Origin of the sequence: Enterovibrio coralii, from assembly GCF_001559595.1 — a bacterium.
Taxonomy (GTDB): Bacteria; Pseudomonadota; Gammaproteobacteria; order Enterobacterales; family Vibrionaceae; genus Enterovibrio; species Enterovibrio coralii.
In genome coordinates this window covers 692,059-749,729 of the sequence record NZ_LNTY01000006.1, presented here as the reverse complement: position 1 = coordinate 749,729, position 57,671 = coordinate 692,059, and the positions used below count along the sequence as shown (strand labels likewise).

Genomic DNA, 57,671 nt, shown 5'->3' with positions numbered 1-57,671 from the left:
ACTGGTGCTTGGTGGGAAATGATGGTTCCTGCTCTGGCACTTGCGATTACGGGTGGTGCGCTTGCTTTGATCAATATGTCGATTGATCAGGTTAGCAATCCAAAACTCCGCACGGGTCCACACATCAAGTTGTGGAAGAAACTTAAAAAAGCGGTAGATAAGCGCAGGGGGTTAATGTGACAACCCTGCTGGATATCAAAAACCTTTGTGTGGATTACGTCTCTCCGAACGGCATTGCCCGGGCGGTGAATAACGTGAACATTGCTTTAGCAGAGGGTGAAACATTAGGGATTGCGGGCGAGTCAGGTTGCGGGAAAAGTACGCTGGCGTTTGCGATTTCAAGGCTGCACAAAGCACCGGCACTGATCTCAGAAGGGGAAATCCTCTACAAGGGTGAAGACGTTCTGAAGATGAACGACAAAGCTCTCCGAGCTTTTCGTTGGAATCAGGTGTCAGTGGTGTTCCAAAGCGCGATGAACTCCCTTAATCCAGTTATCACCATTGGTGAGCAACTGACCGATGTGATTTTGGAACACACGGATTTATCGCTAAAGCAGGCACTAGAAAAAGCAGCTGAATTACTGCAAATCGTAGGGATACATGCAGAACGTTTGTCGGCATTTCCTCACCAATTGAGCGGTGGTATGCGACAGCGTGTGGTGATTGCCATTGCGTTAGCATTAGAGCCAAAACTGATCATCATGGATGAACCAACGACGGCGTTGGATGTTGTGGTAGAGCGTGAAATTCTAAATGAACTGTATGAGCTGAAAGGCAAGTTTGGCTTCTCCATTTTGTTTATTAGCCATGACCTGAGTTTGATGGGCGAAATTGCTGATCGTATCGGTGTCATGTATGCGGGGAATCTGATTGAAATTGGTGATGCGCAGACTGTATTTAACGCGCCCCAACAACCTTATACCCAAGGGTTGTTGGCGTCTTTCCCGACCATTCATGGCCCCAAAGAACGTTTGTTTGGCATTCCGGGTAATCCAGTAAACCTGTTGGACATTCCTCAAGGGTGTAATTTTCAGGCGCGATGCGATCACTGCTTCCAGGCATGCCGAGATGCCGAACCGCAACTGAAAGCGATGGGGGATACCCACTTTGTTTCCTGTCATTTGAGGGAGGGATAGCGCGTGGAACCTATTCTTTCGATCAAAAATTTGGTGATGGATTTTCGGATCGGACACTCTAGCAGCAATATCATGCGTGCTATGAATGACGTGTCGTTTGAGCTTCACCAAGGGCAGGCTCTTGCGATTGTGGGTGAATCCGGTTCGGGCAAAAGTACCGGTGCACGCATTCTTACACGGATCTACAAAGAAACCGCCGGAAACATCCAGTTTAAAGGCAAACCGCTTGCAGAATATGTCACTGAAAATGGTGAGTTGGAATATGCCCGTCAGGTACAGATGATTTTCCAAGACCCGTTCAGCTCTCTGAATCCGGTACACAATATCTATCACCATCTCTCGCGGCCTTTGTTGATCCACAAGCGTGTAGCCAAGCGTGATGTACGAGAGAAAGTGTATGAGTTGCTTGAGCTGGTGGGGTTGTCACCTGCGGTGGAAACAGCGGAAAAATTTCCGCATGAATTGAGCGGTGGGCAGCGTCAGCGCGTGGCGATTGCACGCGCTTTAGCGGTCGATCCTGAAGTAATTTTGGCCGATGAGCTATCTCCATGCTAGATGTGTCGGTTAGGCTCGGCATTTTAAATCTGATGACAGACTTGAAAGACCAGAAAGGGATTTCATTTATGTATATCACTCACGACATTGCCACTGCGCGGTATTTCGCGGAAAAAACGGCGGTCATGTATGTGGGTCATATGGTGGAGTGGGGTGATAGCGACAGCGTCACACAAAACCCGCAACACCCTTATTCGAAATTGTTGCTTTCCGCCGTGCCCGAGGTGGGTCGTGCTGGGAAGCGAGAACTGTTGGTCAAAAAAGGCGATATCCCGCTTTGGAAACCAGAAAGTCTGGGATGTCCCTTTGCCTCTCGTTGTCCTGTTGCCACAGAGGAATGCTCCAACAGTATGCCCGAGGCGATAGAAGTTCGACCTGGGCACTATGCGAGGTGTCATCACCTTGATACGCCAACGGCCTGATAGCAGGTTAACGGGGTAAAAAAGAAAAGGTCCAGCAAATCAAGCACAAGAAGGATCTTCGCGCCCGATGTGGAGGATGAATAGCATCGGGATTTTTTGAAAATGAAAAGAAAGCGCTTTCTTTTTGTTAGGAACCAAGAAAATGGAAAAATGTTTTACCTTGGCGAGTGCGCCAGTGAATGGACAGTTTGTTGATATTCAGGGAGAGCGATTCTATCGCATCGAAAACGTTGACCACATGTCACCGTTCTTTATGAGCGTCGTTTCTGCAAACGACCATTGGTTATTTGCGTCATCCACCGGTTGTTTGACCGCAGGACGTGGCAAGCCAGAAGATGCGATTCTCCCATACCGCTCTGTCGACTTCATTCATGAGAGTGCTGACAACACGGGACCAAAGACTTTTATTCGTTTAGAAGATGGCGGTGGTGATGTGGTCACTTGGGAACCGTTCAATGTTCAACATGACGGAAAGTTTTCCCTCACACGCAGCCTCTACAAGAGCATTACGGGTGACAAAGTGGTGTTTGAGGAAGTGAACCATAGCCTCAAACTGAATTTCCAATACAGCTGGGAAAGCGGCAACACATTTGGGTTTGTTCGTCGCTGTGAGCTGAACGATTTTTCTGGTGAAACGCGTCAAGTTGAGGTGTTGGACGGTATTCAAAACATCCTCCCCAACAGCGCGCCCATGCAGGCGTTACAAACACGCAGCGCGTTGGTAGATGCATACAAGTGGAATGAGGTTGTTGAAGGAACGTCGCTCGCGCTTTATACCATGTATGCCAAGCTGAGCGATCGCGCAGATCCGGCTGAGGCATTACTGGCAAACTGTGTATTCAGCATTGATTCGGATGACACCGAGATCTTGCTTAGCAGTCAGCAAATTCCTGCGTATCGCCGCGGTGAAATTATCGATGCGGAAGACCTAACACGCGGCGTTCGTGGGTCTTACTTCATCCACAAAATGATCACCTTGTCAGGTGGCGAGAGCAACAAATGGTGCATCGTGCTCGACAGCGGTAAAGACCACAAAGACGTGAAAGTACTGGCGCAAGCACTGAAGAATCCAGAAGTACTTCAGGCCAAAATTGATGAAGACTGTCAGCAAAACCGACTGGAACTCGAATCACTGATCAGTGCTGTTGATGGTTGGCAATATTCGCACGATGAAGCGACAGCAAATCACCACTACGCGAATGTACTATTTAACAGTATGCGCGGTGGCGTGTTTGAAGATGGGTATCTGCTCAGAAAAGATGATGTCCTGCAGACCGCCAAGAACATGAACAGCAAGATCGTGCTGAGAAACACGGCATTCTACGATGAGCTACCAGAACGCTTTACGCATACGGAGCTTATTCGCCGTGCGGAACAAGCAGATGATATTCAGCTGTTACGCCTTTGCTACGAGTATTTGCCGCTGACCTTTGGTCGTCGACATGGTGACCCAAGCCGCCCCTGGAACCACTACGATATCAAAGTGAAGGATAAAGAAGGCAACCCTCTGTTGGCTTATCAGGGGAACTGGCGTGACATCTTCCAAAACTGGGAGGCACTGGCCTTAAGTTACCCAGACTATCTTCGCTCGTTTGTTGCCAAGTTCGTGAATGCGTCGACGATTGATGGCTATAACCCTTATCGCATCACCAAAGACGGCATCGACTGGGAAGTGCTCGATCCCGAAGATCCGTGGAGCAACATTGGTTACTGGGGCGATCATCAAATTATCTATTTGCTCAAATTCCTTGAGTGGTCAGAAAAGTTCTCTCCTGGGCAGCTAAACATCAGCCTGACGCGCGAGTTCTTCAGCTATGCCAACGTCCCTTACCGCATTGGGGACTCTCAGGTGTTGTTTGAAAACCCGAAAGACACCGTGACGTTTGATACCGAGTTGCAAGCGCGCACGGAGAAACTGACCGAGCTAATGGGCAGTGACGGTAAATTGCTGTTGGATTCAGATAATGAAGTGTATCTGGTCAACCTGTCAGAGAAGCTATTGGTGCCTTTGCTGTCAAAACTGAGCAATTGGGTGGTCGACGGTGGTATTTGGCTCAACACCCAACGCCCTGAGTGGAATGATGCCAATAACGCGATTGTGGGAAATGGTCTTTCAATGGTGACGCTCTATTACATGCGTCGTTACGTTGCTCAGTTGCAGACGCTTTTTGCGACCGCACCGGACAAGATCAGGCTGTCTGCTGAAGTGGTGGAATGGCTGCGCGAGACGTTGGATATATTGAATCGCGCACTGCTCGATGTGAAAAAGAAAACCATCACGCGTCAGACAAAACACAAGCTACTGACCGAGTTGGTCGAGGTTGCCAGCCGTTATCGCCATCAGGTTTATCATCAGCAAGGTTTCTCGGGCAAGACACATATCGACCGTCACGAAATTGAAGGTCTGCTAAGCACCAGTTTGACTTTGCTGCATGAAAGCACGATGAGCAACTTGCGCGAAGACGGACTGTTCAATGCGTATAACGTGGTGAAGTACAACGCTGAGAGTTTGAGCTCTCTGGAACTTTACCCAATGCTAGAAGGGCAGGTTGCTGCGTTAAGCTCTGGTGCATTGACGCCCGCACAATCCGTATCTTTGCTGGATAACTTGTTCGCGAGTCAAATGTTCCGCGAAGACCAAAAGTCATTCATGTTGTATCCCGACCGTGAACTGCCGGGCTTCATGAATAAAAACCGAATTCCCACCGAGTCAGCAAAGCAAAATGATTTGTTGCTCGAAATGAGCAGGAACGGCGATCGTCGCGTGATATTTGTCGATGGCGAAGGTGATTTTCACTTTAACCCAAACTTCGAAAATGCAGGTTATTTGAAAGCGGCGCTTGCTCAGGTGCGAGATGACTACCCGCACATTCTCGATTATCACTTCGAGGATACGCTGGCTCTTTACGAAGCTGTGTTCAACCACAGAGAGTTCACCGGGCGCTCAGGCACCATGTTTGGTTACGAAGGCTTGGGGTGTATCTATTGGCATATGGTGTCTAAGCTGTTGCTGGCGGTGCAAGAAGTCTATTTTGAAAGCCGAGCGCAAAACCCTGACAGTGCAGAAACCAAGCAACTTGCGCAGTACTATTACCGTGTGCGTGACGGGATTGGGTTTAACAAAACGCCTTTGGAATACGGTGCATTTCCTGTCGACCCATACTCGCACACGCCAAAACATGCTGGTGCACAGCAACCGGGTATGACAGGACAGGTGAAAGAGGAAATCATCACACGATTTGGCGAGCTGGGCATTTTGGTGGAAGACGGCACGATTGCAATTCAACCATCTCTGCTGAAGCGCAATGAGTTCTGTCGTGAAGCTTCAAGCTTTACCTATTTCCGACAAGATGGAGAGCGCGAAACGGTAACCTTGAAAGCCGACACATTGGCGTTCACTTATTGCCAAACGTTGTTTGTTTACCGATTGCAGCCTGATAATCACGCTCAAATTGGAGTGAGAATGGCATCCGGAGAAGTTGTTGTTATAGAGGGTAATCGCCTGCCTGAAACCATTTGTTCGGAGATTTTCTCTCGCACGGGTGAAGTAGAAAGTGTGTTGGTTGATATCCCGCTAAGTGCGATTTACAAAGACTAATTGCGCTTACTACGCGAACGAAAAACAGCCGCATATGCGGCTGTTTTCATTTCTACTTCCACCTCGTCAAATTCGTTAATTCTTGTTTCCTTCGAGATACGTTCGCTTGCTAAAACACGTTTTGATACGTCCTCGATCCTGTTTTAGGTCGCGTCGTTAAAGGGGTTGCGAGATGGTCTTCTCTATCTTAGTTAAGAAAGGGAGTTACCATGAAACAGCTAATCGCCGTCTTTATCTTTGTGTTTTTCAGTATCAATACTGCCATCGGACAGTCTATTGGGTTTGAACAAATTGTACTGAGAGACGTCGCTGAACGACCCTTGTCTGTGTCTATTTGGTACCCCACGAAACAGAAAATGCCGTTGACCCGAATCGGAGAAAACATTGTGTTTGTGGGCACTGACGTGGTGAAGAATGCACCGGTGTTGACATCTCGCTCGCCACTCATTGTGTTGTCACACGGTTATCGAGGAAGCTGGAGAAACCTAAATTGGTTAGCGCATGAATTCGCTCGACTGGGCTACGTGGTTGCTGCACCCGATCATCCCGGCACGACAACGTTTGATACGGCAGAGGAAAAAGCGGCGCAATGGTGGCAGCGTCCAAGCGATTTAAGTCGCGTTATTACCTATATGTTGGAGGAGAGTGATTGGCGAGATGCACTTGATGATTCCGAGGTGTCGGCAATCGGACATTCATTGGGCGGCTGGAGCGTCCTTCAATTGGTGGGGGCGCAGTTTAATCGAGCAACATTCAAAGCTGAGTGCTTACGTTATCCAAACCCAAGGGTTTGTGGTTTATCAGATGAGTTGGGCTTAACAGCAAAACAGCCGAACGAACCTTTAAGTAGCAAGGTTTTCGACAGTCGAGTGAAAAGGGCGGTGAGCTTAGATTTAGGCATGGCCAGAAGCTTTTCCATCTCCAGTTTGAATGCAATCGAAAAGCCCGTGTTGGTTCTCGCAGCGGGTATCGATATTGGAGACCTTCCTCAGGCGCAAGAGTCGGGCTATATCGCAGAGCACCTAGCGTTACAGAACCGACGATACAAAGTGTATGAAGCCGCGACGCATTTCAGTTTTATGCAGCTTTGTAAGCCCGGCGCGGTTGAACGGCTTAACGAAGAAGTGCCGGGAGATGGAATCATCTGTACCGACGGAAAAGAGACAAGCAGAGAGGTGCTTCATAAACAAATATTTTCTGACGTTGTTCGTTTCATCAAAAGTCAGTGACCTTATTCATGGACAACAATGTAGTTTCAATTTCATAAGACGACATGGCTAGCGCGATTTGCTTCTCATCGAGGTAACCAACCTTGGTCAAAATTTGCAAAAACACCAAAAATGTTATGTTATAACATTTCAGTGTCTTGGTGAAAGCCTAGAGCCTAAGCCTAGTGCTTATGACGGCTCGCTAAATTTCCAAACAAACACGAAATAGAAAACGCTATGGACAATGAAGAGAAACTGATGACGGAAGAAGAAATCCTGAAAGAGCCAGAGTCGAACTACATGAATGAAGCCCAATTGGCGTTTTTCAAACAAAGGCTGATTGATCTTCATGACGCGACACTTGCTCGTATTCAAGCGGCGAAAGACCAAATGGTAAGTCCGATGGACTTTAGTGACCCTAACGATCGTGCGACGTCAGAAGAACAATCAGCGCTAGCACTTCGCATCGTGGAGAGAGAGCAAAAGCTTCTTCCAAAAATTAAGCTCTCTTTGGAAAGAATTCGCTTAGATACATACGGTTATTGCCTGGAAACGGGCGAACCGATAGGCATTCCTCGTTTGCTGATAAGGCCAACAGCCGAGTACTGTGCAGATGTTAAAGCACTGATGGAAATGAAAGAACTTCAGTATAAAGACTAGCGTGCTTGTTTGTCGGACAAACAAATACAGGAGCGATGGTGCGTTTGGAGTGTGACAACCGTCGCTTCAAAACATTACTCGGTTTGTTTTGTCACCTTGTCGCATGAAGCCTTGTCCTTGGCAAGGTCAGCGGCTCCGCAACAGCTGCTTTTTATCGACTTGCGAGAGAATATGATGCCGATAGCTAGCATCAGCATGAAACCGAGAAAGATAAGAACAGTAAAAATCAGCGTCATGATCCACCTTTGGTTTACGTCTCTATTTCTTCAGTGTTATTTACTTTGCCTGCCACTGCAACAGAAGAAATGCAAACACTAGGAGCTGTGGGTTTAGGTCGTAAGTTGATGCACATGAGCAGAGAATAGACGCTTTCGAAAGGGTCAATAATATCCATTGTCTCTAATAGGTACTTCTAGAGCGTTGCCTTCTCCTTTGCTAGGCGCGCCAACCATTTCATCGTAGGCACTTTCGTGTCTGAGCACTTGCTGGTCAGCTTTAATCTTTCGGCACAAACGTTGGATGTCGATGAGAGAATGGGCACGAATGAGGTTCTCTTTATCATCGCAAACCAGATACTCATCTTCGCCGACAACAACAGAGGCTTGATAAAGGCATAGGTCTAAGGAGTGAAAGACCAGTTTGTTGATATGGAAGAATTTTTCTAGCTTACTGAGTGCCATTTTCATTGCCATTTCCTCTTTTGATGTCGTTCTTGCTACGGAGCCAGAGGACATTAAGTTCAATGAAAGGCCATTATTTTGAATGTCTTTTCGCAATAAAAAAGAGGCGCGTTTGAGCACCTCTTAGTCAGAGTGAATAGGTGTGGTTATTCTTGCAAAGGAACCGCTTTGCCATTTTCGATTTTGGTTAGGTAGACGTCATCTAAGCCTTGACGATCTGAGCGGCCAAAGTTGACCTGCAACCCACCAAAGTCTTTGTTTTTAAGCCCTTCCATTGAGCGAACGAAGCGTTCTCTGGTGAGGTTTTCGCCGGAACGCTTCAACGCTTCGACAATGACTTTAGCATTTAGGTAGCCTTCCAGTTGGGTGTAATACGGGTCTTTCACACCAAAGCTTTTCAGATCCTTCTTGAAGTCAGAAATGAGTCTAAGGTCGCTTCCGTCTGGGTTCGGCATGACTTGAGAGATGTAGCTGCCATCGCCAAATGAGCCAAGTTCAGCAATCAGCTTTTTGGTACCCACGAAAGAAATGTTGGCGAATTTAGGTTTGAAGTTTTGTTGGTGTGCCAATTTGATGAAAGCACCACACGCCTGATAAGCACCGACCATAATGACAGCTTCAGGTTCACGGTATTTGATGGTGTTTAGGCCTTGTTCCACTTTCAGCGTATTGCGTTTGTAACGGCCTTCAGCATGAATGTTTAGCCCGTGTTTTTTGAGCGCACGTTTCACGCCCGCCTTGCCTGCTGCGCCGTAGCCATCATCCTGAATGAAAATGGCAATCTTTGTATAGCCAAGGTCGTTGACGAAGTGGTCAACCAGCTTTTCGGTTTCGTCAAAGTAGCTGGCGCGAATGTTAAAGATGTTTTTGTCGCCAGGGTTTCTAAGAAACTCTGCGCCCGTGAAAGGGCCAATATAAGGGATGTTTGCGCGTTTTACTTCAGGGACAACAGCTTTTGACGTTGGGGTACCAACAAAGCTCACCAGCGCGAACACTTTGTCAGTGTAAATGAGTCGTTTGGCATTTTTGGCAGCGCGATGAGGCTCATACCCATCATCAAGTGAGATCACTTTTATTTTTCGACCGTTCACACCGCCTTTTTTATTTATCTTTTCAAAGTAGGCGAGTGTCCCTTCTTTTACGCCGTTACCTAGGCCTGATGCGGGTCCCGTAAGGGCATTGCTCATGCCAAAGGTAATGGTGCTGTCCGTTACACCTACTTCGGCAGAAGCGGAAAATGCAAACAGGGCAGTTGCTGCTGCAAAACAACGTAGAAAACTCATTACTAACACCTTTATCATTATGAGGGTTATTACTGAGTATAGAAAAGGATTCATATGTCTCAATTAAGAGTCATTTGAGTGCGACTACTTGGTTTACCTGTCTGAGGCTGTAAGCCTGAACGCTGATGGCGTTTGGCCTGTTATCCGGGAAAACTCCCGATTAAAATTTGATTTGGTTTGAAAACCAGACTGAAGATAAATGTCTGAAATCGAATCCGACGTCTCGGCCAATAGCTCCTTGGCGTAGTCGATACGATAGCGATTGATCGCTTTGGAAATGTTTTCTCCCAGCACTTGGTTAACACTTGCGGATATATGTCTGGCGGGAATACCGAGTTTTCGCGCTAATCGTTCAAGTGTCAGGTCGGGGTCGAGAAATGCCTGCTTCTCTCGCATCAAGACATCGAGCTTAGCAACGATGGCGTTGGCATCGACATCTTTGGTCGGGGAAGAGGAAGTCGGCGTTCTATCACTTTCCGTTGGAATGTCGCTGTTGTTTGCAGGCGTACTGGCACTCACAAGGACAACGGTGAAGATGATGGCGGGGATAAGAATGAGGTAACTGGATGACAGGATTGCTCTCACATGCGCTGCATCATTGAAGAGAAAGTCGTAGCTCAATGCCCCATCAATTAACGCTGAAAATAAAAGTAAAGCCCCCGCGATACGTTCAGCAACGTTGACCTTCCCAATGTTTGAAATCCGAACGCTTTCTGGAATCGAAAATGAAGCGGCGATGAGCACAGCCCCGTAGCCGACATAAAGCGCGATAAGGAGAAAGTCGACCGCATTGAGCCAAATCTCATGGTTGAAAGAGAAAAAGGCGATAATCAGAGGGCTTAACCCATGCAGCCACAATCGTTGCGAAGTGTTGTGTGCGGCGGAAAAGCAAAGATAGGCCGCGATCGGAATACATGCACCAGAGATAGGCTGAAGGAAACGGAATAAAGCGATGTCTGTACTCCAGCGAAAACCGACAATGGCCGTTGACAGTGCGCAGAGTAGAACAAACCAGAACGTATTCGCTGCAGAAGCGGGTTGCCTAACTCGCAAGATGATCGCAATAACAACGAGAAATAATGAGGCAATAAATGGCAGCGGTATTGAAAGCATGCACGTTCCGTTGTGGTTTGAATTCGTCTTTTATAAAGAGTCACATACTAACGTGAACTGAATGAAAAATGCACGTTTAGCAACAGGTGATGAATGCGAACGAGATGAATTAAATACACAGCATTAACAGGTGCGTTACTGTTTGAATTTTTGAGTAAAAAAGGACATTTCTTTCAAAATAAAAGCGGCAGAAATCACATTTTAATCTGCAATTGGTGCTTATATTGACGGCAATTTTTCGATGCAAGAAAGGAAGCACGGTGGACATTGTTAACCGCTTTATCCGTTACACAAAATTCAACACAACCTGTAACCGTAAAAACGCAGCAGAAGGTCAAATCCCATCTTCAGAAGGGCAGTGGGAGTTGGCACGATTTCTAGAAAATGAGCTGGTTGAACTTGGCCTTGAAGACGTAAAGGTCAATGAAAAGTGCATTGTAACGGCAACGCTGCCAGCAAACACTGATGCACCTATCCCAACCGTCGCTTTCTTTGGCCACCTAGATACCAGTGCAGAGCGCAATACTGACACTCACGCGCAAATTCTGCCTTATTCAGGTGGTGATCTGTGCCTGAACCCTGAGCTGGGTATTTTCCTTAAGCAGACTGATTTCCCTGAGCTTCAAAACTACGTGGGTGATGACATCATCGTCACCGATGGTACCAGCCTGCTGGGTGCGGATGACAAAGCGGCAATCGCTGCGATTATGCATGTATTGACGCATCTGAAAGCAAACCCTGAGATTCCGCACGGTACTATCAAAGTTGGCTTCCTCCCGGATGAAGAAGTGGGTCTACGTGGTGCGAAAGCGTTTGATGTTGAAGCTTTCGGTGCTGACTTTGCTTACACGTTGGATTGCTGCGCGATCGGTGATCTTGTGTATGAAAACTGGAATGCCGGTGATGTGAAAGTGGTCTTCAACGGGCAGTCCGCTCACCCTATGTCCGCCAAGGGTAAACTGAAAAACTCCTTGTTGATGGCACACAAGTTCATCGCAATGTTGCCGGGTGGTGAAGCTCCTGAATACACCGAGGGGCGCGAAGGCTACTACTGGGTGAAAGAGCTTCATGGCAACAGTGCACAAACCGTGCTGACGATGGATATTCGCGATTTCACCGTTGACGGTTATCAGCAACGTCAGGTATTCCTGAAAGCGTTGGCATCAAGCTGCGAACAGTTGTGGGGCGAGGGCAGTGTGGTGATCACTATCGCTGACCGATACTCAAACGTTGAGAACAGCCTACAAGGTGAAAACCGCTACCCAGTCGATATCGCTTTCGCGGCGTATGAGCAATGCGGTATCACACCAAACGTTGTGCCAATGCGTGGTGGTTACGATGGTTCAATCCTTTCTCAGAATGGTTTGCCATGTCCAAACATTTTCACGGGTGCCCATAACTTCCACTCGATTTTCGAATATTTGCCAGTGAAGTCGCTCAAAGCGGCTGGCGATGTGGTTTTGGCTGTCGTTGAGCAAACATATCGCCGTTTCAGCTAGTGTGTACTCAAAGAGCCTCACAACGAGGCTCTTTTTCTTTCCTGTTACTACATACCATTTTTTCTTCCATTCTCGTTACGTTTTAGATTTGTTTTAGCACTCGCTTGTCGCTCAGGCTGCCATTGCCAATCCCACCTTAACTCACTTCATGTCCAACTATTAACACACCCGAGATGTCGACCGATTAACACAAACCCAATATGGTTATTGTCTAGGTGGCATACCGCAGGGACGTGGATGGACATTGCTTATCAAGATTTGTATTGGGGTGCACGTTATCACTTGAAGCGGGACGAACATGGGCAGTTTTATCTTATTGGGGTAAAGCAGAAGATTTTCGCCGTGATAGGGTTTGTCTGCCTAATCCCGATGTGTAGTTCTATCGTCATGGCCATTGTTTCCGGTCTAAAGGAAAACGGAAGAGCTGGCTTTTTCATGTCCGCGGCCGTTTTTCTGCTCATCCTCAGTTTTGTCTTCTTCTCTCGAAGAGAGCGATTCACCTTTGGTCGTGATCGCATCGCCCACTGTCTTGGTTGGCGAGGGTTGCCTCTTTCCCACATTACGTTTTGGACGAAATCAGAGTGTTCGCTGGTGGTGTTACCGATTGTCGAGCACAAAAATGGATGTTGGCTCCAACTGAATGCAAAAGGTGAGAAAGTGTGGCGAAACAGCATCGGCACGTTCGAACAAACGAAAGAGCTTGCGCTTTTTCTCGCTCATCAACACTGCATGACTGTTTTTGACAATGTCACTAAATGGCCACAGAGCATTCCTCTTTCCGTTCGTACAGAGCCAGAGCCCAAATCGGCTTCTGTTGACGCTAACAATGAATACCAAATTTCAGGTTCTGTTTGGCGATTGCTTCTGATCTTCCCCGTCGCTCTGCTCCTTGGTGGCGGCCTGTACGTCATGACGTTAATCGGTAGGTAGGCATCATGAGAGCGGCACAAAACGCGCACGCTGGGGACGTGACGTTACAGCTAGGCGGCGGTGGTACCTTGAGGGTGTTTGGTTGTGTATTTCTTACTGCTTCTGTCTTCTTGGCTTTGCAAAGCAGCATTGACTCGCCGGATGCCGTGCTGGCTTGGGCAACGTGTACCGCCTTTGGTTGGCACATGGTGTTTATTAAACATCGAATCATTATCCGCCGACTCAACGGCACCTTAGTTCGCCAAATCTCCAGTGTTTATCCCGTGTATAAATTTGAAGCAAATATTGATGCCATTCGAGGGTTTGCGGTTTCAAGAGCTTTAATCGGTCGAGACCGCTATGGAAGGAAAGTATTTGAATTGTCCGTACTGTTTGATTCGGGAAAGCGAGAGAGGTTATTGGCAGGCAACAAAGAGAAGTTGATACGTCAAGGCGAGAAAATTGCCGCGTTGTGCGACAAACCCTTTCATGTCGAAGACGAGTGATAACGAGAATACCCAGAATAACAAAGGAGTGGTTCATGGTTAGGAGCGGATTGCTTAACTCAAGGATAACGGGTGGTGTGAGACAGATTCTAATCCCGGTGCTTTTGGTTGTTTTTACATCAGGCGTCAGCCGTGCGGCAGACATAGAACATGTGCTGAGTGCAATGGAGGCACTCAATGCCCGCACGGAAAAAATTATCATGGACGCTGAAAAAAACAGTGAAGCGTATGACGCAATCTTAAGCAAGATGGAAGAAGCGCAAGGCCAATCAAATTCAGCACTTGCGGCGATCCGGGCGGGAAATTTTGGGAAGTTGAAATCACTTGCTTTGGCCAACGTTGCGCTTGGCAATCAATACGTCAAAGAGTATCAGCGGTTTTTGAGTGAGGTGGGGAATGACTCATCTTGCTACCGACCTGAGGTGATTGATGGTTTTAATGACAACATCGCAAAGGTAAAAACGTTCGCCCAGAGGCTCCCGCAAATACAGGTTGTTAGCTCTGAGCAAGACGCGAACATCGCCCTCATGGATCTATTTGGTAACAGTGCCTATGTGTTTGTCGTGCCGACCATGTTTGCAGCTCAAACCCTATGTATTGTCGGCGATGCGGAGCCAGTTTTTGAGCAGTTCAATGCGATGGAAGGAGACATTGTTGCTGGGTTTCTTGCGCAGGCGATGACAGAGGGAGAGTTGGGCGATGAATATGATGAAATGGAAGACATTGAGATCTCATCATTGCCGATTGACGACATCGCGTTTACTGATCCTTTAGTAGAAGTCTGCGTCAAAACTTACGCTGCCAGCATTGAAGCAACGCGTACCGATGAATTGTTCGATCTTCTTTGTACACCACCCAAAGGTTCGGCTGTTCAGCTAAACGACCTTTCGCATTTTCAGGGAATCAGTGATGTCACCTTTATCGGCGTCTCAATCGCTGATCTCTCTCCGCTTAACACGCTCCCTTACCTAAACAACGTCGTGATAGAAAACAGCCAAGTATCATCATTGGGCGACCTATCAGCACTCAAAGGCTCCTTGACGCTACTTAATGCTGATGTTGAAGACATCACACCACTTATAACGTCAGGCTTGGAGACGGTTTACGTAGATGATGCAGCAGACTGCCGAGCGTTATCGCCATTTTTAACCGCCGAAGATGTTGTTGTTGTTTTTACTGGCGGCAATGAAGAAGTCATTGTTGGGGAAGACAACGGTAGCGGCTTGTACGTTGTCACCAACTGCACAAAAGACAGCGTGAAGTAGAGAGGTACCAAATGACAATGGCACATCAAATAAGTAAGGTTTGCACCTCGGCACTTATTTTGTCTTCACTTTTGCTAAGCATGTCTTTACAGGCATCTGATTTGTTCAGCCCACTGCCTGACGGTGAAGAGTCGCAAGAGGGTTCTCGTCATTACACGCGCATTCCTGTCATAATCGGTAGTGAAAATGGAAAGCTCGTCACTGAGGAGGTTGGCGGTCGCTTAAATCGATACGCATATAAACTCCCTCCTTCCTATGAGCCTTTCAATCTTGTTAACAGCTATCGCTCTCAAATTAATATGCTCGGCGGGGAAATACTCTTTTCATGTGAGGGTAAAAAAAACTGTGGCAGCCCAAGAAAGGCGATATGGCCAATTATTCAGCCCATTGACACGATATCAAAAAAAGACCCTGTCATTGTGGTGGCCAAGATCCCATCCCCAACGAAGCCTGTCATTGTCACCATTTATTCTTCAAGGTGGAAAAACGGGACTGGGTTGCAAGTCGATGTGCTTGAGGAAATTCCCGAGCCGCTGGATTTGGTGGTCGCTGATGCGGGGTATTTGAATACTGCGCCTGAAGTGATGAAATTTGAAGATTTAAGCCATAAAGACATAAAGAACAGCGCAGATCATCCAATGCTTCAACGCTTGCCAGGTGCTTGGATTCAATACTATATCCAGCATGGTTATGGAGAAACTGTGCTGCTTACTGGGTTTGACAAACAAAAGCCAATTATCACTAAGCAAGAAGGTAAAGTGACGGATATCGGTTACCATTTACCACGGCAATATTCTGAATATGAAGTGTTTGCGAACTATCATGCAGCCCTCACCAAACTCGGTTTCAAACCGAGCTTCCGTTGTAAAGGTGAGGAAGCATGCGGAAAGAAAAGGACATTTACACAGACAATCAAAGCCTTGGTGAGCACCGGAGCTGATGAGAGTCAGCATTATGGGTTGTACAAGCTCGAGCGGCCTGAAGGGGACGTTTATGCCATGGTGTATGTGATTGGCTTTAGTGGTGGGCTTTTGAGCGAGTTGCGCATCGTAGAGGAAACAAACCTCATCGATGACAGAGTGGTCATCGATCTCGAAGGCCTCACTGACAAAATGGCGCAGGAGGGGCATGTGGCACTTGATGGCCTCTTGTTTGAGTTCGACAGTGACAAGATGTTACCCGAAGCCAAACCCGTATTGGATATCCTCGCCACCTACCTTAAAGGCCAACCCAACAGGGCGTTTTTTGTTGTGGGGCATACGGATGACAAAGGCACCCAGTCATACAACCAAAAGCTCGCCGAAAAACGTGCCAGCGCGGTTGTTAGAACACTGGTTCAGGACTACCAAATCCCAAAGAGTCAGCTTGAAGCGAATGGAGTGGGCGAATATGCCCCTGTTGCAAACAACCTCAGTGAAGACGGACAAAAGCAAAATCGGCGGGTCGAGTTAGTGTTGAGGTCGGATAAAAAATAAACAAAAGGCAGCCATTAGGCTGCCTTTTCATTCACACTTGATTCAGATAGTTAGAGTTTGTAGACGGTAAATTCGTTGCCAGTTCTAAAATTGGCATAAGTCATGGAGTCTTCAGTCAACGCTAGTACGCGATACACTTCTTGATAGACTGCAGGCACGCCGTTAACGCTCTCAGTAACGACGGTATATAAACATCCTGAATAGCCCCAAAGGCCGGATTCAAAGCTCGTTTCGGAGCCCTCGGCGGTAATAACGTTAAAGTCGATGCGATAACTGCCATCTTCAAGTCGGTTTACAAACCAAATTCGCTTGGTACCGTCCTCGAAATTGATTTCGCCTCGCCAACGACCAACGAGCGTAGAAGAGGAATAGGTTGGGCATGTTGCCGATGGTATAGGAGGCGGCGGTGGGGTACTGGTGACGGTTTGGCCGTTTTCAGCAAACCAGAAAATGACGGAAACCGTCGCAACAACGCCCAATGCAAAAGAGAGCAAAGAGCTAAAAATGAGTTTCAACATGCAGCGGATACTCTGAAAGCCAAACGAAAAGAAAAACGATACAACTTAGATCTTCTTCACTGAGCCTCGCTCCATCAGGGTGGGGAACAAACGTGTATTAATGGTATTGAGCGGTTTGCCTTCCAATAAATTCAGCACACCTTTTGCTGCTTCCACCGCCATGTCTTCCAGCGGGAAATGAATCGTTGTGAGGGCAGGTGACATGTACTGGCTGTATGTGTGGTTATCAAACCCAACGATTGAGATATCTTCACCGACTTTCAACCCTCGGGCATGGCAAACACCATACGCAGCGAGTGCAATACTGTCATTCAAACAGAAGATAGCACTGATGCCATTTTCGCGGTCCATAAGACGGCGAATCGCCGTATCATTGCCGTCATGGTCAAACCGACCTTCGATCACTAAGTCTGCATCGTATTCAATGCCGTATTTTGCCAATGCATTTCGATAACCTTGCAGGCGCTCTCGGCTGTCGATTTTACTCAACTGGCCAGTGACACAGCCAATGCGACGGTGTCCAGCTTTAATCAAATGCTCCGTGGCGATGTAGCCGCCCCATTCATTGTCCATGCAGACGCACTGATCCGAGATTTCTGGGATATAACGGTTCATCAGCATGGTTGCGGGTGTTTGTTCGACGACTTTCAGAATATCCGCATCGCTCAACATGTCTGAGGTCAGCACCAATCCGTCGATTTTCTTCATGTTGAGGAAGTGAATCGACTCTTGTTCTTCATCGTAGTTTTCGTGGCCGCTTGTGATGATGAGGTGATAGTTCTTTTGGCGCACCACTTTTTCAACATGGTGCATGAGCGGGCCAAAATATGGGCCGTCAAACGTGCCAACCAGCATACCAATACTGTGAGAGCGGTTTGACGCCAGAGCCTGCGCGAACGCGTTTGGCTGATAACCGAGCTTTTCTATCGCATCAAAGACTTTTACGCGGTTCTTTTCTTTGACCGAGGTGTGACCGTTTAGCGCGCGAGAAACGGTGGATTGCGAAACATTTGCCAGTTCTGCAACTTCTTTAATCGTGATCACGGTAGTGTCCCTTACCTAAACTGCCATTGCGAAGATAGCTTATCTCCATTCTATGGCAGCATATCTGAAAGTGCTTTCTTGAGATGAACATTAAAACAGCGCGTTTATTGTCAGATGTACGCTATTTGGTTGATTCAGTTTATAAGCAGATGCTACTGGAAATGTGCGTTTTAAACCTTTGTTCATCGCCAACATTAAGTTTTGCCACGAACGGATCACTTTTTCCAATGAGAAAGCGGTTTCAAAAGCGGCAATTGTTTGCTGATTAACATTTCTGATACGCATTGTCGTTTTTGAGGCAACGAGTCTTCCAAAAATTAGAGGTCAGTGCTTCAAGTGACTAATAAGGTCTTCAATTGAAAATTGGCTATAAACCGAAACGCCAGATTGTCGCAGAAGTGCTGTTGTGACACCTTGTCCTTCAACCTTTTGGCCTTCAAATCGACCATTGTAAATCAGAGATGAGCCACAAGAAGGGCTGGATTCGGTCAGAATGGCATATCTGATATTGTGCTCTCGGCATAAAGACAATGCCTTTTGCGCGCCAGAGAGAAATGCATCCGTGACGTTGTCACCTTCTGCTGTTTTGATGAATGCGTCGCCAATTAATGCCATATCGCCATTTGCGGGAAATATTTCTGCGGGTGGGCGAGGTGTTGGCAAACCCCCTGCGACTTCTGGGCAAAAAGGATGAGTTCCGCGATTTCTCCCAGTCTATCTAAATCACTTTTTTCGATTATCAAGTCGCTGCCGTTATACCTGACTTTTTGCCCCATTAGGCACGCGCTCACCAGAATTCTTTCCATTTTTCAATTCTTTATATTTTACGAATGGGTTGGAATGCTATCACCAAATCCAATAAAACGGCACGAAACAAAGTGAAATCGGCTTGTTAACGGGTGAAAGAATGTCCAAGGATTTGTCTATGGAAATTATTTGTGGTTAAAAAGTTGAGAAAACGTGAATTAAGTCAAATAATTTAAGACTCAGGAGGGGAGTCTGTTTATGTCAGAAATGCTTCAACAATATCCGGTTCTTAATAATCGCGAGATTCACGTTCGTACATGGAACCCAGAAGGCGGTGAGACAGTTATCTGTTGGCACGGCCTTGCGAGAAACAGTATCGACTTCGTGGCACTGGGTGATGAATTGGCCTCAAAGGGTTACCGCGTCATCGCACCTGACACGCTTGGTCGCGGCTTATCTCAATGGGCGGATTCTCCTGAAACGGAATACAGCTACACCAATTATGTTGACCTCGCGTTGAAGCTGATGGACTTCTACTGCTGCGACAAAGTGCATTGGGTGGGAACCAGTATGGGTGGACTCATCGGCTTGTTGCTGGCATCGAATGATGCCCATGCGCACCGAATCGGTAGTTTGGTTTTGAACGATGTCGGGCCTGAAGTGCCGAAGTCTGCGCTAAAACGCATCGTCAACTATGTGAATTCTCCACTCTCGTTCAAACACTACAACGACATAAACCAATACCTCCAGACGCTTTACCAGCCTTTTGGTCCTCATACGTCTCAGCAATGGCAGACGATGATTTCTGCCTCTGTCAGACGACTCGAAAACGGCGAGTACACCACGCATTATGATCCCAAGATCCTTTCTGGCTATGATCCTGAAGGTCCACCGATCAATTTATGGCGCCAATTTAAGCGTTTGCGCCAGCCATTGATGCTGATGCATGGCTTGCACTCCGATGTTTTGACTAAGGACATCGTCAAGCGAATGCGAGATGAGCAACCTGAGATGTATGTGAATTACTATCTTGGCTGTGGTCATGCGCCAAACATGTTCTACAAATCCTACCGAATGGATGTAGAACACTTTATCGAAGCACACCCGCTGGTTGAGCTTCAGGAAGACAAAAGAGACGCGGGTTAACCCCGCGTTTTTTCATTTCGATGCCCAAAGATGAAGAAGCTCAGTCGCTATCGTTGCGCCTGCTAGTGCAGTGACTTCTGAATTATCAAATGGTGGGCTAACCTCGACAACATCCATGCCGACAAGGTTTATACCTCTTAGCCCCCGTAAAATCCGCAATGCTTTGTCAGAGGTGATCCCGCCAACAACAGGTGTCCCAGTGCCAGGTGCAAATGCTGGGTCTAAACAGTCAATATCGAAGGTAATGTAAGTTGGCCTGTCACCGACCAAGACTTTTACGTGGTTAGCGATGTCTTCTGGCGTCATGTCATTCGTCGCTTCTGCACAGATAACATTGAATTCGTGATTTTCTCTGTCGTAATCCGTTCGAATACCGATTTGCACGGACGCAGATGCATCGATCAGTCCTTCTTTCGGCGCATGATAAAACATGGTGCCGTGGTCATACCGGCTTCCTTGGCTGTAGGTGTCGGTATGAGCATCAAAATGGATGAGTGCCATTTGACCGTGTTTGGTGTGGTGAGCGCGCAGAAGGGGAAGCGTGATGAAGTGGTCGCCTCCCAGCGTCAGTAAGGTTTTTCCCGTATCTAAAATCAATCCTGCGGCTTCTGCTGCCATGTTGACGAAGTCTTCACTGTCACCACAGGTGAAGATGAGATCACCGGCATCGACGATATTGCAGGTTTCTCTCAGGTCGAACTGCCATGGGTATCGATGACCTTCCCAGGCCAAATTAACAGAAGCGCGGCGAATCGCGTCAGGCCCTAAACGCGCACCAGAACGGCCCGTTGTCGCCATGTCATAGGGCATGCCCAGCACAACCACTTCGGCTGCGGTATCTGTTGGGTCTTTTACCATGGGTAATCGAAGAAAAGAGTATGGATTCGCGTACAGTGAGTCGTCTTTGCGTGAGAATACGTTTTCCATGTCTGCCTCAGTGTTATCAATACCTACTATTTACTCCTCTAAAAGTAGCAGTAACCCGCGTGTGTTTTGTCTACTTTGTGCGAAGAAAGAGAAAGGTCACTGATCTCATGAATCCGCGATTTGTTTGTAATTTCTGAAAGGTTTTTCGGAGGTTATGTGAGTTTGTTTAACTTGTCCGGTGATGAATGAAACTATTCACAGCATGCCTAGTTTATTGGTCTATACCCAGAGAGGTATCTTTTTAAACTCTCACAACAAGGTGACGGCATGGCAACGACAAGACGAAAGAAAAAGCCAACGGTATGTTTGGTTTTACAAGGTGGTGGAGCATTGGGTGCCTACCATATTGGTGCATATCAAGCATTGCAGGAAGCTGGTTTTACGCCGGATTGGTTCGCAGGTATTTCTATCGGTGCGCTGAACTCGGCGGTATTGGCGGGTAACAAGCCAGAAGACAGATTGGAAAAATTAGAGCAGTTCTGGAACCGAATTTCTCGCCCGGGTACGGATGCACATTTACCGCCACAAATGGCTATGGCATTTAATACCGCCAGTGCCTCTCAAGCCTTGATGTTCGGTCAACCTGACTTTTTCACGCCCCGTCCTGTCAACCCTTGGCTTGCTACACCTGGTGAGGCGGCAACAAGCTTCTATGATACTAAACCGCTGTTTTCGACCCTTGAAGATTTGGCTGATTGGGATCTAATAAATTCGAACAAGGTTCGTTTAACGGTAGGTGCTACACGTGTTACCGATGGAGAACTGATTTTCTTCGACAGCAAGTCAGATGACCTCATTCCTGCGCATGCTGTTGCCAGCGGTTCGCTCCCTCCTGGCTTTCCTGCCACAAAAATCGGTGACGATCATTATTGGGATGGTGGTGTTGTGTCAAACACACCTATCAATGGCATTTTGGATTTAGCTGGCGATGATGAGCTGCTTATCTTCATGGTCGATCTCTGGAACGCGAATGGTGAGTTACCAAAAACAATGAGCGAAGTGCTTTGGCGTGAGAAAGAAATCCAATATGCGAGCAGAACGAGCGAGCACATTGAAGCCTTGATGGCAAAACGTAATCTCGACCATGTGCTTTCACAAGCTCCGAGTATTGTAGACAGCAAGCAAGTGCCAGATGTGACCTCACTGAAAGCAGGTAGAAAAATCGATATTGTGCATATCACCTTCGACCCACTGCAAGGGCATATTCCATTGAGTGATGCAGAGTTCTCGCGCCGTTCCATTCGGCTGCGTCGAGACTGTGGCTATGCAGATATGAAGCAAGCACTGGAAGAGTCGCCATGGACACAGCCAAATGAAGGACTTCCATGCCACTTCCACCAACGTCAGTGTCACGGTGGTTGGTTGAAAGAGAATAAGCTAGATAAAGCGTCTTAACCACACATTACTGCCTTTAGCCCGCGAGCTGTTTTGCGGGCTTTTTTCCGAGCCTTTTCGTTGACGGTTAGGCTAATTAACACAAACTAGGCAAACAAAAAGCCCCATTAAGAGGCTTTGTCTGTATTGGGACTGTGATTTACAACGCGGTTGAAACTTTAAATCGACCAACAGAACGCCGGAAATCACTGACCAAAGTGTTCACTTCACGCGCCGACCCTTGAACATCAGAGGCGGACTGGTGATTATTGGTCGCCATGTCAGCTATCGCTTGGATACGTCTTGCTAGTTCCTGATTGGCCGTTGACTGCTCGTGAAGCGATCGCGAAACTTCCTCAATAATGTCGATGAGATCCTGCGATTTTTGATGCATCTCCCTAACAGATTGTTCTGCCGAGTGGGTTTGTGTCATGTTGTCGTTGACCACCGTAACGCTGTCTTCGATGTGCGATACCGTCGTTTCGATGCCGGTACGCAACTCTTGAATGGTTGATGCAATCTGTTTCGTAGAATCGGATGTGCGTACGGCAAGGTTTCGGACTTCATCCGCCACAACGGCAAAGCCGCGCCCTTGTTCACCCGCGCGAGCGGCTTCGATCGCGGCATTAAGTGCCAGCAGATTGGTTTGCTCTGCAACATCGTTAATCACGCCGATAATGCCTTCAATCTCTTTCGAGTGTTGGTCGAGTGCTGAGACTGCAGTGCTAGAGCGCTGAGATTTCTCAGACATTTGGTCCATATTTTGAATGGTCTGGCGCATGGTTGTTGCACCTTGCTGCGCTTGAACACCGCTCTCATTGGAAAGCGATTTCATCTGATCCGCATCTTGCGAGATGGTGTTAATGCTTGCGGCGAACTCTTCAACCAGTGCCGCGATGTTTACCGTGTCTTCTGACTGACGCGTCGATGCCCCAACAATGTGGTTAGACAGGTTTTCAAGCTTCGCGACTTCTTGGTTGAGCTGATTGGCACCTTTAGCAATGCCTGTCAGCGTTTCTTCGAAAGCAGTCATCAGATTGTTGAACGCGCGACCAAGCTGAGAGATTTCGTTATTGCCTTTGGGTCTGAACCTCACCGTGAGGTCCAAATTTTTCTCTGCGGTGTTTAGCAGGGTTTGAAGCTTACCGATTGGGGACGTAATGCTTCTTGCAATGGTAATCGAGATGGCCACAAGAACCACCGCAATAAGTGCAACCAGCAAGAGTAGACGTTGTACGTCGCGGTAGAAGATTGCATCAATATCGTCGACATACAAGCCAGTGTTAAGTACCCATCCCCAAGGCTGGAAAGGCAATGAGTAAGCGATTTTAGGGTAAGGGGTGTCGTCCGCGCCTGCCTTCTTCCATTGGTATTCAACAAAGCCGCCACCTTGTTTGGCGATATCGACCTGATCTTTAACAATGTACACACCATTAATGTCTTGAAGACCCGCCAAATTTCTACCAATCAAGTTGGCACTGATAGGGTGGTGCACCATGACGGAGTTTTCGTCATAAATCATGAAGTAGCCATTGTCGCCATATCGCATCGCATCAAGTGCAGTGATCGCACGCGTTTTGGCTTCGTTCATACTGAACTCACCGGCTTCGGCTTGTTCATACAGTTTCGTCACCAAGGTCTCAGCGGTCTCTACAAGCACTTGGATTTGGCTTTTTCTGTCTTCCATCATGTTTTCTCGCTTTAACGTGAGCGACACGATGGTGACGGAGACCAAAGACAACACGGCGATGACAATGATGAGCGACAGCCGTTGTCTAATGGACAGGGCATTCATGGTTATTCCCCTTATTGATATGTAACTCATTAAAAAATATATAATTACTGCGAAGATTCTAGCAGTCAGTGGAAAAGCTGCAGGGGCGTTTCTAGCTCATCATGAAGGGAGAAATGAAGGGCTTACGGTCTCGATGGGCGCAGAGTGGGCGTGGTAAAAGGGATTGGCTGCTTACCCGAGCGCTCACATTGATTCGGTGAATTTATTGTTACGAATCAACTATTTTTCATAATGTGAGAGGATGCAAATTTTGTTGTCGTTCGATGGTCATATATACGGTACGCATGCCGTTTCTACGGTTTGTGTACAGTGTAAATATCTATAAACACAGAAAAGGTGCGTGTTTATTCCTTTTGGCTATATCCGAATTCGTAATCTTGGTTTAGACTACGCGCTCTTTGCCCATGTTAACCGAGGTAATCAACATGTCTTTACCAAACTGCCCACAATGTAACTCAGAATATACTTACGAAGACGGCGCACTGTACGTCTGCCCTGAGTGTGGCAACGAGTGGTCTCAAGACGCATCTGCAGATGCTGAAGATACAAAGGTTATCAAAGACTCTAACGGTAACGTGCTGCAAGACGGCGACACAGTTACTGTGATCAAAGACCTGAAAGTGAAGGGTTCTTCACTGGTTGTTAAAGTAGGTACTAAGGCTAAAAACATCCGTCTGGTAGACGGTGACCACGACATCGATTGTAAAATCGACGGTATCGGCGCAATGAAGCTGAAATCTGAGTTCGTGAAGAAAGCGTAAGCGCTTCGCCTTGATGAAAAAACCGCGCCTCAATGCGCGGTTTTTTTATACCCGAAATTTGGTACTGTGGAGTTGCATCGAACCTTCAATTTGCTTTGGTGTTGTCAGTGAACGAAATCTGCTGTGTTTCGTACTGACAAATAAACCAAAAGGAGCAGCAACGTGGCAGAGTCAAATGATGGGAAAAAGGTACCTACCAATCGATTGAGTCGAGTCGGCATGTTTGGCTCAGTCGTGTCAAAAGTCGCGACGAACATGGCCGCAGAAGGGGTGAAACAGCTAATGGCGGGAAAGCGTCCTCGTGCCAAAAATCTGTTGCTCACGCCGAAAAATATATCAAATGTGACTCAACAACTGGCGCAGCTTCGCGGCGCGGCGATGAAAGTCGGCCAATTGCTGAGTATGGACGCTGGCGATGCACTCCCAAAAGAGCTCACTGATATTCTCGCCAAACTTCGCTCTGATGCTGAACCCATGCCTGCCAAACAACTTGCTTCTGTGTTGTCTTCCGAGTGGGGAGATGACTGGCAGCGACATTTTCTCTCTTTTAATTTCAAACCCATTGCTGCCGCATCCATCGGTCAGGTTCACTTTGCCTATGGAGATGCAGGTAATGAATTGGCGGTGAAGGTTCAGTATCCCGGCATCAAGAAAAGCATCAGCAGTGATGTCGACAACGTGGTTACGCTACTGCGAATGACGGGGTTGGTGCCAAAAGAAGTGAACTATAAAGCGTTGTTGGAAGAAGCGAAAAAACAGCTTCATGATGAAGCCGATTATTCACTGGAAGCCAAACAGCTTGAGTCATTCGCGAAACTACTTTCTGGTGACGACAGGTTTGTTGTTCCTCGCGTCGAGCAGTCACTGACCACTTCATCCATCCTCACCATGAGTTATGAGCATGGTGACGCGATTGAGCACTTAGAAGATTTGCCACAAGAGGAGAGAAACCAGATTGTGTCGAACCTTTTTAGTTTGCTGTTTAAAGAGGTGTTTGATTTCCGCTTAGTGCAAACCGATCCCAATTTCGCCAATTTTCTGTATCAAAAAGAAACCGGACGCATTGTGTTGCTCGATTTTGGTGCCTCTCGCGCGTATTCCGAGCAGATCAGCGAAGGCTATAGAATGTTGCTTACGGGCGCGATGTACGAAGACAGGGAGTGGGTGACGACGGCGATGACACAAATCGGTTTCTTCAGTGACCACATATTCCCAGAGCAGCAGAAAGCGGTGGTAGACATGGTCATGACCGCCTGTGAACCGCTGAGTTGCCGAGGTACTTTTGATTTCGGAATGTCAGATCTGGGAGCACGTATTCATGAAGCAGGCATGAAGCTCAGTATGGAGCATGGATATTGGCACACACCACCCGCAGATGCACTTTTTCTTCATCGAAAAATTGGTGGTCTCTATCTGCTTGCTGCGCGATTAAAAGCCAGTATCGATGTACATTCGTTGTTTCAGGCGCATGCGCTTGAGATGGGAGAGAGCGACAAGGAAGCGTGCTGAAGAAAGGTGACATTCCCTTAATAAACGTTTTTGTTGTGCGAAAACATATTTCTTACGTCAACTATTTGAAACTTTTCAATGGTAGAGGTAAAAGTCCAACTATAAAACATTCAAGAATTTAGCTTATGCCAACTCATTTATACCAACACATCGAGAAAATCTGGAACTACCACATCCTGGGACATGCGCCGCAGCTATCAGACTGTATTTTCGTATTGGGAAGTAATGACATTCGCGTGGCCGAATACGCGGCAGCATTGTACAGACAAGGTTTCGCGCCTTACGTCATGATATCTGGCGGTGTGGGGCGTTTCACCGAAGGGGTATTTGAAAAATCAGAGGCTGAGACGTTTGCTGAGTTGATGCGTGATGAAGGTGTGCCGGACTCTGCATTGTTGTTGGAAACTAAAGCGACAAATACAGGCGAAAATGTGCGTTTCTCTCACCAATTGATGTTGGATAATGGTTTGAACTTCACGCGTATCTTGATGGTTCAAAAACCCTTCATGGAAAGGCGAGCGTACGCCACTTTTATGAAGCAGTGGCCAGGTGACGCGGAATCTGTGTTGGTGTCTTCTCCACCTATTCCATTCGTTGAGTATGCCAATGAGGACCTACCGTTTGATGCGGTGGTAGAAGCGACGCTGGCCGACTTTGAGCGAGTGAGAGATTACCCGGCACAGGGCTTTCAGATTGAGCAGCCTATTCCGTCTGACGTTCTGCATGCTTACGACGAGATAAAAAAACAGGCACTGTGGTAAGTGCCTGTTCTTCTGTTTAAACCACTAAATAGTTAGTAACTGAAGCGGCCAATCATGGTGTTAAGGTTGTCCGCTTGGTCACTGACCCCGTTCATGTTGTCTTGAATTCGGTTGAGGATATTGGCGGACTGTTGAATGTTTCCGCCAACGCTTTCAACACCCTCAGAGGCTTCTTTCACACGATCAAACTGCGCTTTGATAGACACGTTAACGAGTTCAAAGTTGGCGCAAACCTCGTTGCTAGAGGCGGTGATTTTCTTCAATAAATCACCCGACAAGTTCACCTGCTCAGCCCCTCGGGTAACGCGCTCATCTGACTCTTTAATCAGTGCATAAATCTCTTTGGCTGCATCGGCACTGCGCTGCGCCAAATCTCGAACCTCGCCAGCAACAACCGAGAACCCTTTACCTTGATCGCCCGCTCTCGCCGCTTCAACACTCGCGTTAAGTGCAAGCAAGTTCGTCTGGAATGCAATGCCTTCGATAGTGCTGATGATTTGCTGCATCTTGCGGCTAGAGTCTGTAATCGAGCGCATCGCAGCTTCGATCTGTTTCACCAGTGCTTCGTTTTCATGGGCATGTTCAAGGGCTTTTTGTGACACTGAAACTGACACATTGGCGTGGTCGAGAGTCTCGTCAATGTTGCTGCGCATTGCCTTCATAAGAAGAGAAACATCTTTTAGCTCTTTAACCTGAATGTCGAACTGCTGGTTCAGCTCACTGACCTCAGCAAAGGTTTCATCTGATTTCACATTTACCGTCTGAGCTGAAGATTGGATTTCTTCAAGCATCTCGGCAAGACGGTTGATAGTATTGTTAATGTCCTGCTTCAACAGTATGTAGTCACCCTTCACATCAAGTGTGAAGCTGTCGGTCAGATTCCCCTGTGACAATTGACCCAAGACTTGTCGGGTGTGTGAAAGCGTTTGTTCCAAATTGGCGGCAGACAAGTTGACGGATTCAGCCAGTTTCAATAAATCGCCATTGGCGCTGGAAGCATCACAGCGTGCGGCAAAGTTGCCATCTGATACTTGCTCCATCACTTTGACAATGCTGGCAATAACCGAATTGGTAGACGATGAAGCGTTGTTCACTGCCTGTTTCATCTCGTCAAGCTTACCTTTGGCGTGAACATTCACGCTTCTGTCGAAGTGTCCTTTGCTCATTTCGGCCATGACATCACAGATGTTATTCACCACCGCTTCGGAGTTTGCCATGGAAGAGTTAATGGATTCTTTCAGCGATGCAAGCTCACCCGCAGCAGGTGCTGTCACGCGCTTGTTGTAATCGCCTTGCTCCATCGCCGCCATAACATGCTGTGCGTCTGCCAAGAAAGCCGCTGTCGATTTCGCAGAGCTGTTGACCTGATTTTTAAGCAGGGCAAGTTGGCCTTTGGCTTCAGTGGTGATTTGCTGTTTAAAGTCACCTTGCTCGATGCGAGCCATGACATCGCCAATGTTGCGAACTGCCACGTCGATTTCTTCTGCTGACTCATTGATGCGTTTCTTCAAAGACGCTAGATCGCCCGTCAAGTTGGTGGTGATACGCTGAGAGAAATCGCCTTCTGAGAGTTTTTTCATCGTGCTGGAAATGTCACTGACGGCAGAATCCAAGGAGGCAAGCATACTGTTTAAGGCTTCTGCTGCCTGTCCAGTTTCATCCAGGCTATGGATCTTCGCACGAGAAGAGAATTTCCAGTTTTGCTTGAGTTCCAAAATGAAATTGGAAAGGTCCTCAATCGGCATCGAAATGAGCTGACCAAATCGTTTGGCGATAAACAAAATCGATGTGATGAGCACAATAGCCACTAACAGGTAGATAAACTCCAGAGAGTAAATCGCGGCTAACGCTTCCCCTGTTTCTTGTTCGACCAACACAATCCATTGGGTGTCCTTGCCGATAAAGACTTTGTGGAAGACAGAGAACGCATCGTGTTGTTGGTAGTTGTCACCATGAAGGGCGAATGCTGGCTCGATCTCGTCGCTGGTCAGCGCATAGTTAACTGCTTCGGTATCAATCATCTTGTCATGCTTGAAAGAGGAGTAGACCGTGAGGCTGTCATCATGAAAAGTATCAGAGCGCAGGCGTTTGTCTGATCCAACTACAAACGATTCACCGGTTGTGCCTAAGCCGTAATCTTTTTCCATCACCGCCGTGACTTGGCTAAGCGGTATTTGGACGACAAATACCGCGATTGGCGTTCCTTTTGAGAAGATAGGGGTGGCAATGAAGCTTGCTGGTGCATTGAGAGAAGGCAGGTATTGGTTGTAATCCACAAACACGGGAGCATTGGCATTGCCTTCATTGATGGAGGCTTTCACTTTCTCGTAGGCACGGGCTAGCCCGGAATCGGCGTGAGGGCCGTCTATCAGGTTGGTCGCAAAGTCGATTTCTTTGTGAACGGTGTAGAAAACGTCCCCAGTGTTGATATCTAAAAGGAAAATGTCATAAAAACCAAAGTCATCGGCGTATTGCTTGAGATCTTTGTGATAACGGCCATGCGCAAAGTCGTATTCCGTATTACCCGCTTGAAACAACTCGCCTTTTTGCCCAGTAGGGTGCTCGTTGTTTGTAATGTAAGCGTATTGGAGAGCTTTGGAAGTCGCAGAGTTACCCTCAAGCAACGGCAGCGCATTAATGTCATCGCCCGTTGTTGTTTTGAACGATTCACCGAATTCATTGGTGTAATAATCAACGAGAGACGTGTTTTGCGAAGGCTCAGCTTTTAGCTGTGGTACTCACTAAACCCTTTCAATAATCGGGCTGTTGCATCCACAACCGTTGGGTTGCTGGCAATGTTCTTCACGAGCACATTGGTATTTTTAAAATAGGTTTCTATCGCATCACCTTTAAGGTGCGCAATCGCTTTTAGTGCTTCACTTTTCTCTTCTTCCAGCGAGCTTGAGGCGTAGTAAAGGCCAATAAGGGCGGTAAGTAGGGTAGGTATCAATCCAATCAAACACAAAATGATGGTGACTTTTTTTACCAGTGCAAAGTTCTCGAAATCACGTTTCCAGTTAGCCAACACGTTTTTGTCCCGTCATTGAAATGAATGTATCAGTTATTTGATTGTAGGAAGGAATTTCAGCTCTGCATAAGTCAAGGGACAAGAATATTGGTGAATATTTGATGGCTTAACACAATTTGAAACCTTGAAATTACGGGAACTGAAATCAATTGAGATTCACCGTCTGAGGTTGCCTGATCAACCGCCAAGTTTTCAAGGTGAGATCCCTGCCTTCATGTATCTTTTAAATTTGCACACGTAGAATAAATTGCTTCGTTTAGACAGTTTCGCTAGGTATACGGATGACCACTTCCTCTCTTTACGCAATCGACCCTGATTTGCCTCATTGCCAGTGGTGGCTGGCGGTCGCGTCCCCTCAAGTCAGTTATAACCGCCGCGACTTCGAGTATTTACTCCCCGAACTCAAGCGAGATGTTGAAGATGTGGCGGATTGGGAGAAAAGCTTTGTCGAGTGGTGGGGAATTGAAACTCGCCGTGAGTGGCATGAGATGATCCACCGATTGGCGATGGGAGAGGTGCATGGCGATATCTGGCGAAACGAGTTTTGTCGTCGTGCTTGCATGACGCGAAAGAGTGGGACGCTCGCATTCAAACCGTTCAAAGTGACGTCGCAAAATCAGAAATGCGGTATTTAGACGCTGCCTTTCGTCATGCAGGGAGGTCTGGCTTTCTCGCTTGGGATTATAGCCGCGCGGCATTTCTTGCCAGAGCCGGTCTTTGCTTAGGCAAGGTGACCCAAGAGGAATGCGCGTTCTTGCTCAATTACCTCAGCCTTCAAATTCGCCAGCGATTCTCAGGATGGTCTGAATATCTACACAGCTTTATCTTTGGGCGAAACTACTGGGACTACATCAACGACGAAGATAATGACGCCATCAATACGCCTTACCTGTTAAGCGATGGATTTCACGTTAGCTTCAGCCGATTTTTTAAAGACATAGAAGCCGATGAGGCGTGTCCTGTCCATTGGGTGGATTGGTTCACGCCGTTACCAGAACTGAAAGCACCTGAATCATTGCAAGCGATACTGAATGACGAGCCGGGAGACGACAAATGACAATGTGGGACGTGCTCGGCATTGAAGAAACGAAAGACGAAAGTGTTATCAAAAAAGCCTATCGCAAACTGATTCGTATTCACCACCCAGAAGACGACCCTGACGGCTTTCAGCGTGCTCGCCAAGCTTATGAGGATGCGCTTAGATATTTATCATCTGCTGACGTGCCAGATGAAGTAAAAAATGACGCCGTTCCGGCAGCATCGGAATCACAAACACAGAGTGCAGAAGTTATTCAGTTTGATGAAATACTCGCCGATGCCGAAAAGCGCATGACGGTAGATGTGTGGCGGCAATGGGCAGAGTCAATCATGCTGCTTCCGATTGACCAACAAGAGGACATTTCAAAACACGCGCTCAGAGCGGTGATGGGAAACCGTTGGTTGCCGCCAGCAGTTATTCAGACGCTTTGGGAAAGCTTGGGGTGGGAGTCTTTTCATCGAGGGACGGACGAGCTTCAAGAAGTGGGGGAATTTCTCGATGACTGGAGAACGCAGCCATTCATCCTGTCTTTGGAGGAACTGCAAGCACTCAGCCAAGCTGAGCAACGCGCGATTCTCGGTTTTTTGCGTCCGCAAGAGATTGCTTTGAGTATCGGGCAACCTGAAGCCATTGAATACCTGTTTAGCCAACACATCGTTGCAGCATACATTCCACGTAAGGAAACAGAGCTTGTACTCTTAAAAAGCCTCATTGCCAGCCGCAATAGGTCGCGTGCAGTGCTGATTGAGCTGGTGGAAAGGTTCTGCGGGAATATGGCTTCGTCATTGACAACGGAACAGTGGAGCCTTGTCGCTGATGCCGCTTTATTGTGCCAGCGGGAGGAGCTTATTGATGTGGTGTCAGAGAAATTACTTGAGCAGAAAGCTATCCCGAGGTGGCAGATATTCTTTTAAGACGAAGCATCGAGCAGGGAGGTTTGATTTCCATTAGCGCGGCGTTTTTATGTCAAATGTGGACGCCGTTACCTCCCGTCTATTGGCGAACCGAGCGCAGGCTTCCTCAGGCATCAGAAGATCCTGCTAAGCAGAGACTGCTCCAGTGGCTTTATGGGCAACTGCTCAACCAAAATCGTTCGCACATCAATCACCGCCTCGATTTGGTCGGCCTTGATGGCATTTGGCAACTTGTTGGTAGCGCATTGTGGGCTGGTCATTCAGGAAGCTGGGTGTGGCTGAAACATATCCTGAAAGAGATTAGAACTGCGAAAGCATCGGAAACAGGGCTTACCCAGACATTGCTTGTGCTGGTGGAGCAATGGGTGATGCAAGCACTTGAAAATGAAAAAGGTGTGGACTCGCTTCAATTGAAACTTTCAGCCTATGAAAGTGACGCGATTTTCAAGGCCGAGCCGCTGAACTACGAAGAAATCTCATCGATGTCCAAGTTGGATTGGATGGAGTGCATTCGCCGACATCCTTTGATCCCTGATACGTGGTTTCGCCAGTTGGAAGATGCGCAAATCATCGTATTTGAGGAAATCAGAGACGATTCATTTTTCCCGCACTATGCCGATGCACTGTGTTTCTATCGCGCAGTCAATCGCGACTTCAAGCTAAGTAGCTGTTGGGCAGATGAAGTGTTTGATGGGGTATTTAATTGGGCGTTGTGGTTTTACTCTCATCTCGCTACCGGAGGCGCAGAAAAGCAGACGATAAGAGGGACGCTCACTGAGCTTCCTGATACCCAAACCACTCAACAACTGGGGCTTTTGTTACTCTTTTCCGAAGAGGAAGGGCAGTATCTGCCAGACGCCGTCACTTTGCTTAATCGTTACCCCGAACAGTTTGTATTTAGACTCATTGTGGATAGGCAAGTCACTCTGGCTGAGAGTCTATTTAACCATGAAGTCTTGATGGAAAAAGCAAAATCAGGCGATTTGATGGCAGTAATGGCTCTGTCTCGATTGATTAAAGAAGAACACTTCGATGAAGCAATTGTCCTTTGGAATATCGTTGCAGCCGAATCACTCAGATTTCCACACTTACAAGCTGTCGTGGATTGGCAACAGCAGAGTTTGCTCAGAGTGAGAGAAGAAAAAGGGCTGGAGCAAGAAAGCTATGAGTACTCAAAGCCAGAGTTCATTCATGCGATGCTGACGACAAACCGTGAGTGGTTTACCGAGCCAAAACTCATTCAGGAAAATGACCCTGTTGATGAGGCGAAACCCTTTCATTACCCCATGTTGCTTCTGCTAACTCAATTACACTTAGGATTAAGTGAAGAAGGTTACGACTTGTCGCCGTTAAAGGAGCTAGCGAATCGACGAGAGAAACAAACAGCGTTGCAACGGGATGTTACCGATGTGGCAGTTACCCAACTGGAAAACGTGTACCAGAATAGGCTTGAGCAGGATATTGAAGTGAAGGGCGGAAAAGCGGCAACTTACAGCAAGAAAAGGCTGGTATTTTTGTCAATCGCGATGTTTCTCGTATGGATTTTCATTTTTCCTTGGTCTGTTTTGTCATTCCCAGATGCCACGTTTGAACAGGTGTTTCGGTCGTCGGTGTTTATGACTGTCATCCAAGGTTTACTGATTTGGCAAATCTCGCGTCCGATCATCGAAAAATCAAACAAAAATAAGTATATAGGCTATTCGCTATTTACCTACTTTGCTGCTTTAATTTTTAAAGCACCGTTCATTGCGTTGGTTAACGTCTTTTCCCATCTCTATCTGGCTTCATCACTGCCTCCTCTATATGCAAAAGGAGGATGGAACAGAGCGGTGGTGGCGACGAGAAAGATAAATATGCGCAAGGTGCTTGGGTTCAAAAAGTAAATCAAGCATAGGTAATGCAATGGGTAAAAGCCCCACAGAATCACAAAACTACGCGGAGTTGAACAAGCCGTTGGCGTTGATCATCTTGGTGTTGGGAATTTCGTTTTGTGTATTGAACATCAGATTGATTCTTTCTGGTGAAGAGCATGGTGTGCTTTTAACAGTGATGTATGCCGTCATGGCTGCCGTTGCGCTCTTTGTCACTGTATTTTGGGTGTACGATTCTTACCGAACAAAAGTGACAGATAGTTATGTAGCGAAAGGCAGTGCGTTAATCCACTGGCAAGACGTGACCGAGATGAAACCGAGTGAATTCTCAGTCGTCATAAAGTCAGCGACGGATAGCGTGGTGATCAATTATTACGCTTATGCCAATCCCGAATCTTTGATTGCGAAGGTGGAGGAGCTTGGGAGGAAGTCTCAGGTTTCTGCATAGAGACAAAAAAGCCCAAACGACGGTTTGGGCTTTTTCTTGTCAAGACAGTTGAATGTCCAGCTCGTTTTGGATGATAACGACGCATTGAGAGGCGAACAGCATCTTCGGCCCCAAACTGATTTTCTTCACACCCATTCGCTTCATGCTGTTGAACGTTTTCTTCGGCATAGGAATGTGGTCAGTCAGTAAGAAACACACATCACCAGAAAACTCCTCTTCACGGATCGGCGTGCCTTTCTTGTCCATCATGTAAACTTGATAATCTTCTACTAGCTCTTGCAACAAGCGCTCAAAGCTAAGCGTTTGAACAGTGATACCCGGCTCAACTTGACGAGTTTGCTCTTTCGCCATTCCCACCGATGCATCCAATGCTTTCGCGACTTTGTTTAGCAATGCTTGCTCATGAAAACCATTAAAATCGCTGATTTCATTTGGCTTGAAGCAAATGGTACGGGAGTAGTCTTGCGTGCTTTCCAGAACCAGATAAACAATGACATCGTCACGGTGAGATTGTGCAACGAAGATTGAGTTCATAAGGGTGTGAGCCAAAATTTCAGTGTGGGCTTCTTGACCCACCGACGCTAACAACTGTTGGCTGTTTGTCGGAGCTGAACGTGCTCGAAGTACAAAGGCGCGCATAGATAAATCCTGTTGAGTATTGCGTGAGCCAGGTCGTTTGAACGAATCCTGACTTGCTTTAGGGGCAGCATTATCCCAGCTTTATGGGATTCTGTAACGGGATTATTTTGCCGTATTTCCACAAAGGAATGTCGTCTTGCTTTTACTTGTAACCGAGAGATTTCAACTGCCGATTAACATCGTCTCTAGCCTCACGGATCACTCGCTCGTCTTGGCTGTCCAGTGCTTGCGTAAACTGGATAATGAGTTGCTCTACTAAATAACGCTCATCAGCGAGTTTCTCTTCATACAAACGGTTTAGCTTCTCCGAGAGTGCGATATTGGGTAATTTGTCCCTTGGATGCACTTTTAGCGCAGCCAAGCGCTCTCGACTTGCCGTTTTGTCTTCGTCACTCATTCCTATAGGCGTTCGGTCGATGACTTTTTGGGTCGAGGCTTGCGTTGATACAACGGTGACGTCTACCTCTAAAAGGCCGTTGATGTCATAACTGAATCTGACATCAATCGCTTCGTCGCCGGCTTTGCTCTCGGGCACATCAATTTCAAATTCACTAATTTTGATGTTTTCGCGAACCCAAAAACGCTCACCTTGATAGACCGCAATTCTCACCTTGTTTTGGTCATCTGTGGTGGTGTAGTAGCGTTCAACCCGTGACGTTGGGATGACGGTATTTCGCTCAATGATGGGGCTGAACACATCTACCTGTCCATTGCGGTTCGAGGCAACTCCTAAGCTGAATGGACAAACATCGGTGAGCACAATTTCTTCAACGGCGGCGTCGCGCAAGCGGCAAGCGGCTTGTGTTGCTGCACCCATCGCAACCACCAAGTCGGGGTCGAGTGACGACTGGCCAAAGCGACCAATTAAACGTGTGGCGAGTTGTTGAACTTGGCGTAAACGCGTTGCGCCACCCACAAAAATGAGTTCATCAATCTCCTGTGGAGAAATACGCGCGTCGCTCAACGCTTGTTTTAACGGTTGAGACAAACGCAGAAGGGTGCTTTTCCAAACTTCATCGAGTTCATGTTGCGTCAGGCTAATATCGCGAGAGAATGGCTTAGGCAAAGAAATGCGAAAATCGACGTCGTTATCGCGTTTAGCTTTTTCACATGCACTAAGGATCTTCGCTTTTTCGGCAAGCGTCAGCTCAGAGCCTTCAACGCTGACCTTATCAATAACAAAATTAGCCAGATGCTGGGTAAAATCTTCGCCACCTAAACGGTTGTCACCTGCCGAAGCGCGCACATCGACAAACCCTTCGTCATGTTCAACAACGGTTACGTCAAACGTGCCGCCACCCAAATCAAACACCAGAAAGCGTCTTTCGTGCGACTCGTGAAGGCTGTATGCAAGACACGCCGCGGTCGGTTCATTAATCAAACGTACTGCGATCAAGTTAGCGAGTTCAGCAGCATGGTGAACCTGCTTTCTTTGTTGATCGCTAAAGTAAGCAGGAACAGAAATCACTACCTCACGAACGGGTTCACCAAGATAGGCTTCGGCGTCGGCTTTAAGAGACGTTAGGATGAGCGCGCACAGTTCGGTTGGCGTGAAACGGTGCTTGCCCAGCTGGTAGACTTTTTCTGTACCCATGTAGCGTTTAAACGCTGACGCGGTTTCTTGCGGGCGAGTAACAAGGCGTGGATGTGCAGCATCACCCACTAGTACCTGATTCTTTTCATCGACACTGACGACGGAGGGAGTTAAAAAGTGCCCCAATGCGTTTGGGATCAACTCTGCTTTACCCTCTTTCCAAACAGCGATAGCACTGTTTGTTGTACCTAGATCAATCCCGATGGCAAAAGGCTGTTTTGGGGTCATTCACACGTCCGATGTATGTCCGTTTACCCAGCCGACAATCCTATGCGTTTACTGCGGATTGAAAGAACGCGCGCAGAGAGCTGGGTCTAACTCAAAAGATAAATACCCAATAGCACCCAAGCAGCGATAGCGACGGTCTCGACAACGACCATTAAAATGGGCTCATACCCGATGGTAAACAGCTTTTTAACGGATGTTTTGATGCCGAGAGCCGCAACAGCAGACACTAAACACCAAGACGAAAGGCTCGACAATGTGCTTGTTACGCCTGCTGGTAATATGTGGGCACTATTGATGGCGACACAGAGGCAAAAGCCTATCACGAAAAAGGGGAGGAGGGGAATGTCAGCCTTTTCGCAGTCTTTGTCTGGATGACTACGAAAATAGAGCGATAAAACAAGGATGACAGGCACTAACAAGGCAACACGGAGAAGCTTGGTGATTGTCGCGTATTCACCGGCTTGCGGTGAAATGGAATAACCCGCACCAACGACCTGCGCTACGTCGTGAATCGTGCCGCCCAAGAAAATACCTGCAAGACGATCATCAAAGCCAAGGAGGTTGACGATGATAGGGTAAACGACCATGGCAATCGTACTGAATGCTGTGACGGCAATAACGGTGAAGAGCGTGTTGCGTTCACTGTATTGGTGCTTCGGTAGAATGGCAGAAATGGCCAAAGCAGCAGAGGCACCACAAATAGCAACTGATCCACCTGTGAGAATACCGAACTGAGTTCGACGGCCCAGTATTTTCGCTATCACAATACCAATCATGATAGTCAGGGCGACGCCGCCAGCGACCCACACTAACAGCTCCCAGCCGAGTGACATCATTTCTTCGACCGTGATGCGAAGACCTAATAGTGCCACACCAAATCGAAGTACCTTCTTCGCGGCAAATTCAATGCCGGGCTGACATTTGGCGTCAGAGGAAAGGAAGTGAAATGCGATGCCAAGCAGCAGGGCGAAAAGCATTTGAGGCGCGCCGTAGTGCGACGCCAAAAAGGTAGCAGCCGCCGCGACGGTGACGGAAAGCAGAAGGCCGGGCGCAAGACTCTTAGTATTCTGTTGTACATCCTGCCAACTTGGGACATGACGTTTTAGGAAAGAGGGCATGAAACATCCTGTTTATTATGCGTAATTCGTTTTAACTGTTTGCTAAGTCGATCAGCTCTTCATAGAGCGAATCCATCAATTCAAGGCCATCAGAAAGCACTTGTTCTCGTCGCATTAAGCGTTTCTCACCGGGCAGACGCACACCGTCTTGTTCGGTCATTGCATGTAAAATAAGCTCAATACGTTCGGAAAAATGTGCCGCTGTTGCTGTGGGGTCAATGGCGATGACCGCATGGCCAATGGCGGGAGGTTCGCCTTCGGTATCAAAAAAAGAAGAGGCTTCGAACCCATATACGCGCTGGAAAGCGTCGCAGAGAGAATCTCGACCATGAGGGCAAGCGCGGCTCCTTTTGCGTCACCGATTGGAAGCATTGAACCTTTGACGGCTTCATTGGGGTTAGTTGTGGGTTCGCCGTGTTCATCAATTGCCCAATCGTCAGGGATGGATTCGCCATTTTTACGTGCAAGCAATACTTTGCCGCGAGCTACCTTGCTTAAGCTCATATCAATCACAAGCGGTGGCGCGTCGTCTCGTGGGCATGCAAATGCGACAGGTTGGTACCGAAAAGAGGGCGATGACCTCCCCAAGGTGCGATGGCACTGGGGCTGTTTGAAAAAACGAGCGCGATGCAGCCTTGTTTGGCGATGCGTTCAGCATGAAAGCCTGCTTGTCCAAAATGGTGTGATCGATATACCGCGCCCAAAGCAATGCCTTGTGCCTTTGCCATCGCAGGAAGTAAGGTCACGAGCTTATCCATTGCAGGAAAGGCAAATCCCAACTCGGCATTGATGTGGCAAATTGCGGGCTTAGGCGTGGTCACTTTAGGTTTTGCGTCACCAATAACTTTGCCAACCTTCACTTGGTCGATATATGCACTGAGTCGAGACAGTCCATGACCCGGTTGGCCGTCAACTTCTGCTTGAATAAGCGCGTTAGCGACGGATTTTGCGTTGTTCGGTGTGACGCCTACTTTTTCTAATGCCATGACGGCTAAGGACGTTGCTTCAGATGGATCAATAGTTACAGGCATAACGACCTCCAGAAAATCTGAATTGTCCTTCTACAAATAAGGCACCCAACAATAGAAAAGGAAAGGTGCTGATTTCTCAGCACCTTTGGTTTGCGCTTATGCGCTTCGGTATAGCTTGGTTAGCACGAATTCGCGGTGACCCAATGACTCCGCTGCCGTGTAACGGCCGTTTGCGGTACGAAGCGTCATGTCGATCAGGGCATCACCCGCAGAGTCCATGTTCAGTTCGCGAGCGAGAATGCCAGAAACGTCGACATCAATGTGCTCTCCCATGGTACGCACGGTGCGCGGGTTCGCAGTGATCTTGATAACTGGCACAATTGGGTTGCCGATAACGTTACCTTGTCCGGTTGGGAACAGGTGAACGGCAAAACCCGCGGCGGCTTGCAACGTCACACACTCTGCCGCGGCTGATGACGTGTCCATAAAGTAAAGACCTGGGCCTGCTGCTGGTCTTTCAGCAGGTGTCAGTACGTCAACAAACTGCGTGGTTTTACCAATTTTCTGGTAGTTACCAAATGCCTTCTCTTCGATGGTGGTTAAGCCACCCAAGATGTTTCCTTTGGTTGGTTGGCTGTCAGACAGATCGGATGTTTTGTGTGGCTCGATAACTTCATCCATATATGCCTGCCACGTTTTGAGGAACTTCTCACCAATTTCTGGCGAAACCGCACGTGTCGCACAAATTTGCTCTGCACCAGTTAATTCAGATGTTTCACCGAAACACAGGGTCGCACCTTGCGCAGAGAGCTTGTCACAAAGGTTACCGACTGTTGGATTTGCCGCTAGCCCTGATGTAGTGTCTGATTCGCCACATTTCATTGAAATCCATAGTTCGCTAACATCACATTCTTCACGTGTGAGTTCGCTTGCTGCTTGGACGTACTCTTTTGCTACGCGAGACGCAGAAGCAATGGTGTTGATGTCACCGTTTTGCTCGATAGCGAAACCTTGAACTGGCTTGCCTGATTCGGCGATACCTTCAACAACACGCGCTGTCCACTCAGGCTCAATACCGATAACAACCACTGCCGCGACATTTGGGTTGCAGCCTGTTCCAATCAAGGTGCGGAAGTGGAGCTCCAAATCTTCACCGAACTGCAAACGTCCATAAGGGTGAGGAATTGCCAGCGTGCCTTTGATGTTATTTGCCACAGCTTCACATGCCGCGTTCGACAAATCGTCCAATGGCAGGATAATGACATGGTTACGTACACCGACACGGCCATTTTCGCGGCGATAGCCCATAAATTTATAGTTGCTCATGGCTTACCACCTCTTAGTTTTAACGTTTTGAACGTGAACATGTCCGCCTTTAGCGATGTCCGCGACTGCTTTGCCGATATCGTTGTCGTACTTCAGAATGGTATCGCCATTCTTGATGTCATTGAGCGCAACTTTATGGCCGAGTGGGATCGCATCCAGAGCTAGGACTTCGATGGTTGAATCCGTGTCCATCACCCATCCCACAAGCGTTTGGCCAGCTTCTAAGCCCTCAACCACAATCACGCCGACGGAGTCGGTCGAATCGTGGACGAGAAAATCTGGTTTTTGCATTTTCATCTCCTTTTGAAATAAACGGTCTTTCTTTTCTTGGGTTACTCTTCAGGTCGTAAAACGACTTTCGCCGCAGCAATGCGCCCGTTAAGTAAATCGTCAAAAGCATCCGCACCTTCGTTGAGCGGACGCTCCTGAATCCAGTCCAACGCGCCTAGCGCGCCGTTATGCATGGCTTCTAGCGTCGCTTTGAAGTCCTGCATGGTGTAGGTGTAGCTGCCAGCAAACGTCACTTCTTGCAGCGTAAATTTTCGAACATCGAGACCTTCGAGGCGGTCTTGCAACCCGACATGAATGATCACGCCGCCTGGTTTGACCGCTTCAGAAGCCCCCATTCTTGTGTGTTTGTTACCGACACAATCCACCACCAAGTCGATGCTGTTCGGTGTTGGCGCACTGTCTGTGGTTGGGTCGAATACCTCGCAAATATCTGCCTTTTCAACGGTGGCGCGACGAAGGGCATTGGTTTCAGCAAGCACAATGTGTTTGCAGCCTTGGGCATTGAGCGACAGCGCGGCTGCCAGTCCTACAGCCCCTCCGCCATAAACCAGTGCTTTGCATTCCACGAGTGGTCTTTTGCTTAGCTGTGCGCATTTGGTGACAGCGTGCCACCCCGTAGCAATAGGCTCGGCCAAAGAGGCGATGGTTAATGACATGCCATCAGGGACGGGCACGAGATTCCGTTTTGGAATCGCCACAAATTCAGCAAATGCGCCTTCACGCGGTGGCATGGAAATAATTTCTCGTTTGCTGCATTGGTTGGCATAACCAGTCAGGCAAAACTCACACTCGCCGCAGCTCACCAGTGGATTGATCACTACCGCCTGACCTTCCATCTCGCCGCTTCTCACAATGCCCGCTCCTTCATGCCCCAATATGAGTGGGGCAGGGCGACGCTCATCGTGACCAAGGTAGGCGTGAAGATCAGAGCCGCAGATGCCCACAGCGGAAATTTCTACTAAGACTTCTCCATCTTTTGGGGTTGGCATCGGCTCTTCGCGATACGTCATTTGATTTGGTCCGGTATACACCAGTGCTTTCATGTTCATGGTTACTTCCTTGTGCTCACTTCGCCGTATAGCCGCCATCTAAAGAGATCATTTGCCCGCTGATGTAGTCAGATGCCCGCGAAGCGAGGAAAATCGTCAAACCATCAAAATCTTCCAACTCACCGTTTCGCCCAATGGTTGTCATCGACGCGTGGTGTTTCGAGAGTGAATCGTCACTAAATACCTTTTCGGTAAGTGGCGTTTGGAAAAATCCTGGCGCGATGGCGTTGGTGGTAATACCTTCTTTAGACCATGCTTCCGCCATGGCGCGGGTCAGTTGTGCGACCCCACCTTTTGAAGCACCGTAAGGCACGGAATTAGCGAATGCGCGATAGGATTGAAGTGAGCCAATATTGATGATTTTTCCCCGACCTTTTTCACGCATGCCAGGCAAACAGGCTTTGGCGAGGAAAAAGGGGACAGACAGATTGAGGTTGATTGTCATGTCCCAAGCCTCGATAGAAATCTCATCGGCAGGCTGGCGCAAATTCACGCCAGCCGCGTTTACCAAAATGCCAGGTGCCCCGAAATGCTTTGACGCATTATCAACAAAGTCAGACAGGCCATCTCGCTTGAGCAAGTCCACCGTTTCAATGGCTGAATCACCACCATTTCCGGCAATAAGCGCAGCAGTTTGCGCCAGTGTTTCGGGATGGCGGCCAGCAAGCACAACGTTTGCACCTGCTTGTGCGAGGGCATAAGCCATGCGCTGGCCGATGCCAGAGCCCGCACCCGTAACCAAGGCCACGTTGCCGCTTAAGTTAAAAAGATGGTCGATTGCATTGCCTGTCATTCATAGCTCCTTGCGTATTCGGGTTACCTTGCTTATTCCGGCTGTAGATTGAACTGCTCATCAGGGAAGTATTTTGCAAGGCGCGCATCGCCTGTTTTGGCATGCGCTTCCATACCTTCAAGTCGCGAAATACGTGCGGTCACTTGCGCGACATCTTTGCTCGCTTCTTTGGTTGAGCGTTGATAAGTCACCACCTTGATGAACTTGCCTGCACTCAAACCACCGGTGTACTTCGCCGCACCTTTGGTCGGTAGAATGTGGTTTGGACCTGACGTCTTATCGCCAAAGGCCACGTTGGTTTCTTCCCCAAGGAACAAAGAGCCGTAGTTGCGAAGGTTTTGCAGCCACCAATCCAGGTCGTCAGCGTGCACTTCTAAGTGTTCTGATGCATATTCATCACTGACTTTTACGGCTTCTTCTCGTGTATCCACGAGGATGACTTCGCCATAGTCGCGCCATGCTGCTTCCGCCGATTTGCTGTTTAGCTCTGGAAGATCTGCAATCAGTTCTGGCAGACGCTTCATAACGGTTTCTGCCAATGCTTCCGAATCGGTTACCAACCAAGCAGGAGTATTTGGACCGTGTTCGGCTTGACCGACAAGATCGACGGCAACGAGCTCAGGGTCGGCGTTGCCGTCTGCAATCACCATGACTTCTGAAGGGCCAGCAAACATGTCGATACCGACGCGGCCATAAAGCTGGCGTTTTGCTTCCGCAACAAATTGGTTGCCTGGGCCAACAAGAATGTCTGCTGGGTGGCCAGTAAACTGACCAAAAGCCATCGCCGCGATACCTTGTACTCCACCAAGATTGAGAATGGTGTCGGCACCACAAAGATTTAGCGTGTAGAGAATGGCAGGGTGCACACCTTCTTCTCGACCCGGCGGTGAGCAAGCAATCACATGATCAACACCCGCGACTTTTGCAGTAGTCACCGACATGATTGCGGACGCGATGTGTGAGTAGCGACCACCGGGCACATAGCAGCCAGCGGCTTGCATTGGGATAAGGCGTTGGCCTGCAAACAGGCCGGGTGAGAGTTCAGTTTCGAACTCAGACATGCTGTCGAGCTGTGCTTGAGCGAAATCACGCACGCGTTCATAAGCGAATTGAATGTCTTTTTTGAGTTGCTCAGGCACTTTGTCAGCCGCGGCGTCGATATCGGCTTGAGACACCACAATGTCTCCTTGCCAGTTGTCGAACTTGCGGGTGTATTCAATACAGGTTTCTTCGCCACCTTGTTCGATTTCTTTGAGCATATTTGCGACGATTGCGCGGACGTCGTCTTCACCTGTTGCAGCAGTTTTTTCTGCTTTTTTCAGATATTTAACAGCCATGTCGTTAATTTCCTCGTTAAATTTTGGGTGCAACTTCCATGTCCGGCTTATTCGGGAACAAGCCGGGGAGGGTAAATAGTTATGTCTAAATCACAGTGCCCAGAGCGAAAGCTCAGGGATAAATGCCAGTAAGAGAACTACTGTCAGCATGGAGATAACGTAAGGCCCCGATCGCGCCGCAATCTTAAGAACCGAGGTCCCGGTTATTCCAGATACAACAAAGAGGTTTAGCCCAAGTGGTGGGGTAATAAAGCCCACGCCGAGAGCCGTTACCATCATGATGCAGAATTGCACATCGGCCATACCAATCTCCCTCGCGAGCGGAAGCAGTATGGGTGAAAGAATCAAAATGTTCGGAGTTGTTTCCATGAAACAACCCGCCACGATAAGGATGCCGATCATGATAAGGATCAGAACCGTACGGCTATCCGTAAATGAGGTCATGGTTTGTACGAATGCCTGTGGCACTTCGAGTGCTGCTAGTGTCTGTGCCAGCGGCAAACTGAGCGCGATAATGGGCAGAATGACACCATTCACTTTGGCTGAACTTTCCAGCATTTTCGGAAAGTCACTGATTTTTAGCGTGCCTTGGAACAGACCAATGATGATAGTAACGACCACTGCTACTGCCGCTGCTTCTGTCGGCGTGAACACACCAGTGTAGATACCGCCAAGAATAATGACTGGCACCAAGAGTGCGTAGCGCGCGTCGATGACCACTGAAAGCCAACGTTTAATCGAGAAGCCGTGGCGAGCGTTTTCATACCCATGAATACGGTTCATCACTACGTTAGTCAGCATAATCGCCATCATGACCATGATGCCGGGCACGGCGGCAGCTAAGAACAACGTTGACGCGGAAATCCCCAGTACCAGACCAATGATGATGTAAGCGATGGATGGCGGAATAAGGATCCCTGTACACGCACCTGCTGCAACCAACGCACATGCGTAAGGCTTTGGATAACCTTGTTGTACCAATCTGTCGATGGTCATTCGACCAACAGCCGCGGCACCCGCAGCATCTGAACCTGAGATGCAGGCGAAGAAGCCACAACCAAGTACCGTTGCACTACCAAAGCCTGCTCGTGCTCCACCCACACTGGCCTCTGCGACATCGAGCAGTTTGTTGGATAAACCAGTACGAACGAGCACGTCACCTGTCAGGATAAAAAGTGGTACAGCAATCAGTGCGAATGCATCGATGCCATCAAACAGTGATTCACCGAACAGCGACAGTGGTAATACTTCAGTAATAAAGAGCAGGGCAATTGAACCTAACCCTAGTGATACCCAGACCGGAACAGCCAGTGCAATCAGCACCAACATCGCGATCACGGGGCCATAAAACTCCCAACCAAGTTCGATGGAGGTTTGTTGAACGTAGTAATTCAGCATCCTTGCCCCCTAATCAAACAACTTGTTGCCTTCGAACACAGGCGTGTTCTGAGTAAGGCTGCGAATGTCCCGTCGCATCGATTGCAACAGTCGGAATATCATCATGGAGAAACCTAACGGTACCGCTGCCATGAACCAGGCCTGACTTATCCCTAAGCCGTGTGTCACTGACCCGAATTTCAGCGAGATTTCGATAGGGTGGATTGACCAATAAAGGGCAAAGATAGCCACGATAAAGGTCGCTACATCGCCAAGCAGATAAATCGCTGCTTTGCCACGGTTTGGTAGGTAGTGAAGCAACACGTCAATGCGAATATGCGCACGTTCTTTTACGGCTGCGGAGGCACCCACCCAAGCGAGATAGATAAATGCATAACGAGCGACTTCCTCTCCCCAGATTGAGGAGTAGCTAAAGACAAAGCGTCGCAGTACTTCCATTGCAATGGTGATGACGATGGTGGTGTAGAAGAAGAGCAGCAACCACCGTTCACCATTTTCATCGATTTGTTTTAAGAAATTCATTTCGTTCGTCCAACATCAGGTGAGAAAGCGAGAGAGGCCGTTTGGGTGAGCTTGGAGGTATCCTCACCCAAACGGCGGTTTACTCAGCTTTTAAACGTCGTGGACAAACGGTCCGTCGTTGTTGTTTGCTGCATCGAGAAGCTTGTTGAATGCTTCTTTAGAACCCGCAAGTTGCGTTTTGAATGAATCCCATTCTGGCAGTTGATGACCCGCTTTAGCCGCCCAAAGCTTCATTTCATCTTCATTCGGTGCGTAGAACTGCACACCTGCTTTGCTCAGTTCTGCCATGGCATAGGCGCGCGCAGCGGGCACTTTCGCGAGGTTCTGGAGTGAGGTGACTTCACTAGCAAACTCAATGCCTTCTTGAATATCAGGCGGTAAACTCTTAAACCATTCAAGGTTGCAAGAAAAAACCTGTGAATCTGGCACTGAACGGTTAAACGTGACCCACGAAAGGACATCTTTAAAGCCGAATACATTGAGTGCTTCTACGGAAGGGTCAAGTGCATCTGCAACGCCCTGTTTGATTGCTGAAGGCGTTTCACCCCAAGCAACAGGAGTTGGGTTTGCACCAAGCAGGCGATAGAACTGCTGGAGGATCTTCGAGCCCGGTACGCGGAATTTAATACCTTCCATCTGATCCGGTGTTTTTATTGGGCCTTCTAGGCCATTGCGCAAGGCGACTACACGTGGTCGATCACCACATACCATAAAGGTTTGAAGCCTTTCGCTTCCACTTTAGGGTGGATCTCTTTTTTCCACGCGTCTGACGTGACAAGGTTGATGAATTTTTGGTTTTCACCACACCAGTAAGGAATGTTGATAAGGTCAACCGCTGGCGCAAAAGGAGCAAAGTTGGAAAGTGAATGTTGCGCCGCTTGAATGGTGCCAGCTTGTACTTTCTGAGCAAGTGCACCACCTGCACCCAATTGACCGCCCGGAGCCAGTTTCACGTAAACGGCGCCGTTGGTCATGTTTTGGATGTTCTCTTTGAAATCGAGTTGCATGATAGGGTAGCTGCGAGATGCACCAATGATGTATGCCGTCGCAATCGTCATGGTGTATTTTGCTTGTTTCTGTCTTTCTCGTTCTTCGTTAACCGCAGCTTGTGCTGTTGTCGAGGATAACAAGGCCCCGGAGGCCCCTGCGACGACAGCTGCCGTAAAACCTGCTTTTTTGGCTATTTCCAGGAAACGGCGACGCTCTGCACTCTGTGGGGAGTCATCCTTATGGTGAACAGACATATATCTACTTCCTTTCTGCGTTTTATAGTTACTTAGCCGAATGTCTATCTGCTTCTTTCTCTGCAAACAGCATTGCGACAACGAAAGTCAACGATGTAAGCAGGAGCAAAATGAACTCCCAAACATCGTTAACACGAAAGATCGTGGTATCCCCTGAAGAAATCTGAATCTTTGTGCCAATGACATTGAGAAAGTAGAGAGAAAAGAAAAATAAAGAAGGTAAGTAACGCTTCTTGATGTTAAAAACAGAGCTCATACATTCAGCCTCATAACATGTGTAACTGCACAAAGTGGTCACTTATTTGTTAGTTATAGCACCAACCGCAATGTAACGAATATGTTAAATGTAAGCGGTTACATTTTGAAGCGTAGTTGCCGAACAATTTCTCTGTCAAGTTTTTGACAGGACAATTTTTCAACAGAGCTATAATTAGCTAGAGTTCCTCTAATGCTTAGAAATGAGACGATTTTGACAAGAACTTAAAGAAAACAGGGTCATGGCTAAAGAAATTGCATCTTCTCGTAAACGCTTACAAAAACGTGTATCTGACTCGCCGAAAGCAGAGGATGTTGCGAGGGAGGCGGGTGTCTCAACCGCGACTGTATCTCGCTATTTAGCAAACCAAAGCTCGGTCAGTGAGAAGCGTGGTGCCTTGATTCAAAAGGCTATCGAAGCATTAGGTTACATTCCGCATGGTGCAGCTCAAGCACTTGCGTCTCAACGCACCAAGACAATCGGGGTGATTGTTCCTACGCTTGATAACGCGATTTTCGCGGAGGGTATTCAAGCATTCCAGCGCCGTTTGCAGGAGAAAGGCTTTACCCTGTTCATCGCTAGCTCAGATTACTCATTGGATGAGGAACTCGCGCAAGCCGAGCGGCTCGTTACGCGAGGTGTTGAAGGTTTGATGCTGGTGGGGTCAGAGCATCATCCTCAGCTATTCGACATTCTTGAAAAGAAACAAATTCCCTATCTCTATACATGGTCGTACAAACCGGAGTTGGGGCATCCTTGTATTGGATTTAATAACCACCAAGCATCAGCGCGGCTTACACAATATCTTTTAGACTTAGGCCATAAAGATTTTGCGGTGGTTTCGGGTATCCTTCACTTCAATGATCGTACCAAGGACAGATTAGAAGGGTGCTTGGACACGCTGGAAAAAGCTGGGATTTCCATTCCTAAAGAAAGCATTATGGAATGCCGCTACGATCTCTCGGAAAGTCGTCAGATGATGAAAAAACTGCTTGCCCGAGAGCCAAAACCCTCGGTGGTTGTATGTGGTAATGACGTTATTGCCATGGGCGTATTGCTAGAAGCGCAACATCAAGGGATAAAGATTCCCGAAGAAATTTCTGTTGTTGGGTTTGACGACCTCGCACTGTCTTCCCATTTTCAGCCTGCTTTGACGACGATGCATGTACCGTCAAAAGAGATGGGGCAGCGCGCGGCGGACTATTTGCTGGCGAGATTAGAGGATGAGCATGCATCTGAACATCAAGAGTTAGAAGCAAAACTGGTGGTCAGAGAAACCACCACAAAGCCCAATAAAAAAGCCCCCGCTTAGCGAGGGCTTTCCATTTTTACCAAATCCAACTGGTATCTGTGTTTGGAATCCGTTTTTGGATGGGTGAGGTGCCATCGTCAAACCAAACTTCTGCCAGCAAATAGTACTGCGACGTGGTGTTCACTATGTCTATCGTGCCTTGTCCATTAATCAGTAGGGCTGTTGCAATGCTGCTGTTGTAGTCGGCTGAATACGTGCCGTTGTTGTTTTCAGTAAATGCACGGTATAGCGTAATCGTCGCATTTGACGCCGCATAGCCACTGACATCAACCACAAAGCTTTGCGAAACATTCGGATTGTAAGAAAACGAGCTTGGTACGGACATTGAACTCATCGATGTTGCTGAACTTGTAACCGTTGGCGGGATAACGGCTTCACCGCCTGAGGTATCGACCAGCATTGTTGCTGAGTTTGAGCTGGTACCCGTGCTTTCATCTTGAGGAGCGTTACTCGTTCCTGTGCTTGAACCAGTACCTGTCGATACCGCTCCGTCTCCATCTCCGCCACCACATGCGGTGAGAAGGGCAATCAAAGTCACAATCGAAATCTGCTTGAAGATAGTCATGATGCTTACTCCTCAACACTGTAGTATTTGTTTTCGGTTGCTTTCTCAAGCAAGTACCAATCTGCGTTACTGCTACCACCTGTTTCAGCAAAGCCTGCAAACTCTGGGTACGCTTCTACGATATCAACATGCTCACGTGGCCACTTCCAATCATCCGGTACAATCAGTGCCCATGGCAGGTTGTCAGATGTTTTGAAGTAGCGGCCTTGTGCAACATCGCTAGAGTCAGACCACCAACCGTACCAGTAAGTGTCGAATTGTTCTGTCGGTGCATGGTCAGCCAAGTGGACTTCAAGACCACGACCTGGGTTGTACCAAAGACCATCGCGCACATAGTTACCTGGTGTAGCGAACATGAACGGGTCGTATGGCATTGCAGCAAGGCCGCTGGTGTCGACGCCATCTTTCAGCACGACATCAATATCAAACTCGAATGACAGCTCTTCCTGACAATGTTGCGCCGTTCTGTAGTACATACACTCAGCTGGGATTTGCTGTTTAAGATCACTGTTTACAATAAAGATAGCTTCAGTTGATTCTGCTTCCAACCCATTGCTTTCTTGCTCAACACCGTTGTAAGACATGGTTGAGATCTCAGCGATGTCCTCACGATTCAGGCCTTTGAGTCTTAGGGCGAAGCCGTTGTGATAGCCCGCGCCATAGGCAGCGAGGTAACCGGTGATCATGATGCGTGTAACGTTGTCTTCTTGATCCAGTGTTTCAGTGATGCGGAAGCGAATGACAACGTCGTTCATGTCGTAGTCGCCTTGTTTCGGCCAATTATCTTCAAAGGCAAGCGTTGCATAACCACTCGCGCTTGGGTAGTGACGCATAGATGAACCGTTTTCCATGATCATCACTGAATGGTCTTCTACCTCACCTGTGGTTGCACCACCGTAGTAATTTAGCCCTTGTTGATCAGAGAAACGGAAGCGAGTCCATGTTTTACCGATAGTGGCATCTGCAGGCACAGAAACGTTGAAGTTGTTAGAACCGCCAGAGACATTGCTGTCGCTAATGATTTTTTCGCCGCTGTCAGCAAAGTCGCCATCACCGTTCCAGTCAATCCATGCTGACAAATAGCCGCTTGTTGATGCTTGAACAGCGATTTGTGCATTTTGACCCGCTTTCAGACCAGTCACAAAACCCACACCGTCTTCATCTGCAAGACCTGCTTTGTTGTCATCAAGCGGAGATTGAAAACCATCGCCTTCGCTGTCTGGTGCAACAGAGCCAAGGTAGTAGCCAGAATCCACTTCATGACGAGGACCGTTTGATGCAAGCAGCGTCATGTATGAGTCTGGGGCATCACCGAAGTCGATTGTTGAGTCTTCGTCAATTACTGGTGCATCTTCACAGCGAGCACCGTCATTTTGATTGGACTTAGGACCATCAGCGAATTTAACTGCGCCGACATTGCCGCTGTCGATCTTCGCTTGAGTCGACAAATCGATTCGGTAGATGTTGCCGTCTGAATTGCGTGAGATGTAGAAGTAACCATCGACATCGAAGTAACCAGCACCGAATGTACCCGTCACTCCAGTGTTACCAATATAGGTGGTAGAGCCGTCAACCGTGCTGATGGTGTACAACTTACCGTTGCTGTTGTTAACCGCAAACAGTTCGTCATTGTGCGGGTGGAAAGCAAAATCGGTCAGACCGAGCGAGCCGCTATTTGAAATGGTTTCGGCGGTCAGTGTTGCCGAAGGATCTGAATCCAACGGTGACAGGTCGATTTTGTAAAAGCCGTGGCTCTGGCTGTAGAGGTAGTAATAGCGGTCGTAAACATCACCCACGAAGAAGTGAATGTTAGGAAGGCCAGTAACATCAATCGTCTCTGCTTGGAAATCTTTGCCTAATCTGACCACACTCAATGACGTTTTTTCAAAGCCATAGATGTATTTGTGCTCAAAGCCAGTACCGTCGCCCACACCATTGTCAAAGCCGATAGCGTTAATACCGCCGTTGTCGAGGCCGACATCATTGGTGACAAGTGCAGTTGAGCCCGTTACCAAATTCACGCTGTAAACCTGAACAGGCTTGGACTGAAAGAGGTATGCCTTGCTCGGACACGTATCAAACGATGTCGCTGAAGCCAAAGGTGAAAGTAGTGCGAGCCCTGCTATTGTGATTTTCTTAGACATTAGGACGCTCCTTGGGATAACGATTGAAGTTGTTAATACAAGGAGCGTGCCATTTTTAAATGGTTGTATTTTATATGTTTTTCATTATGACTTTTAAATTGAGGACTTGCTTTTTGTCAATCTGACAGTCAATCCAAAAATGCATTGGATCTCATTTCTCAATTTGAGAAATTACATTTGCTCATGCGAGGTCATCTTTTCCTTCAATGAGAAAATGATGACTGATTGAGCCGTCAGTTCGTGCTTTTAGGTGAGGAATGTACTCTGCATCGTTCATAAAATTCACCGCCGCATCACGTGAAGGCCACTCGATAACAATTCGTAAGGCAGGTGTTTCGCCCGTACCTTCCAAACGCTCGTGACGTGTTGTTCTTGCTAAGTATTTTCCGCCATATTGCGCAACAAGTTTGTTTGCTGGACCGATATAGTCAGCAACCCAGTCTTGGTTTGTAGGTGTTACTTCTAGAACGGAATAGTAAGCCATGGTTTAACGTCCTTTTGTCATTTGGGCCTGAGTAAGCTTCCGAGCCATTTGAAACGTGACGGCGAGGAAGTGTGTGGTGTTATGGCAATTAGCTAAGTGGCAATACCCGATTTGATAACAGTCGTAGACGTATAAAGACTTTTTGGTATTCGCTGATAATTACTTACCAAGGTATTCCCAATAAGGTTTGCCTTCAAAACGGTCTGCAAAAAAGTCTATAAATGCTCGGACTTTAGGCGCGAGTTGTCTAGAGCTTGGGTATACCGCCCAAATAGACGTATCTGACTTGATAGGATAATCAGGTAAGAGCTGAATAAGTTGGCCGTTTCTAATCTGTTCATAGACACACCAAAGCGAACTCACTGTGATGCCAAGTCCATTAATACAAGCATCACGCAATGCTTCTCCGTTATCCATTTTTAGGCCACCACGCACTTTCAAATCTGTTCGGTCGCCATCGACCTCGAAAGACCAATGTTCCATGCCCGCAAGCTCGAGGCATTGGTGCGTTAGTAGATCTCCGGGAGTAGATGGCATTCCATATTTCTTTATGTAAGAGGGGGAGGCACAAACGATACGGGTATCGGACGCTAATCGTTTCGCAATCAAGGTCGAATCTTTTAGCTCTGCATTGCGTATAGCGACATCATAACCGCCTTCGACAAGATCCATGATGGTGTCACAAAGCCGCAAGTCGAGCGAAAGGTCGGGGTAGGCGACCATAAATTCAGTCAGAGCGGGAACCAAATGCATGCGACCAAATGAAGCAGGTGCCGCGATGCGTAACGTACCTCTAGGGTTGGTCGCATGTGCACCGACCGAAGCACATGCCGCCTCAATACTTGCTAATACGTCTTCTGCATGCGGTAAAAACGCAACGCCCTCAAGTGACAGGCTGACTTTTCGTGTTGTGCGATGGACAAGTCTTACGCCGACAGACTCCTCTAGCTTGTTGATGTAGGAGCTAGAGACAGCAGGGGAAAGACCTAACTCTTTGCCTGCAAGGCTGATGTTATTGGTGGCGGCCAACCGCACGAACAGCTTTAGATGATCAACATTCATACTATTTTCAACAAAAACGAAAAAGTGATTATAAAAAATCGGGGATTATTAAATGTATTGAGCACCTTAATATGTAATGCATGAACCGTGATGCTGCAAAAGTGAGTTTGCAGGCATGTTGAGGAGGTATCAGCAATGAGCGAATTTGCATTTGAAAGCATCAATGCTGGTTACAACGGAGTATTTCATCCGAATCGCATGAGTGTGGGTTTGGTCGTTCCTCTGGAGAGTTACCCAACTAGCCCTGAGCCTTTAATGCAGATGCATATTGAAAGGGTGAAATTGGCTGAAAAGCTGGGTTTTAAAGCGGTCTGGTTGAGAGATGTACCTTTTAACGTTCCCACATTTGGTGATGCGGGGCAGCTGTACGACCCGTTTGTTTATTTGGGTTTCCTTGCAGCACATACCCGTTCGATTGCGTTAGGGGTGGCCAGCATAGTGTTGCCGTTACGTCACCCTGCTCATGTGGCGAAAGCAGCGGCGACCGCAGATGTGTTATCAAATGGTCGTGTGATTTTAGGCGTAGCCTCTGGTGATAGGCCTGAAGAATATCCTGCACTTAACATGTCATTTGATGACCGCGGGGCGCGTTTTCGAAGCAGTTTCGCGTATATTCGTGAAATGGCGAAACCTCGGGCATCGTTCGATAATCCGCAGGGTTCGCCTTATGGCGGTATGGATATGCTGCCAAAACCTGTAGGAAACAAATTACCGCTGCTCATAACAGGAGGGAGTCAGCAATCTCCAGAATGGGTGGCAGAACATGGTGATGGCTGGATGACTTATCCGCGAAATATCTCGATGCAGGCTCAAGTCATCCGCGATTTCAACGACAGAGTCGCTTCATTTTCACGTGAAGCTAAACCTATCATGCAGCCGCTTTACGTTGATTTAGCGGAAGACCCAGATGCGTTACCACAGCCGATACACCTTGGTTTTCGTGCGGGTGTTAACCATTTACGTGTTTATCTGAAGTCATTGGAAGAAATTGGCGTCAATCATGTTGCGTTGAATCTAAGGTTCAATCAAAGTGATATTGAACAGGCGTTGACCACTATCGCAGAGCGTGTGCTTCCAGAATTTTCAAATTAGGGAATAAACAATGAAAAAGACAATATTGATCACTGGTGCAACTGACGGAATCGGTCTAGAAACAGCGAAAACGTTGGCATCAGAGGGGCATACGTTGCTGATCCATGGACGAAATCAAGCCAAGTTAGACGCTGTTACCGATACGCTGAAATCCCTAGGCGGTGTTGGCGTCGTGGAAAGCTACGTCGCTGACTTATCTTCTCTCTCAGATGTGGAAGCGTTAGCAAAAGCAGTACTGGCGAATCATGACCATATCGATGTTCTGCTTAACAACGCGGGTGTGTTTAAGATGAACGACGCCTCGACACCGCTAGGTATTGATGCGCGATTTGTCGTCAACACCATCTCTCCGTACCTGCTGACCAAATTGTTGTTGCCAGCAATGGATGCAAATAGTCGTGTCGTGAATTTGTCTTCTGCAGCGCAAGCACCAGTGAACTTGAATGTGTTGGAAGGAAAAGAGCAAATTGGTGATGACTTTGGTGCGTATGCGCAAAGCAAGCTTGCTATCACCATGTGGACGCGCTTATGGGCTGAAAAACTGGGTAGTAATGGGCCTGTATTCATCGCCGTCAACCCTGGCTCCATGTTGGCAAGTAAAATGGTACAAGAGGGTTTTGGTGTTGCAGGTCACGACCTTTCTATTGGCTCCGGTATTTTAGTGAGAGCGTCGATCTCTGATGAGTTCGCAAATGCATCAGGAAAGTACTGGGACAATGACAGCAAAAAGTTCTCGCCACCGCACCCTGAAGGGCTAAACGACGCAAAAGCGCAAGCCGTCGTGGAAACCATAGAACGAATTATTGCAAACTGATTCAGATGATAAAAAGCCCTGCATTGCAGGGCTTTTTATTTAGCGTTTGTGTTTTTTCATCAAGGTAAAAGACACACCGAGATATATGAGTGCAAGCGTCCAAAGCTGCAAGATAAAGCCTTGCTGACTTTGAAGGGTCGCGCCCATCTGATTCAGCTGAATGGTAGCTTGGATTGTTGCGGTTGAGGGTGACAGTTGTGCGAGCCAATGTAACCAATCTGGAAGGGCACTGACAGGCCAGACAAATCCCGACGAAAACAGCAAAGGCATTGAGCTGAGCAAAACGGTCAATGTAATGATCTCTGGGCGTTTTATCGCAGAACCAAGTAAGGTGCCCGCGCCAATGGTTGCGAGCAAAAAAGGCACCATGATGATGGCCAATGACAGTGGCTCAGCTAATCGATTTACATCGTTTAAGCTCAAGCTGCCACCGAGATAGTACATCGACATTACACTGTAAATCGCAAACAAGAGGGTAGTTCGCGCGAAGAGGCTGCGCTTACTGTTTTCTTGCGAACCAGCTTGAAGCATACCCGCGGCGATTAACAGCGTTTGCTGAAGGATCAACATAAATACGCCAGGAACAACGTAATCACCGTAGCCAACCGTTGGGTTGAATACGGGCACCATATTGAGAGAAAACGGCGTATATTGCTTTTCAGCAAGTGGCTGTGGTGTGTCATGCATCATAGCTTTGGTGACTTTTACCTGTGCACCTAACGTGCTTCCCGCAGCAACAGCACCTTCAGCAATTGTTCCGTAGACAAGGAAAAAAGAAGCATCGCCACCCACAGACACAACCGGGCTTTTTCCCAGCAACAAGTCTCGATAGAAATGTTGCGGAATGACAATCACCCCCTCAATGTCTCTGGACGCCAAACGTTGACTGGCCTCTGATTCCTGGCCGAGCATCTCTTTCACACGGAGCTGTGGTGTTGCATCGAGCATGCGGGTGAAAGCACGGCTTTGTTGGCTGTCATCATGATCGACAATCGCGACGTTTAGCTCCCTTGGAAGCTGGTGGTCGTATGGCAAAGGGTAGAGCAAGGAATAGATAATCACCCCACCAAAGACAGTGAATACCACCGCAGGGTTTGAGAAGAATCTTCTTAGCTCTGTAAAGAACGTTGTTTTCCAATTCATAGAGCAATCTCCTCAACAGATTCAGACCGTTGTGTTGCCGACTTCTTCACTTTTGCGAATACGACAAACCAAAGAAGGCTAAATGTGGCAAGCGCGAGAAGCTCCGGTGTGGCTTGTTTTAGCGAAGCACCATAGTTGAACTGGCCAATCTGCAGACAAATGTAATGGCTGACAGGTAAGAGTGCACGCCAACACTGTGCCAGAAAAGGCATATCGCTGGCTGGGAAGCTCACGCCCATAAAGCGAAAGCCGGTGCAGTGAAGCCTGCGACCAAACTCATAGCACGCGTTGCATCTCTGGTGACTGCGTAGAGCAGCGCACCGACGGCAAGACCTGCTGAGACCATTAATCCTTGCGCCGAGAATACAATCTCCCAACTGCCATTCATCGGCCAGCCTAGCCAAACATGCATCGCGAGTGCAAAGCCCATACCCATTGCTATCAAAGGAATGAATAGGCTGACAAACTTGGCGATTAATCGGCGGCCTGTGTTCGATGAAAAAGCGTGACTAAAGCCGATACGTTTGTCGGTTAAGGCCATCGAGAGCATACCGCTGGCAACAATAGCAATTTGCCAAAGTGCAGGGACGATGGCAGAAACCAAAAACTGGGCGTAGTTAGTGCCGCTGTTAAAAAGAGGCACTAACTGGAAGCGAACAGGAACGGATTGTCCCGCCGCTTGTGCAGTGATGGTCGTTCCGTGCAACATGTTGCTTTTTGTCTCAACCATCGCGGCAAAGGTGCTTTGGCTTTGCGTTATGGCTGAACTGACCAATTTGCCAATGAGAATGTATTGGCTGTTATAGAGTGCAGTAATGTCAGGCGATTCACCGCGCATAACCGCTTTTTCAAATTGGTCGGGAATCACGATAGTGGCGAAAGTCTCAGCGCGATTGAGTGACGCTGATGCTTGTCGAACATCGTCTCGCATTGTCACGGCCAGCGTCGGGCTTGCGTCGTAATATCGGACCAATGCGCGCGACATGGTACTGTTGTCCAAATCAACAACACCAATCGGAAGATCACGCGCAGTGCCAGATGAAAAGATTGCCCAAACCAACAAAAAAAGCGCCACAGGCAAGACACAGAGTAGGGCCGCTAGCCACTTATCCGTTGCGATTAACTTCCACTCGTTTATCACCATGTGAGTGATAGAAGAGGTTTTCATCATTACCCCTGAGCTTGCGCTTCGTTCACTAATACGCTCATACCCGCTCTGAGCCCACCGATTGGAGATACAGGGCGCGCTTCAATTTCAAACGTTCGCATGTCATAACCTTTTTGCGTGTTTGTGGCGCGCCAAGTGGCAAAGTCGCCCATTGGCGCAACATGTGTAACTTCAAAACGGTAAGCTTGCTCTCCCAATGCCGGAATAAGGCTTCAAATTCCGCGCCTTTTGCAAACTGACGCAATTTGTCTTCACGGATGTTAAACACCGCCCATGCGTCATTCATATCAATGACAGTCACCACGGGAAAACCTTGTGGTGCCAATTCACCAGAATGAAGCAATATCTGGCTGACTTCGCCTTGGTACCAGCTATGGATTTTGGTGTCTTTTGTGTATGCCTCGACTTCGGCAACGGCTCCTGCTGCCATACGCGCTTTCTCTTGAGCGGCGCGTTTGGTTTCAGTGCGTGCTCCTGCTTTCGCCATTTCATACATTTGGTGAGCAGCATTCTCGGTATATTTAGCCGCCTGCCATTGTGTAAAGGCTTCATCACGTTTTTGTTCTGCCGCTACGCCTTCACGGTAAAGGGCATCAACACGCTTAAAGGTTTTTTCTGCAAGCTGGGCGGCAGCGCGAGCTTTCTGCCATTGGTCTCTCGCAGCATTGATTTCTTGTGTGCGTGCGCCGCGTTCAGCTTGTTCTGCCATCGCATCAGCAGCTTGTTGGCCAGCTTTCGCTTGTTCTAATTTGGCTTCGAGTTCCGGGCTGTATAGGGTAAAGATCAAGTCGCCTTTTTCAACCTGTTGGCCTTTTCGAACCAACACTTCATCAATGCGCCCCGGTACTTTTGAAGACACACTGTATTGCTGTGCTTCGATTTGACCTTGAAAACGTTCCGGTTGTGGTTGATACGCTTGATAGAAGCTAT

General features: G+C 47.9%; 53 protein-coding genes and 4 pseudogenes (2 of these 57 only partly in view). 24 read left to right on the top strand and 33 right to left on the bottom strand.

What is annotated here, in order from left to right; translation table 11 throughout:
• The 6 genes and pseudogenes from ATN88_RS04225 to ATN88_RS04200 form a co-directional block, all read left to right on the top strand.
• A protein-coding gene (locus ATN88_RS04225; protein WP_067411854.1) for an ABC transporter permease crosses the window boundary here: on the top strand, positions 1-180 show its end. It extends 741 nt beyond the left edge of the window; 180 of the gene's 921 nt are visible here — the last part of the coding sequence; the start codon falls outside the window, past its left edge; it ends in the stop codon at positions 178-180.
• The gene (locus ATN88_RS04220; RefSeq protein ID WP_067411851.1) at positions 177-1,136 is read left to right on the top strand and encodes an ABC transporter ATP-binding protein; all 960 of its coding nucleotides are present in this window, start codon (positions 177-179) and stop codon (positions 1,134-1,136) included. The genes ATN88_RS04225 and ATN88_RS04220 overlap by 4 nt, the downstream gene beginning before the upstream one ends.
• 36 nt (positions 1,137-1,172) lie before the next feature.
• A pseudogene (locus ATN88_RS28790) lies at positions 1,173-2,113 on the top strand (ABC transporter ATP-binding protein).
• 142 nt (positions 2,114-2,255) lie between these two features.
• Positions 2,256-5,711: a hypothetical protein gene (locus tag ATN88_RS04210; protein WP_067411848.1), complete on the top strand. Its 3,456-nt coding sequence runs from the start codon at positions 2,256-2,258 to the stop codon at positions 5,709-5,711.
• 209 nt (positions 5,712-5,920) lie between these two features.
• Complete coding sequence (locus tag ATN88_RS04205) at positions 5,921-6,940, top strand: alpha/beta hydrolase family protein (RefSeq protein ID WP_067411843.1); 1,020 nt, start codon at positions 5,921-5,923, stop codon at positions 6,938-6,940.
• Between the two features lie 216 nt (positions 6,941-7,156).
• Positions 7,157-7,579 carry a TraR/DksA family transcriptional regulator gene (locus tag ATN88_RS04200; protein ID WP_067411840.1) on the top strand — a complete coding sequence of 141 codons (423 nt, stop codon included), beginning with the start codon at positions 7,157-7,159 and terminating at the stop codon, positions 7,577-7,579.
• Positions 7,580-7,653: 74 nt separating this feature from the next.
• On the opposite strand, the gene ATN88_RS26030 is transcribed toward ATN88_RS04200, so the two are convergent.
• The 4 genes from ATN88_RS26030 to ATN88_RS04185 form a co-directional block, all read right to left on the bottom strand.
• Positions 7,654-7,815, bottom strand: coding sequence for a hypothetical protein (locus tag ATN88_RS26030; RefSeq protein ID WP_198158319.1), 162 nt, complete (start codon positions 7,813-7,815; stop codon positions 7,654-7,656).
• A gap of 144 nt (positions 7,816-7,959) precedes the next feature.
• Positions 7,960-8,265 carry a DUF6482 family protein gene (locus ATN88_RS04195; protein ID WP_067411837.1) on the bottom strand — a complete coding sequence of 102 codons (306 nt, stop codon included), beginning with the start codon at positions 8,263-8,265 and terminating at the stop codon, positions 7,960-7,962.
• A gap of 140 nt (positions 8,266-8,405) precedes the next feature.
• Positions 8,406-9,542, bottom strand: coding sequence for an ABC transporter substrate-binding protein (locus ATN88_RS04190; protein WP_067411833.1), 1,137 nt, complete (start codon positions 9,540-9,542; stop codon positions 8,406-8,408).
• A gap of 93 nt (positions 9,543-9,635) precedes the next feature.
• Entirely contained in the window at positions 9,636-10,655 is a 1,020-nt protein-coding gene (locus ATN88_RS04185) for a helix-turn-helix domain-containing protein (RefSeq protein WP_067411829.1), read from the bottom strand.
• 260 nt (positions 10,656-10,915) lie between these two features.
• Between ATN88_RS04185 and pepT the strand changes: the two genes are divergently transcribed.
• The 5 genes from pepT (at position 10,916) to ATN88_RS04160 (ending at position 16,309) form a co-directional block, all read left to right on the top strand.
• Positions 10,916-12,154 (top strand): peptidase T, encoded by a 1,239-nt coding sequence (gene pepT / locus ATN88_RS04180; RefSeq protein WP_067411826.1) that lies wholly within the window; start codon positions 10,916-10,918, stop codon positions 12,152-12,154.
• 237 nt (positions 12,155-12,391) lie between these two features.
• A complete protein-coding gene (locus ATN88_RS26025) occupies positions 12,392-13,084 on the top strand; it encodes a hypothetical protein (RefSeq protein WP_198158318.1) in 693 nt (230 codons plus the stop codon).
• 5 nt (positions 13,085-13,089) lie between these two features.
• Complete coding sequence (locus ATN88_RS04170; RefSeq protein ID WP_067411823.1) at positions 13,090-13,569, top strand: hypothetical protein; 480 nt, start codon at positions 13,090-13,092, stop codon at positions 13,567-13,569.
• Between the two features lie 77 nt (positions 13,570-13,646).
• Positions 13,647-14,834, top strand: a complete 1,188-nt coding sequence (locus ATN88_RS04165; RefSeq protein ID WP_157490649.1) for a hypothetical protein — start codon at positions 13,647-13,649, stop codon at positions 14,832-14,834.
• Positions 14,835-14,845: 11 nt separating this feature from the next.
• Positions 14,846-16,309 carry an OmpA family protein gene (locus tag ATN88_RS04160; protein ID WP_067411816.1) on the top strand — a complete coding sequence of 488 codons (1,464 nt, stop codon included), beginning with the start codon at positions 14,846-14,848 and terminating at the stop codon, positions 16,307-16,309.
• 50 nt (positions 16,310-16,359) lie between these two features.
• Here the strand turns inward: ATN88_RS04160 and ATN88_RS04155 are convergent, their stop codons facing one another.
• The 4 genes from ATN88_RS04155 to ATN88_RS28530 form a co-directional block, all read right to left on the bottom strand.
• Positions 16,360-16,827, bottom strand: a complete 468-nt coding sequence (locus ATN88_RS04155; protein WP_067411812.1) for a hypothetical protein — start codon at positions 16,825-16,827, stop codon at positions 16,360-16,362.
• Positions 16,828-16,872: 45 nt separating this feature from the next.
• On the bottom strand, positions 16,873-17,871 hold the full coding sequence (locus ATN88_RS04150; protein ID WP_067411809.1) for a LacI family DNA-binding transcriptional regulator: 999 nt from the start codon (positions 17,869-17,871) through the stop codon (positions 16,873-16,875).
• 324 nt (positions 17,872-18,195) lie between these two features.
• The gene (locus ATN88_RS04140) at positions 18,196-18,534 is read right to left on the bottom strand and encodes a DUF523 domain-containing protein (protein WP_332308849.1); all 339 of its coding nucleotides are present in this window, start codon (positions 18,532-18,534) and stop codon (positions 18,196-18,198) included.
• Complete coding sequence (locus ATN88_RS28530; RefSeq protein ID WP_332308854.1) at positions 18,477-18,677, bottom strand: hypothetical protein; 201 nt, start codon at positions 18,675-18,677, stop codon at positions 18,477-18,479. Before ATN88_RS28530 ends, ATN88_RS04140 begins: the two co-directional genes overlap by 58 nt.
• A 199-nt stretch (positions 18,678-18,876) precedes the next feature.
• Here ATN88_RS28530 and ATN88_RS04135 point away from each other — a divergent pair, with 199 nt between their 5' ends.
• Positions 18,877-19,764 carry an alpha/beta fold hydrolase gene (locus ATN88_RS04135; RefSeq protein WP_067411803.1) on the top strand — a complete coding sequence of 296 codons (888 nt, stop codon included), beginning with the start codon at positions 18,877-18,879 and terminating at the stop codon, positions 19,762-19,764.
• A 12-nt stretch (positions 19,765-19,776) separates the two neighbouring features.
• Here ATN88_RS04135 and speB read toward each other — a convergent pair whose 3' ends face one another.
• The gene (gene speB / locus ATN88_RS04130; protein ID WP_067411800.1) at positions 19,777-20,691 is read right to left on the bottom strand and encodes an agmatinase; all 915 of its coding nucleotides are present in this window, start codon (positions 20,689-20,691) and stop codon (positions 19,777-19,779) included.
• A gap of 267 nt (positions 20,692-20,958) precedes the next feature.
• On the opposite strand from speB, the gene ATN88_RS04125 reads away from it, so the two are divergent.
• The gene (locus tag ATN88_RS04125; RefSeq protein ID WP_067411796.1) at positions 20,959-22,086 is read left to right on the top strand and encodes a patatin-like phospholipase family protein; all 1,128 of its coding nucleotides are present in this window, start codon (positions 20,959-20,961) and stop codon (positions 22,084-22,086) included.
• A gap of 139 nt (positions 22,087-22,225) precedes the next feature.
• Here ATN88_RS04125 and ATN88_RS04120 read toward each other — a convergent pair whose 3' ends face one another.
• Positions 22,226-23,860 carry a methyl-accepting chemotaxis protein gene (locus ATN88_RS04120; RefSeq protein WP_067411792.1) on the bottom strand — a complete coding sequence of 545 codons (1,635 nt, stop codon included), beginning with the start codon at positions 23,858-23,860 and terminating at the stop codon, positions 22,226-22,228.
• Positions 23,861-24,285: 425 nt separating this feature from the next.
• Between ATN88_RS04120 and ATN88_RS04115 the strand changes: the two genes are divergently transcribed.
• The 3 genes from ATN88_RS04115 to ATN88_RS04105 all read left to right on the top strand — a co-directional run bounded on the left by ATN88_RS04115 (position 24,286) and on the right by ATN88_RS04105 (position 26,891).
• Positions 24,286-24,621, top strand: coding sequence for a zinc ribbon domain-containing protein YjdM (locus ATN88_RS04115; RefSeq protein WP_067411981.1), 336 nt, complete (start codon positions 24,286-24,288; stop codon positions 24,619-24,621).
• Positions 24,622-24,783: 162 nt separating this feature from the next.
• A complete protein-coding gene (locus ATN88_RS04110; protein WP_067411789.1) occupies positions 24,784-26,130 on the top strand; it encodes an ABC1 kinase family protein in 1,347 nt (448 codons plus the stop codon).
• Between the two features lie 125 nt (positions 26,131-26,255).
• Entirely contained in the window at positions 26,256-26,891 is a 636-nt protein-coding gene (locus ATN88_RS04105; protein ID WP_067411785.1) for a YdcF family protein, read from the top strand.
• 32 nt (positions 26,892-26,923) lie between these two features.
• On the opposite strand, the gene ATN88_RS04100 is transcribed toward ATN88_RS04105, so the two are convergent.
• Positions 26,924-29,515 (bottom strand): methyl-accepting chemotaxis protein, encoded by a 2,592-nt coding sequence (locus ATN88_RS04100; RefSeq protein WP_232312742.1) that lies wholly within the window; start codon positions 29,513-29,515, stop codon positions 26,924-26,926.
• 101 nt (positions 29,516-29,616) lie between these two features.
• On the bottom strand, positions 29,617-29,919 hold the full coding sequence (locus ATN88_RS26720; protein WP_232312740.1) for a hypothetical protein: 303 nt from the start codon (positions 29,917-29,919) through the stop codon (positions 29,617-29,619).
• A 281-nt stretch (positions 29,920-30,200) separates the two neighbouring features.
• Here ATN88_RS26720 and ATN88_RS04095 point away from each other — a divergent pair, with 281 nt between their 5' ends.
• The 5 genes from ATN88_RS04095 to ATN88_RS04075 are packed head-to-tail and all read left to right on the top strand — an operon-like array spanning position 30,201 to position 34,191.
• Positions 30,201-30,554, top strand: coding sequence for a hypothetical protein (locus tag ATN88_RS04095; RefSeq protein ID WP_067411781.1), 354 nt, complete (start codon positions 30,201-30,203; stop codon positions 30,552-30,554).
• On the top strand, positions 30,542-30,976 hold the full coding sequence (locus tag ATN88_RS04090; RefSeq protein ID WP_067411778.1) for a DUF1266 domain-containing protein: 435 nt from the start codon (positions 30,542-30,544) through the stop codon (positions 30,974-30,976). The genes ATN88_RS04095 and ATN88_RS04090 overlap by 13 nt, the downstream gene beginning before the upstream one ends.
• Positions 30,973-31,872, top strand: a complete 900-nt coding sequence (locus ATN88_RS04085; RefSeq protein ID WP_067411775.1) for a DnaJ domain-containing protein — start codon at positions 30,973-30,975, stop codon at positions 31,870-31,872. Before ATN88_RS04090 ends, ATN88_RS04085 begins: the two co-directional genes overlap by 4 nt.
• The gene (locus ATN88_RS04080) at positions 31,854-33,755 is read left to right on the top strand and encodes a hypothetical protein (protein ID WP_157490648.1); all 1,902 of its coding nucleotides are present in this window, start codon (positions 31,854-31,856) and stop codon (positions 33,753-33,755) included. The genes ATN88_RS04085 and ATN88_RS04080 overlap by 19 nt, the downstream gene beginning before the upstream one ends.
• 19 nt (positions 33,756-33,774) lie before the next feature.
• Positions 33,775-34,191 carry a hypothetical protein gene (locus tag ATN88_RS04075; RefSeq protein WP_067411768.1) on the top strand — a complete coding sequence of 139 codons (417 nt, stop codon included), beginning with the start codon at positions 33,775-33,777 and terminating at the stop codon, positions 34,189-34,191.
• Between the two features lie 39 nt (positions 34,192-34,230).
• On the opposite strand, the gene trmY is transcribed toward ATN88_RS04075, so the two are convergent.
• The 14 genes and pseudogenes from trmY to ATN88_RS28110 form a co-directional block, all read right to left on the bottom strand.
• Positions 34,231-34,830 carry a tRNA (pseudouridine(54)-N(1))-methyltransferase TrmY gene (gene trmY, locus ATN88_RS04070; RefSeq protein WP_067411764.1) on the bottom strand — a complete coding sequence of 200 codons (600 nt, stop codon included), beginning with the start codon at positions 34,828-34,830 and terminating at the stop codon, positions 34,231-34,233.
• Between the two features lie 142 nt (positions 34,831-34,972).
• A complete protein-coding gene (locus ATN88_RS04065; RefSeq protein ID WP_067411760.1) occupies positions 34,973-36,652 on the bottom strand; it encodes an Hsp70 family protein in 1,680 nt (559 codons plus the stop codon).
• Positions 36,653-36,738: 86 nt separating this feature from the next.
• A complete protein-coding gene (locus ATN88_RS04060; RefSeq protein WP_067411757.1) occupies positions 36,739-37,770 on the bottom strand; it encodes a YeiH family protein in 1,032 nt (343 codons plus the stop codon).
• Between the two features lie 31 nt (positions 37,771-37,801).
• On the bottom strand, positions 37,802-37,930 hold the full coding sequence (locus ATN88_RS28115; protein WP_269748091.1) for a hypothetical protein: 129 nt from the start codon (positions 37,928-37,930) through the stop codon (positions 37,802-37,804).
• Positions 37,927-38,756: pseudogene (locus tag ATN88_RS04055) on the bottom strand (Ldh family oxidoreductase). Before ATN88_RS04055 ends, ATN88_RS28115 begins: the two are co-directional and overlap by 4 nt.
• Before the next feature lie 141 nt (positions 38,757-38,897).
• Positions 38,898-40,067 (bottom strand): UxaA family hydrolase, encoded by a 1,170-nt coding sequence (locus ATN88_RS04050; RefSeq protein ID WP_067411755.1) that lies wholly within the window; start codon positions 40,065-40,067, stop codon positions 38,898-38,900.
• Between the two features lie 3 nt (positions 40,068-40,070).
• Complete coding sequence (locus tag ATN88_RS04045) at positions 40,071-40,358, bottom strand: UxaA family hydrolase (RefSeq protein ID WP_067411753.1); 288 nt, start codon at positions 40,356-40,358, stop codon at positions 40,071-40,073.
• 41 nt (positions 40,359-40,399) lie between these two features.
• Complete coding sequence (locus ATN88_RS04040; RefSeq protein ID WP_083539408.1) at positions 40,400-41,407, bottom strand: alcohol dehydrogenase catalytic domain-containing protein; 1,008 nt, start codon at positions 41,405-41,407, stop codon at positions 40,400-40,402.
• Positions 41,408-41,423: 16 nt separating this feature from the next.
• Positions 41,424-42,200: an SDR family NAD(P)-dependent oxidoreductase gene (locus ATN88_RS04035; RefSeq protein WP_067411750.1), complete on the bottom strand. Its 777-nt coding sequence runs from the start codon at positions 42,198-42,200 to the stop codon at positions 41,424-41,426.
• A 32-nt stretch (positions 42,201-42,232) separates the two neighbouring features.
• A complete protein-coding gene (gene hisD / locus ATN88_RS04030) occupies positions 42,233-43,537 on the bottom strand; it encodes a histidinol dehydrogenase (protein ID WP_067411747.1) in 1,305 nt (434 codons plus the stop codon).
• A 90-nt stretch (positions 43,538-43,627) separates the two neighbouring features.
• Positions 43,628-44,935 carry a TRAP transporter large permease gene (locus ATN88_RS04025; RefSeq protein WP_067411744.1) on the bottom strand — a complete coding sequence of 436 codons (1,308 nt, stop codon included), beginning with the start codon at positions 44,933-44,935 and terminating at the stop codon, positions 43,628-43,630.
• 9 nt (positions 44,936-44,944) lie between these two features.
• The gene (locus ATN88_RS04020; RefSeq protein ID WP_067411741.1) at positions 44,945-45,457 is read right to left on the bottom strand and encodes a TRAP transporter small permease; all 513 of its coding nucleotides are present in this window, start codon (positions 45,455-45,457) and stop codon (positions 44,945-44,947) included.
• A 90-nt stretch (positions 45,458-45,547) separates the two neighbouring features.
• Positions 45,548-46,168 carry a TRAP transporter substrate-binding protein DctP gene (gene dctP / locus ATN88_RS04015; RefSeq protein WP_269748090.1) on the bottom strand — a complete coding sequence of 207 codons (621 nt, stop codon included), beginning with the start codon at positions 46,166-46,168 and terminating at the stop codon, positions 45,548-45,550.
• A complete protein-coding gene (locus ATN88_RS28110) occupies positions 46,141-46,701 on the bottom strand; it encodes a type 2 periplasmic-binding domain-containing protein (RefSeq protein ID WP_269748089.1) in 561 nt (186 codons plus the stop codon). The genes dctP and ATN88_RS28110 overlap by 28 nt, the downstream gene beginning before the upstream one ends.
• Positions 46,702-47,198: 497 nt before the next feature.
• On the opposite strand from ATN88_RS28110, the gene ATN88_RS04005 reads away from it, so the two are divergent.
• A complete protein-coding gene (locus ATN88_RS04005) occupies positions 47,199-48,269 on the top strand; it encodes a LacI family DNA-binding transcriptional regulator (protein WP_067411733.1) in 1,071 nt (356 codons plus the stop codon).
• Between the two features lie 16 nt (positions 48,270-48,285).
• On the opposite strand, the gene ATN88_RS04000 is transcribed toward ATN88_RS04005, so the two are convergent.
• From ATN88_RS04000 to ATN88_RS03985, 4 genes are all read right to left on the bottom strand, one after another.
• Entirely contained in the window at positions 48,286-48,834 is a 549-nt protein-coding gene (locus ATN88_RS04000; protein ID WP_232312739.1) for a hypothetical protein, read from the bottom strand.
• A gap of 5 nt (positions 48,835-48,839) precedes the next feature.
• The gene (locus ATN88_RS03995) at positions 48,840-50,978 is read right to left on the bottom strand and encodes an LruC domain-containing protein (protein ID WP_067411730.1); all 2,139 of its coding nucleotides are present in this window, start codon (positions 50,976-50,978) and stop codon (positions 48,840-48,842) included.
• Between the two features lie 181 nt (positions 50,979-51,159).
• Entirely contained in the window at positions 51,160-51,462 is a 303-nt protein-coding gene (locus tag ATN88_RS03990) for a DUF1330 domain-containing protein (RefSeq protein ID WP_067411727.1), read from the bottom strand.
• Between the two features lie 159 nt (positions 51,463-51,621).
• Positions 51,622-52,524, bottom strand: a complete 903-nt coding sequence (locus ATN88_RS03985) for a LysR family transcriptional regulator (RefSeq protein ID WP_067411724.1) — start codon at positions 52,522-52,524, stop codon at positions 51,622-51,624.
• Between the two features lie 135 nt (positions 52,525-52,659).
• On the opposite strand from ATN88_RS03985, the gene ATN88_RS03980 reads away from it, so the two are divergent.
• Entirely contained in the window at positions 52,660-53,616 is a 957-nt protein-coding gene (locus tag ATN88_RS03980; RefSeq protein WP_067411721.1) for an LLM class oxidoreductase, read from the top strand.
• 10 nt (positions 53,617-53,626) lie between these two features.
• Positions 53,627-54,430, top strand: a complete 804-nt coding sequence (locus ATN88_RS03975; RefSeq protein ID WP_067411719.1) for an SDR family NAD(P)-dependent oxidoreductase — start codon at positions 53,627-53,629, stop codon at positions 54,428-54,430.
• Positions 54,431-54,469: 39 nt separating this feature from the next.
• On the opposite strand, the gene ATN88_RS03970 is transcribed toward ATN88_RS03975, so the two are convergent.
• The 3 genes and pseudogenes from ATN88_RS03970 to ATN88_RS03960 all read right to left on the bottom strand — a co-directional run.
• Positions 54,470-55,573 (bottom strand): ABC transporter permease, encoded by a 1,104-nt coding sequence (locus tag ATN88_RS03970; RefSeq protein WP_067411715.1) that lies wholly within the window; start codon positions 55,571-55,573, stop codon positions 54,470-54,472.
• Positions 55,570-56,741 (bottom strand): annotated as a pseudogene (locus ATN88_RS03965) (ABC transporter permease). Before ATN88_RS03965 ends, ATN88_RS03970 begins: the two are co-directional and overlap by 4 nt.
• 2 nt (positions 56,742-56,743) lie before the next feature.
• Positions 56,744-57,671: pseudogene (locus ATN88_RS03960) on the bottom strand (HlyD family secretion protein); it runs 64 nt beyond the window's last position.

Bases quoted from the DNA above. Each gene is read 5' to 3' on its own strand.
- ATN88_RS26030 (WP_198158319.1), bottom strand. From the start codon at position 7,815: ATGACGCTGATTTTTACTGTTCTTATCTTTCTCGGTTTCATGCTGATG.
- ATN88_RS04190 (WP_067411833.1), bottom strand. From the start codon at position 9,542: ATGAGTTTTCTACGTTGTTTTGCAGCAGCAACTGCCCTGTTTGCATTT.
- ATN88_RS04160 (WP_067411816.1), top strand. From the start codon at position 14,846: ATGACAATGGCACATCAAATAAGTAAGGTTTGCACCTCGGCACTTATT.
- ATN88_RS04060 (WP_067411757.1), bottom strand. From the start codon at position 37,770: ATGCCCTCTTTCCTAAAACGTCATGTCCCAAGTTGGCAGGATGTACAA.
- ATN88_RS04210 (WP_067411848.1), top strand. From the start codon at position 2,256: ATGGAAAAATGTTTTACCTTGGCGAGTGCGCCAGTGAATGGACAGTTT.
- ATN88_RS28115 (WP_269748091.1), bottom strand. From the start codon at position 37,930: ATGACCGAACAAGACGGTGTGCGTCTGCCCGGTGAGAAACGCTTAATG.
- ATN88_RS26025 (WP_198158318.1), top strand. From the start codon at position 12,392: ATGGACATTGCTTATCAAGATTTGTATTGGGGTGCACGTTATCACTTG.
- ATN88_RS03995 (WP_067411730.1), bottom strand. From the start codon at position 50,978: ATGTCTAAGAAAATCACAATAGCAGGGCTCGCACTACTTTCACCTTTG.
- ATN88_RS04185 (WP_067411829.1), bottom strand. From the start codon at position 10,655: ATGCTTTCAATACCGCTGCCATTTATTGCCTCATTATTTCTCGTTGTT.
- ATN88_RS04005 (WP_067411733.1), top strand. From the start codon at position 47,199: ATGGCTAAAGAAATTGCATCTTCTCGTAAACGCTTACAAAAACGTGTA.
- ATN88_RS03980 (WP_067411721.1), top strand. From the start codon at position 52,660: ATGAGCGAATTTGCATTTGAAAGCATCAATGCTGGTTACAACGGAGTA.
- ATN88_RS04035 (WP_067411750.1), bottom strand. From the start codon at position 42,200: ATGACAGGCAATGCAATCGACCATCTTTTTAACTTAAGCGGCAACGTG.
- ATN88_RS04095 (WP_067411781.1), top strand. From the start codon at position 30,201: ATGACCACTTCCTCTCTTTACGCAATCGACCCTGATTTGCCTCATTGC.
- ATN88_RS04200 (WP_067411840.1), top strand. From the start codon at position 7,157: ATGGACAATGAAGAGAAACTGATGACGGAAGAAGAAATCCTGAAAGAG.
- ATN88_RS28110 (WP_269748089.1), bottom strand. From the start codon at position 46,701: ATGTCTGTTCACCATAAGGATGACTCCCCACAGAGTGCAGAGCGTCGC.
- trmY (WP_067411764.1), bottom strand. From the start codon at position 34,830: ATGCGCGCCTTTGTACTTCGAGCACGTTCAGCTCCGACAAACAGCCAA.
- ATN88_RS04050 (WP_067411755.1), bottom strand. From the start codon at position 40,067: ATGAGCAACTATAAATTTATGGGCTATCGCCGCGAAAATGGCCGTGTC.
- ATN88_RS04065 (WP_067411760.1), bottom strand. From the start codon at position 36,652: ATGACCCCAAAACAGCCTTTTGCCATCGGGATTGATCTAGGTACAACA.
- ATN88_RS04195 (WP_067411837.1), bottom strand. From the start codon at position 8,265: ATGAAAATGGCACTCAGTAAGCTAGAAAAATTCTTCCATATCAACAAA.
- ATN88_RS03990 (WP_067411727.1), bottom strand. From the start codon at position 51,462: ATGGCTTACTATTCCGTTCTAGAAGTAACACCTACAAACCAAGACTGG.
- ATN88_RS04205 (WP_067411843.1), top strand. From the start codon at position 5,921: ATGAAACAGCTAATCGCCGTCTTTATCTTTGTGTTTTTCAGTATCAAT.
- ATN88_RS04125 (WP_067411796.1), top strand. From the start codon at position 20,959: ATGGCAACGACAAGACGAAAGAAAAAGCCAACGGTATGTTTGGTTTTA.
- ATN88_RS04090 (WP_067411778.1), top strand. From the start codon at position 30,542: ATGCGGTATTTAGACGCTGCCTTTCGTCATGCAGGGAGGTCTGGCTTT.
- dctP (WP_269748090.1), bottom strand. From the start codon at position 46,168: ATGGTATGTGGTGATCGACCACGTGTAGTCGCCTTGCGCAATGGCCTA.
- ATN88_RS04075 (WP_067411768.1), top strand. From the start codon at position 33,775: ATGGGTAAAAGCCCCACAGAATCACAAAACTACGCGGAGTTGAACAAG.
- ATN88_RS04045 (WP_067411753.1), bottom strand. From the start codon at position 40,358: ATGCAAAAACCAGATTTTCTCGTCCACGATTCGACCGACTCCGTCGGC.
- ATN88_RS03970 (WP_067411715.1), bottom strand. From the start codon at position 55,573: ATGAATTGGAAAACAACGTTCTTTACAGAGCTAAGAAGATTCTTCTCA.
- speB (WP_067411800.1), bottom strand. From the start codon at position 20,691: ATGGAAAACGTATTCTCACGCAAAGACGACTCACTGTACGCGAATCCA.
- ATN88_RS03985 (WP_067411724.1), bottom strand. From the start codon at position 52,524: ATGAATGTTGATCATCTAAAGCTGTTCGTGCGGTTGGCCGCCACCAAT.
- ATN88_RS04000 (WP_232312739.1), bottom strand. From the start codon at position 48,834: ATGACTATCTTCAAGCAGATTTCGATTGTGACTTTGATTGCCCTTCTC.
- ATN88_RS04040 (WP_083539408.1), bottom strand. From the start codon at position 41,407: ATGAACATGAAAGCACTGGTGTATACCGGACCAAATCAAATGACGTAT.
- ATN88_RS03975 (WP_067411719.1), top strand. From the start codon at position 53,627: ATGAAAAAGACAATATTGATCACTGGTGCAACTGACGGAATCGGTCTA.
- ATN88_RS28530 (WP_332308854.1), bottom strand. From the start codon at position 18,677: ATGGAAAGAATTCTGGTGAGCGCGTGCCTAATGGGGCAAAAAGTCAGG.
- ATN88_RS04025 (WP_067411744.1), bottom strand. From the start codon at position 44,935: ATGCTGAATTACTACGTTCAACAAACCTCCATCGAACTTGGTTGGGAG.
- ATN88_RS04105 (WP_067411785.1), top strand. From the start codon at position 26,256: ATGCCAACTCATTTATACCAACACATCGAGAAAATCTGGAACTACCAC.
- ATN88_RS04155 (WP_067411812.1), bottom strand. From the start codon at position 16,827: ATGTTGAAACTCATTTTTAGCTCTTTGCTCTCTTTTGCATTGGGCGTT.
- ATN88_RS04135 (WP_067411803.1), top strand. From the start codon at position 18,877: ATGTCAGAAATGCTTCAACAATATCCGGTTCTTAATAATCGCGAGATT.
- ATN88_RS04120 (WP_067411792.1), bottom strand. From the start codon at position 23,860: ATGAATGCCCTGTCCATTAGACAACGGCTGTCGCTCATCATTGTCATC.
- ATN88_RS04170 (WP_067411823.1), top strand. From the start codon at position 13,090: ATGAGAGCGGCACAAAACGCGCACGCTGGGGACGTGACGTTACAGCTA.
- ATN88_RS04085 (WP_067411775.1), top strand. From the start codon at position 30,973: ATGACAATGTGGGACGTGCTCGGCATTGAAGAAACGAAAGACGAAAGT.
- ATN88_RS04115 (WP_067411981.1), top strand. From the start codon at position 24,286: ATGTCTTTACCAAACTGCCCACAATGTAACTCAGAATATACTTACGAA.
- ATN88_RS04020 (WP_067411741.1), bottom strand. From the start codon at position 45,457: ATGAATTTCTTAAAACAAATCGATGAAAATGGTGAACGGTGGTTGCTG.
- hisD (WP_067411747.1), bottom strand. From the start codon at position 43,537: ATGGCTGTTAAATATCTGAAAAAAGCAGAAAAAACTGCTGCAACAGGT.